The organism is Streptomyces sp. LBL, assembly GCF_029893585.1.
Classification (GTDB): domain Bacteria; phylum Actinomycetota; class Actinomycetes; order Streptomycetales; family Streptomycetaceae; genus Streptomyces.
The window spans coordinates 57,398-112,276 of the sequence record NZ_JARXYX010000030.1 but is presented as its reverse complement, the minus strand read 5'-3'; the positions used below and the strand labels follow the sequence as shown (position 1 = coordinate 112,276).

59 protein-coding genes, 2 pseudogenes and 1 riboswitch (1 of these 62 running past the window's edge) are annotated in these 54,879 nt (G+C 68.9%); of the genes and pseudogenes, 23 read left to right on the top strand and 38 right to left on the bottom strand.

Features of this window, described 5'->3' with window-relative positions; translation table 11 throughout:
- The first annotated feature begins 80 nt into the window (after positions 1-80).
- The gene (locus M2271_RS31330; protein WP_280890768.1) at positions 81-845 is read left to right on the top strand and encodes a sterol carrier protein domain-containing protein; all 765 of its coding nucleotides are present in this window, start codon (positions 81-83) and stop codon (positions 843-845) included.
- Between the two features lie 29 nt (positions 846-874).
- Here the strand turns inward: M2271_RS31330 and M2271_RS31325 are convergent, their stop codons facing one another.
- Positions 875-1,741, bottom strand: coding sequence for a bifunctional 5,10-methylenetetrahydrofolate dehydrogenase/5,10-methenyltetrahydrofolate cyclohydrolase (locus M2271_RS31325; RefSeq protein ID WP_280890767.1), 867 nt, complete (start codon positions 1,739-1,741; stop codon positions 875-877).
- Between the two features lie 21 nt (positions 1,742-1,762).
- Positions 1,763-1,848, bottom strand: a riboswitch (ZMP/ZTP riboswitch).
- Between the two features lie 162 nt (positions 1,849-2,010).
- Positions 2,011-2,265 carry a hypothetical protein gene (locus tag M2271_RS31320; RefSeq protein WP_280890766.1) on the bottom strand — a complete coding sequence of 85 codons (255 nt, stop codon included), beginning with the start codon at positions 2,263-2,265 and terminating at the stop codon, positions 2,011-2,013.
- A gap of 500 nt (positions 2,266-2,765) precedes the next feature.
- On the opposite strand from M2271_RS31320, the gene M2271_RS31315 reads away from it, so the two are divergent.
- The 5 genes from M2271_RS31315 (at position 2,766) to M2271_RS31295 (ending at position 9,104) form a co-directional block, all read left to right on the top strand.
- Positions 2,766-3,845, top strand: a complete 1,080-nt coding sequence (locus M2271_RS31315) for a MerR family transcriptional regulator (RefSeq protein WP_280890765.1) — start codon at positions 2,766-2,768, stop codon at positions 3,843-3,845.
- A gap of 661 nt (positions 3,846-4,506) precedes the next feature.
- Positions 4,507-5,085, top strand: a complete 579-nt coding sequence (locus tag M2271_RS31310) for a TnsA-like heteromeric transposase endonuclease subunit (RefSeq protein WP_280890764.1) — start codon at positions 4,507-4,509, stop codon at positions 5,083-5,085.
- On the top strand, positions 5,051-7,141 hold the full coding sequence (locus M2271_RS31305; protein ID WP_280890763.1) for a Mu transposase C-terminal domain-containing protein: 2,091 nt from the start codon (positions 5,051-5,053) through the stop codon (positions 7,139-7,141). The genes M2271_RS31310 and M2271_RS31305 overlap by 35 nt, the downstream gene beginning before the upstream one ends.
- Positions 7,132-8,178, top strand: a complete 1,047-nt coding sequence (locus M2271_RS31300) for an ATP-binding protein (protein WP_280890762.1) — start codon at positions 7,132-7,134, stop codon at positions 8,176-8,178. Before M2271_RS31305 ends, M2271_RS31300 begins: the two co-directional genes overlap by 10 nt.
- On the top strand, positions 8,175-9,104 hold the full coding sequence (locus M2271_RS31295) for a hypothetical protein (protein WP_280890761.1): 930 nt from the start codon (positions 8,175-8,177) through the stop codon (positions 9,102-9,104). The genes M2271_RS31300 and M2271_RS31295 overlap by 4 nt, the downstream gene beginning before the upstream one ends.
- An 81-nt stretch (positions 9,105-9,185) precedes the next feature.
- On the opposite strand, the gene M2271_RS31290 is transcribed toward M2271_RS31295, so the two are convergent.
- Positions 9,186-10,502, bottom strand: a complete 1,317-nt coding sequence (locus M2271_RS31290; RefSeq protein WP_280890760.1) for a PQQ-binding-like beta-propeller repeat protein — start codon at positions 10,500-10,502, stop codon at positions 9,186-9,188.
- A 530-nt stretch (positions 10,503-11,032) separates the two neighbouring features.
- On the opposite strand from M2271_RS31290, the gene M2271_RS31285 reads away from it, so the two are divergent.
- Entirely contained in the window at positions 11,033-11,383 is a 351-nt protein-coding gene (locus tag M2271_RS31285) for a hypothetical protein (protein ID WP_280890759.1), read from the top strand.
- A 113-nt stretch (positions 11,384-11,496) separates the two neighbouring features.
- On the opposite strand, the gene M2271_RS31280 is transcribed toward M2271_RS31285, so the two are convergent.
- Entirely contained in the window at positions 11,497-11,883 is a 387-nt protein-coding gene (locus tag M2271_RS31280; protein ID WP_280890758.1) for a hypothetical protein, read from the bottom strand.
- 43 nt (positions 11,884-11,926) lie between these two features.
- On the opposite strand from M2271_RS31280, the gene M2271_RS31275 reads away from it, so the two are divergent.
- The gene (locus M2271_RS31275) at positions 11,927-12,550 is read left to right on the top strand and encodes a histidine phosphatase family protein (RefSeq protein ID WP_280890757.1); all 624 of its coding nucleotides are present in this window, start codon (positions 11,927-11,929) and stop codon (positions 12,548-12,550) included.
- A 244-nt stretch (positions 12,551-12,794) separates the two neighbouring features.
- Here the strand turns inward: M2271_RS31275 and M2271_RS31270 are convergent.
- Together M2271_RS31270 and M2271_RS31265 are read right to left on the bottom strand one after the other, a co-directional pair.
- A pseudogene (locus tag M2271_RS31270) lies at positions 12,795-12,881 on the bottom strand (IS5/IS1182 family transposase); the annotation flags it as partial.
- 491 nt (positions 12,882-13,372) lie between these two features.
- Positions 13,373-13,996: a TetR/AcrR family transcriptional regulator gene (locus tag M2271_RS31265; RefSeq protein WP_280890756.1), complete on the bottom strand. Its 624-nt coding sequence runs from the start codon at positions 13,994-13,996 to the stop codon at positions 13,373-13,375.
- A 69-nt stretch (positions 13,997-14,065) separates the two neighbouring features.
- Between M2271_RS31265 and M2271_RS31260 the strand changes: the two genes are divergently transcribed.
- The 3 genes and pseudogenes from M2271_RS31260 to M2271_RS31250 form a co-directional block, all read left to right on the top strand.
- Positions 14,066-14,488 (top strand): hypothetical protein, encoded by a 423-nt coding sequence (locus M2271_RS31260; RefSeq protein WP_280890755.1) that lies wholly within the window; start codon positions 14,066-14,068, stop codon positions 14,486-14,488.
- A 398-nt stretch (positions 14,489-14,886) separates the two neighbouring features.
- Positions 14,887-15,594 (top strand): N-acyl homoserine lactonase family protein, encoded by a 708-nt coding sequence (locus M2271_RS31255; protein ID WP_280890754.1) that lies wholly within the window; start codon positions 14,887-14,889, stop codon positions 15,592-15,594.
- A gap of 93 nt (positions 15,595-15,687) precedes the next feature.
- Positions 15,688-15,975 (top strand): annotated as a pseudogene (locus M2271_RS31250) (alpha/beta hydrolase); the annotation flags it as partial.
- A 371-nt stretch (positions 15,976-16,346) separates the two neighbouring features.
- Here the strand turns inward: M2271_RS31250 and M2271_RS31245 are convergent.
- Positions 16,347-16,565 carry a hypothetical protein gene (locus M2271_RS31245; protein ID WP_348539202.1) on the bottom strand — a complete coding sequence of 73 codons (219 nt, stop codon included), beginning with the start codon at positions 16,563-16,565 and terminating at the stop codon, positions 16,347-16,349.
- Between the two features lie 339 nt (positions 16,566-16,904).
- On the opposite strand from M2271_RS31245, the gene M2271_RS31240 reads away from it, so the two are divergent.
- Positions 16,905-17,564, top strand: a complete 660-nt coding sequence (locus tag M2271_RS31240; RefSeq protein WP_280890753.1) for an MSMEG_1061 family FMN-dependent PPOX-type flavoprotein — start codon at positions 16,905-16,907, stop codon at positions 17,562-17,564.
- A gap of 282 nt (positions 17,565-17,846) precedes the next feature.
- Here the strand turns inward: M2271_RS31240 and M2271_RS31235 are convergent, their stop codons facing one another.
- The 4 genes from M2271_RS31235 to M2271_RS31220 form a co-directional block, all read right to left on the bottom strand.
- A complete protein-coding gene (locus M2271_RS31235) occupies positions 17,847-18,656 on the bottom strand; it encodes an ABC transporter permease (RefSeq protein WP_280890752.1) in 810 nt (269 codons plus the stop codon).
- Positions 18,653-19,627 (bottom strand): ATP-binding cassette domain-containing protein, encoded by a 975-nt coding sequence (locus tag M2271_RS31230; protein WP_280890751.1) that lies wholly within the window; start codon positions 19,625-19,627, stop codon positions 18,653-18,655. Before M2271_RS31230 ends, M2271_RS31235 begins: the two co-directional genes overlap by 4 nt.
- A gap of 153 nt (positions 19,628-19,780) precedes the next feature.
- The gene (locus tag M2271_RS31225; protein WP_280890750.1) at positions 19,781-20,617 is read right to left on the bottom strand and encodes a DUF4097 family beta strand repeat-containing protein; all 837 of its coding nucleotides are present in this window, start codon (positions 20,615-20,617) and stop codon (positions 19,781-19,783) included.
- 130 nt (positions 20,618-20,747) lie between these two features.
- The gene (locus M2271_RS31220) at positions 20,748-21,299 is read right to left on the bottom strand and encodes a hypothetical protein (RefSeq protein WP_280890749.1); all 552 of its coding nucleotides are present in this window, start codon (positions 21,297-21,299) and stop codon (positions 20,748-20,750) included.
- Positions 21,300-21,812: 513 nt separating this feature from the next.
- On the opposite strand from M2271_RS31220, the gene M2271_RS31215 reads away from it, so the two are divergent.
- Positions 21,813-22,700 (top strand): NAD(P)-binding domain-containing protein, encoded by an 888-nt coding sequence (locus tag M2271_RS31215; RefSeq protein ID WP_280890748.1) that lies wholly within the window; start codon positions 21,813-21,815, stop codon positions 22,698-22,700.
- Positions 22,701-22,726: 26 nt separating this feature from the next.
- Here M2271_RS31215 and M2271_RS31210 read toward each other — a convergent pair whose 3' ends face one another.
- The 5 genes from M2271_RS31210 to M2271_RS31190 all read right to left on the bottom strand — a co-directional run bounded on the left by M2271_RS31210 (position 22,727) and on the right by M2271_RS31190 (position 28,515).
- Positions 22,727-24,886, bottom strand: coding sequence for an AAA family ATPase (locus tag M2271_RS31210; RefSeq protein ID WP_280890747.1), 2,160 nt, complete (start codon positions 24,884-24,886; stop codon positions 22,727-22,729).
- Between the two features lie 50 nt (positions 24,887-24,936).
- Positions 24,937-25,542, bottom strand: a complete 606-nt coding sequence (locus M2271_RS31205) for a TetR family transcriptional regulator (protein ID WP_280890746.1) — start codon at positions 25,540-25,542, stop codon at positions 24,937-24,939.
- An 89-nt stretch (positions 25,543-25,631) separates the two neighbouring features.
- Positions 25,632-26,720 (bottom strand): aminoglycoside phosphotransferase family protein, encoded by a 1,089-nt coding sequence (locus M2271_RS31200; RefSeq protein ID WP_280890745.1) that lies wholly within the window; start codon positions 26,718-26,720, stop codon positions 25,632-25,634.
- 104 nt (positions 26,721-26,824) lie between these two features.
- The gene (locus M2271_RS31195) at positions 26,825-27,598 is read right to left on the bottom strand and encodes an HAD family hydrolase (protein ID WP_280890744.1); all 774 of its coding nucleotides are present in this window, start codon (positions 27,596-27,598) and stop codon (positions 26,825-26,827) included.
- Between the two features lie 29 nt (positions 27,599-27,627).
- Positions 27,628-28,515 (bottom strand): winged helix-turn-helix domain-containing protein, encoded by an 888-nt coding sequence (locus M2271_RS31190; RefSeq protein WP_280890743.1) that lies wholly within the window; start codon positions 28,513-28,515, stop codon positions 27,628-27,630.
- Between the two features lie 132 nt (positions 28,516-28,647).
- Between M2271_RS31190 and M2271_RS31185 the strand changes: the two genes are divergently transcribed.
- Positions 28,648-28,836, top strand: coding sequence for a hypothetical protein (locus M2271_RS31185; protein ID WP_280890742.1), 189 nt, complete (start codon positions 28,648-28,650; stop codon positions 28,834-28,836).
- 45 nt (positions 28,837-28,881) lie between these two features.
- Here the strand turns inward: M2271_RS31185 and M2271_RS31180 are convergent, their stop codons facing one another.
- Entirely contained in the window at positions 28,882-29,793 is a 912-nt protein-coding gene (locus M2271_RS31180) for a GntR family transcriptional regulator (protein WP_280890741.1), read from the bottom strand.
- 179 nt (positions 29,794-29,972) lie between these two features.
- On the opposite strand from M2271_RS31180, the gene M2271_RS31175 reads away from it, so the two are divergent.
- Complete coding sequence (locus M2271_RS31175) at positions 29,973-30,158, top strand: hypothetical protein (protein ID WP_280890740.1); 186 nt, start codon at positions 29,973-29,975, stop codon at positions 30,156-30,158.
- Between the two features lie 233 nt (positions 30,159-30,391).
- Here M2271_RS31175 and M2271_RS31170 read toward each other — a convergent pair whose 3' ends face one another.
- The 3 genes from M2271_RS31170 to M2271_RS31160 all read right to left on the bottom strand — a co-directional run bounded on the left by M2271_RS31170 (position 30,392) and on the right by M2271_RS31160 (position 33,400).
- Positions 30,392-31,645, bottom strand: a complete 1,254-nt coding sequence (locus M2271_RS31170; protein WP_280890739.1) for a GNAT family N-acetyltransferase — start codon at positions 31,643-31,645, stop codon at positions 30,392-30,394.
- Positions 31,646-31,732: 87 nt separating this feature from the next.
- Positions 31,733-32,725 (bottom strand): asparaginase, encoded by a 993-nt coding sequence (locus M2271_RS31165; RefSeq protein WP_280890738.1) that lies wholly within the window; start codon positions 32,723-32,725, stop codon positions 31,733-31,735.
- Positions 32,726-32,797: 72 nt separating this feature from the next.
- Positions 32,798-33,400: an aerial mycelium formation protein gene (locus tag M2271_RS31160; protein WP_280890737.1), complete on the bottom strand. Its 603-nt coding sequence runs from the start codon at positions 33,398-33,400 to the stop codon at positions 32,798-32,800.
- A 209-nt stretch (positions 33,401-33,609) separates the two neighbouring features.
- On the opposite strand from M2271_RS31160, the gene dtd reads away from it, so the two are divergent.
- Positions 33,610-34,035, top strand: coding sequence for a D-aminoacyl-tRNA deacylase (gene dtd, locus M2271_RS31155; RefSeq protein ID WP_280890736.1), 426 nt, complete (start codon positions 33,610-33,612; stop codon positions 34,033-34,035).
- A 45-nt stretch (positions 34,036-34,080) separates the two neighbouring features.
- On the opposite strand, the gene M2271_RS31150 is transcribed toward dtd, so the two are convergent.
- From M2271_RS31150 to M2271_RS31125, 6 genes are all read right to left on the bottom strand, one after another.
- Entirely contained in the window at positions 34,081-35,046 is a 966-nt protein-coding gene (locus M2271_RS31150) for a folate-binding protein (RefSeq protein WP_280890735.1), read from the bottom strand.
- A gap of 9 nt (positions 35,047-35,055) precedes the next feature.
- Positions 35,056-35,517, bottom strand: a complete 462-nt coding sequence (locus M2271_RS31145; RefSeq protein WP_280890733.1) for a transcriptional repressor — start codon at positions 35,515-35,517, stop codon at positions 35,056-35,058.
- A 30-nt stretch (positions 35,518-35,547) separates the two neighbouring features.
- On the bottom strand, positions 35,548-36,201 hold the full coding sequence (locus M2271_RS31140) for a restriction endonuclease subunit S (protein ID WP_280890732.1): 654 nt from the start codon (positions 36,199-36,201) through the stop codon (positions 35,548-35,550).
- Positions 36,198-37,811 (bottom strand): N-6 DNA methylase, encoded by a 1,614-nt coding sequence (locus tag M2271_RS31135; protein WP_280890731.1) that lies wholly within the window; start codon positions 37,809-37,811, stop codon positions 36,198-36,200. Before M2271_RS31135 ends, M2271_RS31140 begins: the two co-directional genes overlap by 4 nt.
- A gap of 13 nt (positions 37,812-37,824) precedes the next feature.
- Positions 37,825-38,490, bottom strand: coding sequence for a hypothetical protein (locus M2271_RS31130; protein WP_280890730.1), 666 nt, complete (start codon positions 38,488-38,490; stop codon positions 37,825-37,827).
- A gap of 369 nt (positions 38,491-38,859) precedes the next feature.
- Complete coding sequence (locus M2271_RS31125; protein WP_280890729.1) at positions 38,860-39,435, bottom strand: FABP family protein; 576 nt, start codon at positions 39,433-39,435, stop codon at positions 38,860-38,862.
- Positions 39,436-39,720: 285 nt separating this feature from the next.
- Here M2271_RS31125 and M2271_RS31120 point away from each other — a divergent pair, with 285 nt between their 5' ends.
- Positions 39,721-40,083 (top strand): DsrE family protein, encoded by a 363-nt coding sequence (locus M2271_RS31120; protein WP_280890728.1) that lies wholly within the window; start codon positions 39,721-39,723, stop codon positions 40,081-40,083.
- Positions 40,084-40,253: 170 nt separating this feature from the next.
- Here M2271_RS31120 and M2271_RS31115 read toward each other — a convergent pair whose 3' ends face one another.
- From M2271_RS31115 to M2271_RS31085, 7 genes are all read right to left on the bottom strand, one after another.
- Complete coding sequence (locus M2271_RS31115) at positions 40,254-40,514, bottom strand: DUF3099 domain-containing protein (protein ID WP_280890727.1); 261 nt, start codon at positions 40,512-40,514, stop codon at positions 40,254-40,256.
- A gap of 85 nt (positions 40,515-40,599) precedes the next feature.
- Positions 40,600-40,887: a DUF1416 domain-containing protein gene (locus M2271_RS31110; protein WP_010351646.1), complete on the bottom strand. Its 288-nt coding sequence runs from the start codon at positions 40,885-40,887 to the stop codon at positions 40,600-40,602.
- Between the two features lie 43 nt (positions 40,888-40,930).
- On the bottom strand, positions 40,931-41,770 hold the full coding sequence (locus tag M2271_RS31105) for a sulfurtransferase (RefSeq protein ID WP_280890726.1): 840 nt from the start codon (positions 41,768-41,770) through the stop codon (positions 40,931-40,933).
- A 644-nt stretch (positions 41,771-42,414) separates the two neighbouring features.
- Positions 42,415-43,152: a DUF2993 domain-containing protein gene (locus M2271_RS31100; protein WP_280890725.1), complete on the bottom strand. Its 738-nt coding sequence runs from the start codon at positions 43,150-43,152 to the stop codon at positions 42,415-42,417.
- A gap of 262 nt (positions 43,153-43,414) precedes the next feature.
- Positions 43,415-44,725: a hypothetical protein gene (locus tag M2271_RS31095; protein ID WP_280890724.1), complete on the bottom strand. Its 1,311-nt coding sequence runs from the start codon at positions 44,723-44,725 to the stop codon at positions 43,415-43,417.
- 2 nt (positions 44,726-44,727) lie between these two features.
- Positions 44,728-44,982 (bottom strand): MoaD/ThiS family protein, encoded by a 255-nt coding sequence (locus M2271_RS31090; protein ID WP_280890723.1) that lies wholly within the window; start codon positions 44,980-44,982, stop codon positions 44,728-44,730.
- 49 nt (positions 44,983-45,031) lie between these two features.
- The gene (locus M2271_RS31085) at positions 45,032-45,970 is read right to left on the bottom strand and encodes an alpha/beta fold hydrolase (protein ID WP_280890722.1); all 939 of its coding nucleotides are present in this window, start codon (positions 45,968-45,970) and stop codon (positions 45,032-45,034) included.
- Between the two features lie 171 nt (positions 45,971-46,141).
- On the opposite strand from M2271_RS31085, the gene M2271_RS31080 reads away from it, so the two are divergent.
- The 5 genes from M2271_RS31080 (at position 46,142) to M2271_RS31060 (ending at position 51,656) form a co-directional block, all read left to right on the top strand.
- The gene (locus M2271_RS31080) at positions 46,142-46,921 is read left to right on the top strand and encodes a response regulator transcription factor (RefSeq protein ID WP_280890721.1); all 780 of its coding nucleotides are present in this window, start codon (positions 46,142-46,144) and stop codon (positions 46,919-46,921) included.
- 94 nt (positions 46,922-47,015) lie between these two features.
- On the top strand, positions 47,016-48,038 hold the full coding sequence (locus M2271_RS31075) for a LacI family DNA-binding transcriptional regulator (protein WP_280890720.1): 1,023 nt from the start codon (positions 47,016-47,018) through the stop codon (positions 48,036-48,038).
- 193 nt (positions 48,039-48,231) lie between these two features.
- Positions 48,232-49,347: a trypsin-like peptidase domain-containing protein gene (locus tag M2271_RS31070; RefSeq protein WP_280890719.1), complete on the top strand. Its 1,116-nt coding sequence runs from the start codon at positions 48,232-48,234 to the stop codon at positions 49,345-49,347.
- Between the two features lie 102 nt (positions 49,348-49,449).
- A complete protein-coding gene (locus tag M2271_RS31065; RefSeq protein WP_280890718.1) occupies positions 49,450-50,187 on the top strand; it encodes a response regulator transcription factor in 738 nt (245 codons plus the stop codon).
- Positions 50,184-51,656: an ATP-binding protein gene (locus M2271_RS31060; protein ID WP_280890717.1), complete on the top strand. Its 1,473-nt coding sequence runs from the start codon at positions 50,184-50,186 to the stop codon at positions 51,654-51,656. Before M2271_RS31065 ends, M2271_RS31060 begins: the two co-directional genes overlap by 4 nt.
- Here M2271_RS31060 and M2271_RS31055 read toward each other — a convergent pair.
- The 5 genes from M2271_RS31055 to M2271_RS31035 form a co-directional block, all read right to left on the bottom strand.
- Positions 51,631-52,014 carry a hypothetical protein gene (locus M2271_RS31055; protein WP_280890716.1) on the bottom strand — a complete coding sequence of 128 codons (384 nt, stop codon included), beginning with the start codon at positions 52,012-52,014 and terminating at the stop codon, positions 51,631-51,633. The genes M2271_RS31060 and M2271_RS31055 overlap by 26 nt on opposite strands.
- On the bottom strand, positions 52,011-52,358 hold the full coding sequence (locus M2271_RS31050) for a DUF6247 family protein (RefSeq protein ID WP_280890715.1): 348 nt from the start codon (positions 52,356-52,358) through the stop codon (positions 52,011-52,013). Before M2271_RS31050 ends, M2271_RS31055 begins: the two co-directional genes overlap by 4 nt.
- Positions 52,359-52,505: 147 nt before the next feature.
- Entirely contained in the window at positions 52,506-52,697 is a 192-nt protein-coding gene (locus M2271_RS31045) for a DUF397 domain-containing protein (RefSeq protein ID WP_280890714.1), read from the bottom strand.
- Positions 52,698-52,863: 166 nt separating this feature from the next.
- The gene (locus tag M2271_RS31040) at positions 52,864-53,262 is read right to left on the bottom strand and encodes a hypothetical protein (RefSeq protein WP_280890713.1); all 399 of its coding nucleotides are present in this window, start codon (positions 53,260-53,262) and stop codon (positions 52,864-52,866) included.
- Positions 53,259-53,546: a hypothetical protein gene (locus M2271_RS31035; RefSeq protein WP_280890712.1), complete on the bottom strand. Its 288-nt coding sequence runs from the start codon at positions 53,544-53,546 to the stop codon at positions 53,259-53,261. The genes M2271_RS31040 and M2271_RS31035 overlap by 4 nt, the downstream gene beginning before the upstream one ends.
- Positions 53,547-53,766: 220 nt before the next feature.
- Here M2271_RS31035 and M2271_RS31030 point away from each other — a divergent pair, with 220 nt between their 5' ends.
- Positions 53,767-54,879 carry the 5' portion of a pectinesterase family protein gene (locus tag M2271_RS31030; RefSeq protein ID WP_280890711.1) on the top strand. It continues 996 nt past the right edge of the window, so 1,113 of the gene's 2,109 nt are visible here — the first part of the coding sequence; the start codon lies at positions 53,767-53,769; its stop codon lies beyond the right edge, outside the window.

Genomic DNA, 54,879 nt, shown 5'->3' with positions numbered 1-54,879 from the left:
AAGCCGCCCTCCTACCAGCAGAGACTGATCCTGGGTCGCTGGAGTTGGTCGGCGCCACGCAGGCGAAGCAGGCTTGGCCCGTGGTGCATGCGGGCGTGCGTGCATACCGCGTCGGTGAGCTCACCCCCCTCGCCGGACGTTGGGACGGGCTGTCCGACAAAGCAGACGGCATGAACGGCCCGCTGCGGTATCTCGTCCACCGTGACAAGCGCGGCGATGTGGACGGCATCGCCAACTTTCGACTGCCGTGGTCCTCGACAGCGGACAACGCGGGAACACTTGTCGTGGAAGCCCTTGAGGCGACGAATCCGATCGCCTACCGCGCCTTGTGGAGTGTGCTGACCGACTTCGATCTCACCAAGACCATCGTGGCGCCCGGCCGTCCGCGCGACGAACCCCTGCGGTGGATGCTCACGAACCCACGCGCGATGCGCATTACCCGCCAGTCGGACAACCTGTGGGCGCGCCTTCTCGACGTCCCCCTCGCCCTGACACAACGTTCGTACGACACACCTGGCGAGCTGAAGTTCACCATCGACGGCGACCGGATGTGCCCAGCGAACAACCGGACATGGCATCTCCAAGCAGACGGTGCTTCGGTGACGTGCATTCCGACCAACCAGGTGACGGACATGACCATCACGCTCCCGGCGCTCAGTTCGCTCTACTTCGGTGGCATGTCGGCGCACGACCTGCGTATGCGGGCCACATCACCCCACACGTCGACGGCGCGATCGGGCAGCTGGCCCGGTTGTTCCGGGCCGACCCCGAACCGCACAACTCCTTCGGCTTCTCAACCACATGCTCGACACGCGGTCTCTCTTTTTGAGCGGAACCCTTGCTGACAAGGCATCAATGAGCTGCTGGCGAGGCGTCAGCGGTGCTGCATTTCGAGCTGGTTCTCGGCGGCTTCCACGGTCTGTGCGAGCAGGACGGCGATGGTCATCGGCCCGACGCCACCGGGAACCGGAGTGATCAGACGAGCTCGGGTGACGGCGCTGTCGTAGTCCACGTCGCCGACGTTACCCGCGTTGTAGCCGGCGTCGATCACAACCGCGCCAGGCTTGATGTCCTCACCGCGGATCAGCCGGGGCCGTCCCACGGCTGCTACCACGACGTCCGCTTCCCGGACGATTGCCGACAGGTCCGTCGTGCGGGAGTGGCAGTACGTCACCGTTGCGTCCTTGGCGAGCAGGAGCATCCCGGCTGGCTTGCCGAGAATCGCGCTGCGGCCCACCACGACGGCGTGCTTGCCGGCGAGTTCGACGTCGTACGCTTCCAGTAGCCGCATGATCCCGCCCGGCGTGCAGGACAAGAAGCCCGGCCGCGCGAAGCTCATCGCGGCGAAAGAATGCATCGTGACCCCATCGACGTCCTTCTCCGGAGCGATGGCCTCGAACGCCGCTCGCTCGTCGATGTGCGGGCCGCAAGGGTGCTGGAGCAGGATGCCGTGCACTTCCGGGTCGCCGGACAGGTCAGCGAGGGTGTCGATCAGTTCGGCGGTCGTGGTGGTGGCGGGCAGACCGATATACCGGGACTGGATGCCTGCCTTCGCGCACCGCGCTCGTTTCATGCGGACATACGTGGCCGACGCGGGATCCTCTCCCACCAGCACCGTCGCCAGACAGGGACTGGCCCCCGTGCGTCGTGAGATCTCCGCCGCCTTGGCAGCAGCCTCTTCGACGATGCGTTTAGCGAGGCTGGTGCCATCCATGAGCTGGGCCGTCTGAGTCGCGGACACGTTGCCCTCCAGGCGTTGCTGACCACTCGCCCAGGCGCACGGCAACGACGTCTCGTCAGACCGCTCCACGGTGGTGCTCCACCTCAGCGCCAGTCACGGCCCACGCTGAACTGTAGTAGACGCGGCATGCTCACACCGATCAACGCCCCGGCCGGGAGCGACTTGTGAAGGCCCACCCCCTCTGCACTGACGTCAATTCAGGTGAACATTCCCGACGCGTCCACACGCCAGATGCAGGGCTCCGGGGAGAGTCCTGCTATTTGAGGAGGTCACCCGGTCAGTTCAGAACTGATCCGGCTGAGTCCCTGGTCTTCGATCCGCTGCCCCATGCGCTGGAACGCGCTTCTGTCCTGGCGTGCGGTGCGGAGGACCACTCTGAGTGGGTGGGAGGTCCCGCTGAGGCTCCGGAACTGGTGCCACACCGAGAAGTCTCGGTCCTTGGCTCCATCGATGATCGGTGCCATCGCCTCGTGGGCCGCGGTCTCGTCGGAGGCTGACAGCAGCCGGGCGGCGATGCCGAACACCGCCCCGCCGGAAACCGGGTCCGCCGATGGATCGCTGTAGTGGTGTGAGGCCCGGCGCTGCTTTCCGATCGGGGCCCGGGACTTTGCGAACTCGGCGTGCCGTCGCTCGGCTTCCCGGTCGACCAGTACCGCCAGGCCTCCGTGCTAGCCAGTCCCCTGGCGTGCGGCCAGGTATTGAAGATCAACCCGCTGAGAGCGCGAAGATCGATGAAGTACTGGGCCGCAGGAATCATCCAGCCGAAGCTGCCCACCGACGCCGGTCCGTCCGGTGCCAGAAGTCCGTCGAAGTGGTACTGGAGCCTCAGCAACGCAGCGACCGTGGCGGGAGCTTAAGGAGTACGGTCCACCCCGTCGCCGGCCAACCAGGCGCCGCAGACCGTCCGTGTGCCAGGGAGGGGGGGCGGCCGGGGCCGATCAGAACCCTCGCTTGACCTTCACCTTGGGGGAGCCCACAGCATCAGTGAGGCCGGGCGACGTGCCCGGCATGAGGAGGAACGAGCATGGGGTTACTGACCATCGGGGCGTTCGCGAAGGCGTCCCGGCTGTCACCGAAGGCGCTGCGTCTTTACGACGAGCTCGGCCTGCTGACCCCTGCTCGCGTCGACCCGGTGACCGGATACCGCCTCTACGCACCGGAACAGCTGGACCAGGCCCGACTGGTCGCCTGGCTCCGCCGCCTAGGAATGCCCCTGGCCCGCATCCAGCACGTCCGCACGCTGAATGCAGTCGCGGCAGCCCAGGAGGTCCGCGCGTTCTGGGCCCAGGTCGAGGCCGACACCGCTGCACGGCGGGACCTGGCCACCTTCCTCATCGACCACCTGTCCCGGAAGGACCCTGCCATGTCCCCGACCGCCAAGTCCCTGGGAATCCGTTACGCCGCTCTTTCCGACACGGGCCTTGTCCGCGAGAGCAATCAGGACACCGCCTACGCCGGACCCCGCCTGCTCGCCGTCGCCGACGGCTGCGGCAGCCAAGGAGCCCCCGCCAGCGCAGCCGCCATCGACGCGCTCAAGCACCTCGAAACCGACAGCATCCCGGCCGGTAATCTCCTCAACGTCCTCGAAGACGTCATCGAACAGGCCAAGCAGGCCGTGCACGACATCGCCGGGAACGGCTCTTCACCCGAAGACACCGGCACGACGCTCACCGCGATGCTCTGGACCGGATCACAGCTGGCCCTCGTCCACATCGGCGACTCCCGCGTCTACCTCCTGCGCGACGGAGAACTGTTCCAGATCACCCACGACCACACCATGGTCCAGTCGATGGTCGACGAAGGACGCCTCAGCCCGGAAGAAGCCGCCTCCCACCCTCAGCGGTCGCTGTTGGTCCGGGCCCTGGGCCAAGGAACCCACACCACCCCCGACATGCGCCTCCACGACGCCCAGCGGGAAGACCGATATCTGCTCTGCTCCGACGGCCTGTCGACCGTCGTGCCGACCGAACAAATCCGCCGAGTGCTCTCCGAGATCCGGGAACCCGAGCAGGCAGTCCGCGAACTCATCGCCCTCGCCAACGGCTCCGGCGGCCCCGACAACGTCAGCTGCGTGGTCGCCGACGTCCTGGAGCTCCAGCAGTAGGAGCGAGCGGCATGCACTTCGAGTTGCACCAGATCCGCTCTCATGAACTCATCCGCGAGGCGGACGAATACCGCCTCGCCCAGCAAGTCAGGAAAGCCAAAACGGCTCCCCGATCCATGCCGACCAGCACACGGCGACCGACTCCACGGCGCCTGCTGGCCTGGCTTCGCGAGTGAACCATCACGCTGCCTACAGTTGAGCGGGACACCGACCGCCCACCTGTCCCACTCAACCGTAAGCACCGCAGGTCAGAACCTCGCCCTGCCCACAGTTATCTGGGACAGGACAGCAAGATAGTTGTTGTCCTGTCTCGCTGAAGGCGGGCCAATCTCGGTCTATCAGAGCCATCTGGCTGTGTATCTCAGTCAACCTTGGCCATCTGCTGTTCTGTCTCGCTCCTTCTGAGCCGCTGCCGCACCTGGCTGTCTACGGTCGTCGTACGTGGACAGCGCCGGGTGGGGGTGGCTGGTGGAGGCGGAGGACTTCCGGCTGGAGTACGTCGACGCTCGCGGTGACCTGCATGCGGGGCCGCTTGAAGTGATGTGGCCGGCGCGTTTCGAGGCGGCCGGGCAGGTGCGGACGTTCCCGTCGTACCCCGGTCAACGCAATTTTCCCGGCTGGTACTGGGCTGCTACGGGTGCCGAGTTGGTACGAGTCGTGGGTGGAACTCGGTCAGCTGCTGCGGCTGGACTGGGATCCGGGTGTGGTGGCGATGGCGTCGCAGCCGTTCCGGCTCTCGTGGCGTTCCGGTGGCCGGGCTCGCCGGACTAGCCATACCCCGGACTACTTCGTGCGCCGCCGGGACGGCACCGGTGTGGTGCTGGACGTGCGTCCCGACGACCGGGTCGAGCCCGAGGATGCGGTGAAGTTCGAGGTCACGGCAGTGGCCTGTGCACGGGTGGGCTGGGATTTCGAGCGGGTGGGCGTGCTCGATCCGGTGCTGGCGGCGAATCTGCGCTGGTTGTCGGGCTACCGGCATCCGCGAGTGCGGCGAGAACTCGTGGCGGCGGAGTTACGGGCGGCGTTCGCCCGGCCTCGGGGCCTGTGGGCGGGGGTCCGTGCGGTGGGTGATCCGATCGCCGTGGTTCCGGTGCTCTTCCATCTGATCTGGCGCCGGGAGCTGGCGGTGGATCTGGAAGCCGGTCTGCTGTCGGCGGCCACGCAGGTTCGCCCGGTGTCCGTGGCCGCGGAGGAGGTGGGCGGGGATGCCGGCGCTTCCGCGGCTGCTGTCGCTGGGTGACAGGGTCCGCTACGACGGGCGGGAGCACACGGTTGCCGCCCTGCACGGCACTTCGGTGCGGCTGGTCGATGACGCACAGGCCGCCTGGGTCGTGCTGCTGGGACACCTGCTGGCGTCGGAGGGTTTCACCGTGCTCAGCACCGCGCTGAGCCGCCCGCCGCTGCCGGAGGCCGGGGTGCTGGAGGGACTGCCGGAGGAAGCGGCACAGCGGGCTGAGTGGTGGCGACGACATCTGACCGAGTTGCTCACCGGCCGCCCGGACGGCAATACCGACGTTCCGGGGCGGGCCGAGTACGACCCGACGGTGCACTCTCTGCGGCAGCGGGAGCTGACCAAGATGGCCGAGCTGCGGGGCTGCGGTGAGGAGGTGGGGTTGAGCACGCTGCGCCGGATGCGGTCCCGCTTCGAGAACGAAGAGGTGGCGGGTCTGGTGGACGGCAGGCTGCGCAAGCCCGCCACCGGCACGAGCCGTGCCGATCCCCGGGTAGTCGAAGCGATCGCGAAGGTCGTGGGCAGCCGGACGGACGAGCCGACCGTCTCCGCGCAGGTGCTGCGGCGCCGCGTTGAACGTCTCCTGGTCGCCGAGCACGGTGCTGGAGTGGTCCGCATGCCGTCCCGGGCGACGTTCTACCGCCTGCTGAAGGTGGTCTCGACCGGGCAGCATCTGTTCGGTTCGGCTCGCACCCGCCGCTCGCTGGGCAAGCAGCCGAAGCGGATGTTCGGGCAGCTGACGGCGGCCCGGCCCGGCGAAGTGATGGAAATCGACTCCACGCCGCTGGACGTCATGGTCATCCACGATGACGGGACGGTGGACCGCTGCGAACTGACCGGGCTGATCGACCTGGCCACCCGGACACTGGCCGCCGTGGTGCTGCGACCGTCGACAAAGGCGGTCGATGCCGCGCTGCTGCTGGCCCGCGCCATGACCCCGGAACCGGTGCGGCCCGGTTGGTCCGACGCTCTGCGCATGTCGCGCTCCGTGCTGCCCTATGCCTCCTTGCTGTCGCTGGACGAGCGGCTGGACAAGGCCGCCGCGGTCCCGGTGATCGTTCCGGAGACGGTGGTCAGCGACCACGGCAAGGCGTTCATCTCGGACAACTTCCGCAATGCCTGCCGCCACTTGGGGATCTCGTTCCAGCCCGCGCACCCGGACACCCCGACCGACAGGCCGCACATCGAGCGGACGCTGGGCTCGGTGTCGACGATGTTCGCCCAGTACGTGGCCGGATACACGGGACGCAGTGCCGAGATGCGGGGCAAGGACCCGGCCGCGCAGGCGGCCTGGTCCATCCACGAACTCCAGGAACTTCTCCAGGAGTGGATCGTCGTCTGGCAGGCCAGGCCGCACGACGGGTTGCGCGATCCCTTGATGCCGGACCGGCCGCTGAGCCCGAACGAGAAGTACGCCGCGCTGGTGTCAGCAGCCGGATACGTCCCCGTCGCGCTCAGCCCGGAGGAGTACATCCAGCTCATGCCCCGTGAATGGCGGGTCATCGGCCGCAGCGGGGTGCGGATCAACAATCGTACTTACGACGCCCCCGGGCTCACCCCTTTCCGGCGTCAGCCCTCGGGAGCAGGCCCGGACGGCAAGCTCTGGGAAGTCCACTACGACCCCTACGACATCTCCTGTGTCTGGGTACGCAACCACCACGGCACGGGCTGGATCACCGCGACCTGGCGCCACCTGCGCACGTCTCCCGTCCCGATGGGCGAGCTGGTCTTCGACCGAGCCCACCAGATCCTGACCGAACGCGGGCAACGCAAGCCGGACGAGGAAGCCGTCGCACAGGTGGCGGCAGAGCTCCTGGACCGGGCATCGGACGGACCCGATCACGAGCATGACCGCCGGGCGGCGGAGGGAGACCGGACGGCCCGGCGACGCAACCGCAAAGTCGCCGCCCGCACCCGAGCCACCAGCGAGCCCGCCTGGCCACGGCCGGCTCCGGAGCCGGAGCCGGAGCCGGAGCCAGCGGATGACGAGGAGGTCGGCGAACTCGCCGACGTCGTCCCGCTGGAGATCTTCGATGCGCGCAAGGAGGCCGAGAAGTGGTGGTGAACCCTGCGCAGCCGGGCGGGGATGAGGCCGGTCTGCCTGATGACCGGACCGATCCCTCCACCCGACTGGAGGGCTGGCGGCGGTTCGTGGAGGCCGATCCAGCCGTCTTCGAGTTGCTGCCCGATCAGCAGTGGCAGGCCCTGTCCCCACAGCTGCGTGAGGCCTACGACGAAGCGCGCCTCGCCTACCACTCCGAACTCCAGGTCGTGCGCACGTCCACGGTCAAGGAAATCGCCCATCAGGGACGGCTGCTGACCCTGCTCAACCAGCGTGAGCACGGCGCCCGCCGCGGGATGATCGTCTCCGGTCAGTGGACGACCGGAAAGACCACCGCGCTCAAGCAACTCGGCCGCACCCACGAAGTCCGTATCCGGCAGCGCTACCCAGGCAGCGACCGCATCCCAGTCGTCTACATCGCCGCCCCACCCAAAGGCTCCCCGCGCAAACTCGCCCTGGAATTCGCCCGCTTCCTCGGCCTGCCCGTGATCAACCCGCGGCACAACACCATCGACGTCACCAGCGCCGTCTGCCAGGTGATGATCGAGGCCCGCACCGACCTGGTCCTGGTCGACGAGATTCACCTGCTCAACCACGCGACCACCGCCGGCGAGGACCTCTCCGATCACCTGAAGTACTTCACCGAACACCTGTCGGCGACTTTCGTCTATGCCGGGATCAACGTCGAGAATTCCGGCCTGTTCACCGGGGTCCGCGGCAAGCAGCTCGGGGGCCGCTGCATCCTGGTCCGCACCGGCGCCTTCCCGTCCAACGCCGAGTGGCAGGCGCTGGTCGCCTCCCTGGAAACGACGCTCCGCCTGCACCGGCACCAGAACGGCACCCTGGTCAAGCTCGCGAAATACCTGCACCAGCGCACCGGCGGCATGATCGGAAGCCTGTCCCACCTGATCCGGGCCGCGGCCATCTCCGCCATCCTCGACGGAAGCGAACAGGTCACCAAAACTCTCCTGCGCGACATCCGTATCGACCACAACAGCGAATCCGACTCGCCCCCCGAACCGCGCAGGGCAGCCGGGTGAGCGCACGGTTCAAACCCGTCGTCTTCCGACCGCTGCCGCGTCCAGTGAAACCCTTCCCGCAGGAGACCGAGGCATCGTTTCTCGACCGGCTCGCGGCGGCGAACGCGATGCCCGTCCGGCGTCTTCAGCAGCCCTCCCTCTGGCTGCCCTCCCGCTTGGACTCGACCGACCAGCTCAGCGTCCTCAGCGGACAGCCCCGCACCAGCATCCAGCACGCGATCCCCCGCTGGGAGAAACAGGCGTGGAACCTCCCTCAGGGCCCTCTCGCCGCGACCATCCGATGGGCTTGCCGCCGCTGCGTCGCCCGCAGGACCGGCAACCCTGACCGGGGCGTCATGGTCTGGATGTCGAAACACCACGAGCAGGTCTGCGTCCCCCACCGCCTCTGGATCGGCCGGGCCGTCGAGTCTCCCGCCCTCCAGTTCGACCTCGCCGACTTCCCTGAGATCGTCGCCGCCCAACAGCGCCACTACCGGCTCCTTCGCCGCCACGGTCCCCACGTGCTCAACCCGTGCTACGCGAAGTGCTCACTGTTCTGGCACGTCCTCATGCAGCACGGCTACCGGATCAGCGAGCGCTCCCAGCGGCTCGTCCGGCTGCAACCCCGCCCTGCCCGCAGCGTCCGGCCCTGGGACCCCAAACGCTATGCCGCGGTCTATCCGGAGATCGTCACGCCCATGGCCCTCTACGCCTCTCCGTACTGGCGCCGCCTGGCCATGTCCACCGACGAGGAAGACTTCCGGGCCTTCCACACGGAGTTCACACGGCGACTCCCTAACGAGAGCCCTCTGCGCACAACGGCCAAGCCCTGGTTCATCCAGCAGCTCCGCACCATCGCGCACGCCATCCAGGACGCCGCTGAGCAGAACGTCCTCGCCGGAGACGACGCGGCCAACAACTCCAGGCCTCTTGGCTCAGATGGGTGAGCCACATTCCCACCTCGCGAACAGGACGTCTCGCCTCATGAGACATGCGGACTGCGAAAAAACAAGGCTTCGCTCCCGGGGTCACGGCCGAGCCGGGCACTCCAGGATCCGGCCGTCGACGGTCCCGATGAGCAAGTGTCCTTGAGGCGCCACAGCGAGGGACAGTGCCGTGGTCGGTACTCCGTCGACCTTGAGCTCGGTGTGCCATCGCACCGAACCGTCGTTGGCGTGCAGTGCTGTCAGGGCGCCGGAGTTGTAGGCCACGTAGACGGTGTCCCCGTCGGTGTCGAGGGCAGTGGCAGGATGATCGGTGCGGTACTGCCACTGCACTGAGCCGTTCAGGGATCGCCGCACGACGTAGGCGCCACCGGGTTGGAGCCCCTGACCGTGGTGGACGGCGCCGGCATAGACCAGGGACTGCCCTATTTCGACCGCAGGGCCCCCGAAATGATGCTCTTTCGGTACCCAGGAGTGTGGGAAGAGCCTCCGCAACGTCCCATCGGCGCCCATGGCGGTGACCCACTTGTCCCTGTGCGGCTTGTCAGGGTCAGTGCCGACCAAGATGTACGGGCGGCTCGCGCGACGGACGGCGAACGGATGGTTGAACAAGTCGAAGCGGCTGACTTCCGGACCGTCTACCGGACCGTCGAGGTCGAACATCAACAGCCGTTCGGGACGCTTGCGACGGCCGTGCAACGGCCTAAGAATCGTCCTGTGGTCGCCTGCGACGAGAACCGCGAACACGCCTGGGCTCAGGGTCTCCAGCACCTGCCCTGTGGCGACAGAGATTCGGGCCAGCCGGGGTGCGGACCTCTCCCAGTGTCCTCCCTTGTGGCGAACGCGGCGTTCGGCGTTGGTCCACACCGATGTGCTGTCGGAGGCCAGAACCAACTGTCGGCCGCCCTCCTCGTCCTCGACCGCCCATTGCAGGTCTCCGGATGGCAGCCACGACTCCGCCAGCACCCCGTCCAGAGCGGCCAGCACGCGGCCGTCCTCCGTACCTTCGACAGCCCACACCCGTCGACGTACGGACCACTGCCGACCGGCCGAGGCCGCGAGGCCCGCGAGGAACCGGCGGGCCTCCGCGCTGTGGTCCGGCTGGAGAACCGGTTCCGAGGGGGCAGCCAACTCCTCGGCACCGATCGACCCCTGCCCGACGGCGCCCCAGTCTGAGCGAGCCACAACGACTGCATGACCCTGCTCATGTGCCTGCGGGTTCTCCCAGTCGTCACACGGCGCCAAGACCAGACCAAGTGCCGTCTCGCTGCACCATTCCACGCCGAGCACCTCCCGCTGGTACTGCAGGGCGGACACCACGTCGCCGGAGTCCAGGTGGATCAGCAGCAGCTCGCCTTCAAACGAGTAACCGCCGTCGTAGCGCCCCGTACCAACGGCCAACAGAGGAAGAACCGGGTGGAAGGCGAGAGACCGAACGGGGTACCTCGACCGCACCAGGTGCCGACACCGCAGCCCGGCCTGCTCATAGACACCGATCCGGTGCCCCGTCCATCGGGAGTCCGCGGTCCCGCTGCCACTCCACTGGATATGCCCGAGGTCCCCACCCACAGCGACCGTCCGCGAGTGCTCGTCAGCGACGGCCAAAGCAGGCTCACCGATCTCGGCGAATGGGCCGTCGCCGAGCACGCGTCGGACTATCGGTGCAAGGGTCATACAGGGGTCCTCCCAGGTCGGCACATGAACAACCGCCGCCCCGGGCGCGGCACGGCGGCAGCTCATGATCCCGTCGGGCGGCGAGGTACACCAGTGGATTTCAGCCGGGCAAGGCCCTGCCCGTACAAGTCGCTGCGGGGGATCTTTGCGGCGGACCACGCCGAACATCTGGAGGCGGCCCGCAGCAGGCTTCGTCCAGCCCTGGACGACAGCGCCAGTGACGAGGAGGGTGCGGACGCATGAAGCCCCTCTCGGAAATGACTGAACGTGAGTACTTCGCCAGCGTCGGCCAACGTCCCGGCATGTTCGTCGGCAAGACCTCTTTCCACATGCTGACCGCGTTCCTGACCGGCTACGACCAGCATGCTCTCCGGCACGGTGGGCACGGGCTCACCGGCTGGCACGACTGGCTCATCGCCCGTCGCGGACGCGACTGCAACCACGCTTGGCCCGCCCAGGTCCTCCACATCGCCCTCCCGAACGGTTGGGACAACATCTGGAACCTCCCGCCTGAGGACGAACAACATGCGATCAAGGTCCTGTTCGAGCTCCTCGACGAGTTCGCTGCCGAGTGCGAAGTAGCGCAGGGCACACGATTCTCAGGTTGACTGAGACGCCAGGCCTCACCGCGTCTCACTCAAGATGACCCATCGCTGGTCACAGCCTCGACGTGGTCCACCTTCACTAAGACGGGACAGTTGTCACCTGAACAGGACAACTGTCACCGCTCAACTCGGCGGACTCCCGTACAGGCGAGGACCGCGCTGGCGTCGTCGGCGAAGAAGAGCATGAAGGCCCACGTCCGGTCCGATGAGAAGATGCAGCCGATCCTGACCTGAGTGGCTTCGAGCCGGGTGAGGATGTCGACGGTAGACGGCAGGGCGAGAGTCTCAGTACCTCGCTTCCTTGCCCGTCGGAGGCGAGCCGCGTAGATGCCAGCGAGCTGCTGGCTGGGAACACTGCCGTCCCATACGACGAAGTCCCCTCCGCCGAGAAGCGCCGCTCTGGCGGCTTCGCAGGCCGTGGTCTGGTCGCCCAGCATCCCGGCGGAGTTCAACTGAGACAGGACAGCCGCGACGGAACTATGCACAAAGACCTCAGCGTCCATCCCTGACTTACAAGATCACGGATGACGACGGGATACCCGGGACATGACGGACACAGCCACTCGATACCTCTACCTCGCCCGGCACGGTGAAGCGTCAGCAGACGAGACAACCCTGACGGACAGCGGCCGGCGCCAAGCCGTTCTGCTCGGTGAACGGCTCCAGAGCACCCCACTTTCGGCGATATATCACGGGCCGCTGCCTCGGGCGCAGCAGACGGCCCAGCTGATCAGCGCACAACTTGACGCCGTCCCACTGCACCAATCGGAACTGGCCGGCGACTACGTCCCCTACCTGCCTACGAAGGAGGAGCTGCCGCCGGATTCGGCCGAAGCCATGCTCAGCTTCCTCGCTCAGGTTCCGGAAGAGGAGCGCAACCGTGGTCCAGCACTGGCCCGGGAAGCACTCTCAGAATTCACAGGCCCGGTCGACAGAGATCGCCCCCGCCATGAACTGGTCGTCACCCACAGCTTCCTCATCGGATGGCTGATCCGAGCCGCTCTCGACGCACCCGAGTGGCGCTGGATGGGACTCAACCACAGCAACGCAGCCCTTACAGCCATCCGATACACACCCGGCAGGCCGTCCTCCGTGCTGTTCTACAACGACATGCGGCACCTGCCCGCAGAACTGCGCTGGACCGGCTTCCCGCCCGAACTCCACATCTGACCACAAGACCGCCCGGACCTGAGTGAGACGACCTTGCGAAACCCGTCTCACTCAAGTCCGGGCACCGCAGCTCAGGGGCCCGCCCCACCCGGACTTATCTGAGACCGGACACTGAGGCTGAGCACGATAGGTGTCGTATTTGCAGGACATCTGTCGCAAGCCGTACCTGACTCCTGCGGCAGTCCTCGCGTGAGTGGCGATTCACTCCTGTCCTCACGAAGCCGTCGGCCGACACCTCTCGTTCCGAGCGCCGCAGCTTGCGCAGGAGTTGCCAGGTCTTCAGCGTGGCCACAGCCTGTTCGCCGAGCGCCCGGACGTTCGCGTGGACCGATTGAGGCTCAGTGGATGGAAGCGCGGCACTGCGTGGGGTGAAGATCTTCCTCGGTGGCGTGCTCGATGATGCCCGCTCAGGCTGCTTGTGCAGGGTGCTGGCAGCGGGGGCAGCTCCGCTTGAGGAGTCGTCGGTGCTCGACGCAGGCGAAAGAGACGGCAAGGTGCCAGCGCCTCTTCCACGATCCACCGAGCAGGACCCCGAAAACGCTGTTGTCCGAGGTCAGGCAGCGTGAGCAGAACTGGGTGTTCCTGAGATAGAGCCAGCGCCGCGGGTAGGTGAGTTGTTGAGGGCCGGACCAGGGCCAGAGCTGGTGGTTGAGCGGGCCGTGGCGCCGTCCCAGAGGAGCGAGGAGAAGGCCCTCCATCTCCGCGTGTGACAGACGGGCGACATACGCGCATTCAGCGAGTCGCTCGGAGGAAACTCACTCGTCGAGGCCACAGCCACATACGTCACCACCTCGGATGGGGGCGGCTCTTCCGCGGTGACCATCACGAAGAAGCCGCGTCGTGATCGATGAGGGACACGCCGGATGCCAGAGCGCGGGCAGTGTCGGCGAAATATTCCTCGTCGGCACCAGGGGCAAGACCGAGGGGCACTCCCTGACTGAGGCCGACGAACAGTGCCCTGAGCGCCGTGGTCAGACGTTGTGCCTGATGCGACGTCACGACGCTTCCGTTGTGCGACCTTCCGGTGAACAGCGCGATCAGATGGTTCTCCTGCGCCCGGATGGACATGCCGAGCTGGGACCCCAGCTCTGGGTCATGCAGCGCCATGTCCAGCAGGGTGATCTGGAGCGACAGGCGGTGCGGCGCGTCCGGGGCATCACAACTGCGCCGGTAGTACCGGGCAAAGGCATCGACCGCTTCCAGCAGATCAAGTCCAGCGGGAACCGCCTGCTCGATCTCCTCGTAGTACGGCCGCAGGTAGTCGGCGACCAGGGCGACCACCAGGCCGTTCTTGCTCCCGAACAGTGAGTAGACGGCGCCGGTGGTCAGGTCGGCGCGTTCGGCGATCTCATCAAGTTTGGCCCGGTATCCGTCCCGGGACACGACCTGGAGCGCAGCGTCCAGCAAGGCACGGCGGTTGCGTTCCTTGGCCTCCGCTCTCGTCATTCTCATAATTTGATTATTACCGTAATCTCGTTATGAAACCAGTCGGGACGAGTGGCAAGGAGGACGCTCATGACCCAGGTCGTGACATCGCGGGTGACCCGCCAGACGGTGGGGGCCATCGTCGATGGCGCCTTCAAGGTGTTGCTCGCCGCTGTCTACATCGCCGGCGCTGCCCCGCTCGGCCGGTTACTCGGCACGCCAGCCTGGCTGATGGTCGTCTCAGGCGTAACCCTGCTGATCGGCGGCGGCATCGAGATCAGATACACGCGCAGCCGGTCGATGCGCACTTACACGCAGCTCATGATTGCCTATGACAGCGGCTGGGTGTTGGCGGCCCTGGCCAGCCTCCTGATGGGGTGGCAGGGCAGCAGCGTCGGGGGTGAAGTCTGGATGGGGTACCAGACAGCCGCCCCCATCATGCTCGCCGCACTGCTGGTCGCCGCCGCCCCTATGCAGATGACCTCGGACACTCAGCGCGACACCTCGGATTGAGCGAGACAGCCAAGCCGCCACCGTCTCAATCAAACTGAGGCACCCCAGGTCAGACACTCACGCTGCCTCACCTTGAGCGAGACCGGACACATGTACGACACCCGAGCAAGGTGATGGTTCTCTGAGCGGTCGCGTTGGGGTGCCGGTCGTGTGTAGGCAAGTTCTGGAGTGTTCCGGTCTTGTGCGGGTGCGGCGGTCACGGCGCTTCTACGGTCGAAGTGGCTGGTCGGCGCGCCCCTGCGAGGCACCAACCGCACATGGCTCAGCACCACCATCGAGGCCACGGCCAGACAGGTCGAAACTCTCCTGCCCGCCACGCGACCCGCAGAAGATCCATAAGCGGTTCTGCTGTCGGCAGACTCGCTGGATGTCATACCGCGGCCTGCCAGGATGGCCGCATGGGGAAGAACATGGCGGTGCGTCGACTCGATCTCGGGTACTTCATCCGGCCTGCATCGGAGACGGGCGGCCCACAACCACGAGTCGAACCTGTCCTTGCCTATCTGGTGCAACACGACCAGGGGCTGATCCTCTTCGATACCGGCATCGGCGGCGCGGACCCCGAAACCGAAGCACACTACCGACCCCGACGGCGAGCGTTGCAGGACGCCCTGTCAGCGTCCGGAGTCGCCCTTGATGACATCTCCATGGTCGTGAACTGCCACTTGCACTTCGACCACTGCGGCGGAATTCCCCTCCTGGGTGGCAAGCCCATCCTGGTTCAGGACGTCGAACTGGCCACCGCTCGTCGGGGCAACTACACCTTCGATGAACTGATCGACTTCCCCGGCGCAACCTACGACAAAGTCGTCGGCGAAACCGAAGTCTGGCCGGGAGTCTGGATCATTCCGACGCCTGGGCACACCCAAGGGCACCAGTCGCTGGTTCTCCGGCAAGGCGACGGCACAGTAGTCCTCGCCGGCCAGGCACACGACTTCGCTTCCCATTTCGCGTCCGACCAACTGGCCCGTCACGCGGCACTCCAGGGCGTGGAACAGCCGCTTCCTCCTTATCAGCACTGGCTGGAGCGACTCGCCGACTTCGACCCACGACGTGTGGTCTTCGCCCACGACTGCTCGGTTTGGGAACCGCCGCAGACCGCCTGACTGCGTCGACTACGGAGCCGCTGAACCCGACTCTCCAGCACAAGCCACACACCGAAGTGCTGCAGGCCGAGCTCGCCTTACTCGGGCACCGCTCAGGCTCCCCAGGATCTCGACGCCCTCGCCGCAGAACCGGGGAGCAGCAAGGGAATCACGCTCGCCGACAACGCCACCCGCGTGATCGAAGTCCTCGAACGGGCCAAGCAGAACGGGCCCACCATCCTCGTCGCCCACAGCAGGGGCGGCATCACGACCACCGCCGTCGCCAACGCCCGGCCCGAGCTGATCGACCGGATCGCTTACGTCTCCGCCTGGTGCCCCATCGATCTGGACGTGAGCGACTACTACGCCCAGCCGGAGATGGCGGACGTCGACGCGGGCAGCGTAAGGAGCCAGTCGGCGAGGAGGGTGAGGAGTACGCCGGCGCCCGCGCCCGCCAGCACGAGGACGAGGTACACGCAGACCGTGCTCCAGACCGGCATGCCGAGCATGGTGGGTGGGTCGCTCCGGGCGGTCCGGTCGGGTGTCTTGCGCTGCGTCTTGCGCTGCGTCTTGCGCTACCTCTTCATGATCCCCCTCGCTCACGCCATTGCCGTACTTACGGCAGGACGCAGGCCCGACACGGAAGCGGTGAGCACGATCTTCCCGGGCCGGGCCCAGCGACGACGGCGCCCCACTGCCATGGCCGTAGCCGTTGGTGGGAAGCATGCCCTCGGGGCGCACGAGGTGGCGCATCGTCACGTCCTGCTCCACTCCTACTCCGCCGGCTCCCAGGCCTGAAGCAGATCGAAGAGACGGCGGTCGCCGTCGAGCTTCAGGGAGTCCAGCGGAATACGGACGTACAGGACCAGGACCAGTTCCCCGGCCGTGCCCCGGACGGAGGCGTCGGCCGCGCCTGGGCCCTCGCCTATAGCCGCAGCCGCAGCCGCAGCGGTGGCGGTGGCGGTGGCGGTGGCGGTGGCGGTGGCGGGCATGGTGCGCCTCATGAGTGAGCCCGGTCCGGAGATGGACCAGTGTCACCAGGAGCCGATCGGTGAAGACCAGTTCGTACTTCGGCCCGGCCCCCTCTTCCCGCCGACGGTCGCCCTCACGTCGCTCATGGCGCCCGGACTCACAGCGAGCCACCCAACGCGGGGCGAGTTCCGCAACCAACTCGCCCAGATGTCGGCGCGACAGCCCGCAGAAGGCAGGATGAGACATGGCCGCGCGGACCTGTTTGATCTTCACACACCAGGCAACTCGCGAGGCGGTCTCTATGTCCCCGCACTTACCGACCAAGATCAATCGCAGGTCGGCCCAATAGGGTCGGGAGCATGACGACACCCCTTGCCGGCAGCGCCTTCGACTCGCTCCGGCTCGACGCCGTGCCCGACCAAGAGGCGCTGCGCCAGGCCTACGAACTCCCCAGCGACGCGGCCGTGCGCAAGCAGATGACCGAACTCACCGACCAGACACAGCGGTTGATCGGCTGCTCATCGCTGGTCCTGGTCGCCAGCGCGGACGCCGAGGGCAACTGTGACCTTTCCCCGCGCGGCGGCCCCGCCGGGTTCGTCTCCGTCCTGGACACACGGACGCTGGCGATACCGGACGCGACCGGCAACAAGCGTCTGGACACCCTGCAGAACGTCATCGCCACCGGACGGGCCGGGCTGCTGTTCGTTATCCCGGGGCGCACCACGACGCTCAGGGTGAACGGCCGGGCATGCGTCTCCACCCGCCCGGACCTGCTGTCGCAGCTGACCGCCGTGGGTAAGCCGCCGGCCAGTGCGCTGGTTCTGGGGATCGAGGAGGTCTACCCGCACTGCCCCAAGTCGCTCCTGCGCAGCGGGGCCTGGAAGCCGGAGCAGTGGCTGCCGGCGGACGCCCAGCCGACTTCGGCCGAGGTGACACTGGCCCAGCTGCGGATGCCGGAGCTGACCATCGCCGACATCGAGCAGGTCGAGGCAGATTCTCTGAAGTACCGGTACAAGTAACGGGCCGACCTGCGCTCGCTGAACCGACAGCCAGCCGAACCCAGACCAGCACGCCCCAAGATCAATCGCGGGTCAGTCCGTAGGCGTTCTCCGCCACGCCTCCGCCTCGACCACCTGCTGGGCGGCGTCGCCGTCATGGTGCCTGCCCGATTCCGCAGGTGTCCCGCGGACCTCGGCCGAGGTTCGCGGGACGGCTGGGTGTTCCACCATCTGCGTCGCATTCCACCATCTGCGCAGTCGGCCGTCTGCGTCGCGTTCGACCACCTGCGCAGTCGATGGAATTCAGCTGCGGACGCCCCGCTTGAAGGCGGCCTTGGACCAGAGGTAGCCGGTCAGGCCGATCCCCGCGCACCAGGTCAGGGAGATCCAGCCGCTGTTGCCGATCTCCGTGCCCATCAGGAGGCCTCGGAGGGTTTCGTTGATGGGCGTGAAGGGCTGGTAGTCGGCGAACCAGCGCATCCAGGACGGCATGGAGTCGGTGGGGACGATGGCGCTGCCCAGGAAGGGGAGGAGGGTGATGGGCATGGGCATGTTGCTGGCGGACTCGACGGTCTTGGCGACCAGGCCCATACCGGCCGAGAGCCAGGTCAGGGCGAGGGCCAGTAAGGACAGCAGGCCGAGGACAGCGAGCCACTCCAGGGGGGTGGCGTCCGGGCGGAAGCCGATGGCCAGGGCGACACCGGTGACCACGGCGGTGCCGAGGAGGGTCTGGACGAGACTGCCCAGGACGTGGCCGGTGAGGAAGGAAGCCCGGGAGATCGACATGGTGCGGAAGCGGTTGACGATGCCCTCGGTCATGTCCATGCATACGCTGAGCGCGGCACCGATGCAGCCGGTGGCGACGGTCATCAGGATGATGCCGGGGGCGATGTAGTCGATGTAGTCGATGTGCTCGATGTGGTCGCCGGTCGATGCCTGTGGGCCCTGGATGCCGGCGCCGAGCGCGCCGCCGAAGGCGTAGTTGAAGAGGAGCAGGAAGAGGACCGGCATCATCACGATGGTGATGACGACCGACGGGTAGCGGATCGCGCGCTTCATGTTGCGGCGGAACATGGTGACGGAGTCACGGGCGCCGTAGCTGATGCTGCTCATCGGGAGATCTCCTGCTGCTGCTTGTCGCCGGTCAGGGTGAGGAAGACGTCGTCGAGGTCCGGGGTGTGCTGGGAGAGGGCCTCGGGGGTGATGCCGGCGCCGTCGAGGATGTCCAGGACGGCGCGGAGGGTGGGGACGGTGCCGTCGGAGGGGATCTGGAGGGTGAGCTCCTCGTCGTCGCGGGAGGTGGCGGCGAAGTGGGAGGCGGCCAGGTCCAGGGCCACGGGGTCGGCGAACTTCAGCGAGATGTGCCCGCCGGGTATGAGGCGCTTCAGCTCCTCCGCCGTACCTTCGGCGACCAGCTTTCCGCCGTCCAGTACGGCGATACGGTCGGCCAACTGGTCGGCCTCCTCCAGGTACTGGGTGGTGAGGAAGATCGTCACGCCGTCGTCGGCGACCAGGGAGCGGATGATCTCCCACATGGTGCGGCGGGAGCGCGGATCCAGGCCGGTGGTGGGCTCGTCCAGGAAGATGATGCGCGGGTCGCCGACCAGAGTCATCGCCAGGTCGAGCTTGCGGCGCATGCCACCGGAGTAGGTGGAGACGGGCTTGCGGGCGGCCTCGGTGAGGTCGAAGCGGGCGAGCAGGTCAGCGGCGCGGCGGCGGCCCTCGCTGCGGGGCAGATGGTGCAGGTCCGCCATGAGCATCAGGTTCTCCTCGGCGTTGAGGAGGTTGTCGACGGCGGCGAACTGGCCGGTGACACCGATGAGTTTGCGTACGGCGTCGGGTTCACGGTCCAGGTCGTGGCCGGCCAGGCGGGCGGTGCCGGAGTCGGCGGCGATCAGGGTCGAGAGGATCTGGACGGTGGTGGTCTTGCCCGCGCCGTTGGGGCCGAGGAGGGCGAAGACGGAGCCGGCCGGGATGTCGAGGTCGATGCCGCGCAGGACCTGCTTGTCGCCGAACGACTTGGTGAGGCCGGTGGCCGTGAGGGTGGCGGTGGCCGTGTTGCGTACCAGTTGTGTTGTGGGCATGACAGATCGCTCCCTGACGGAGTGGAAGAGGAAGGAGAGACGGGGGTGGTGTGGGGTTATAGCGAGCGATGTGGGGTGGAGTGGAGTGGAGTGGAGTGGAGTGGAGTGGAGTGGAGTGGTGTACGGGCGTAAGTCGCCCTTGTCGTCCACGGGTCAGGCGCGGCGGATGTGGATGTCGCCGACCGCGGTGCGGGCGCTGACCTCCACCGTGTCGGTGGCGTCGCCGGGGCCTTCGGCGGAGCCGAGGGTGGAGCGCAGGACGCCGACCTTGGTGTGGATGTCGAGCCAGGCGGCGCTGGTCTCGGGGATGCCGACCTCAAGGTCGCCGATGGAGCCGCGAAGGGTGACCTTGCCGCGAGTGACACGGTCCAGGCGGATACCGCCGTGGGCGGACTTGGCCTCCACGTCGGTGTGAGCGGTGCCGACATCGATGCGGCCGTTGGAGGCGGAGACCTCCAGGACGCCGGTGACCTCGGCGAGTTCGGTGTCGCCGTTGCCGTTCTTGACGGTCAGGCTGCCGTCCACCGTGCCGACGGTGACACGGCCGGCGGCGATGATCTCGGCGGAGGCGGTGGCGCGGTCCAGACGGACCATGCCGAGTTCGCTCTTCAGCCGGGCGGCGGCGGTCTCCTCCACCTGGAGGTCTCCGACCGAGGTCTTCAGACGGGTCTCGCCGAGGCGTCCGGCGCAGTGGAAGTCGCCGACCTGGGTGGTGCCCTCAAGGGCGGAGCCAGCCGGCAGGGCGACGGTGATGTCGATTCCGCCGACCTGCCCGAAGGGCGAGCGCTTGCGCGGACCCTTCACCGTGAGGACACCGCCGGAGAAGGTCACCTTGGTCTCGTCGGCGGCCTTGACGTCGGCGTCGGAGGAGGGGTTGGCGGGGTGCACTTCGACCACGGTGTCGCTGCGGTCGGTGGCAGTGATCCAGGCGGTGCCGACGGAGTAATCGACGACCGCGGTGATCGGCTTGGGTGTGTCGTAGGAAGGCATGACGGATCTCCCGTCCTCTCTGGATGGGTGGATGAAGTACTGGTCTGGATCGTGGATGAAGTACTGATCCGGATCGGTGGATGAGTACTGGTGGATGGATGAAGTAGGTGGCAGGCCTGACTCAGGGGCCTCAGCGGACCCAGCCGGTGAAGCCTCGGTCGCCGGTGGCACGGTTCGGCGCGGAGGCGGGGAGCGCGCTCGTACGGGGGCCGGCTGCCGGGCCGAGTGCGGCGGAGGTGGCGCGGACCAGCCAGGCGTTGACGGAGAGGCCTTCGCGGCCGGCGGCTTCCTCCAGGCGGGCCTTGAGGTGGGCCGGGAGGCGGAAGTTGATACGGGCCGAGGCGCCGTCGTCGCCTTCCGGCACGGGGGGCGAGGCGGGCGCCTCGGTCCACGGCGGCGCGGAGGCCTCGGCCCACGGTGCGGCGTCGTGGACCGCGGCGGGAGGCAGGGTCACCACGAACTCCGGGTCGGCGCCGCGCAGCCTGACGTCGACCGAGCCCGGGGCCAGCTCGCGGGTGACCTCGCCCATGGCCGCCGAGAGGGCGGTGAGGAGGGTGAGGCGGGTGGCGGATTCCAGGGGCGCGGTGAGGCGGTCGGCCAGAGCTCGGGCCTCGTCACCACCGGCTTCGGCAGCGACGGCGAGCTCCTGGCGGAGACGGTCGACGTAGGGGGTGAGGTCCATGACGCCATCATGGCACATGAATGGCACCCATGGAAGACAGAGTGGCGCCACCGTGACGACAGGGCAGTGCCACCGGAACGCCAGGGATGGCTGAGCGAGGCTCGATCCAGGTACGTTTTCGCAGGCCAGACTCATTACAGCGGAAGTTTTCGGGATGCCTGGCCGAGGCGGCGCCACGGGATTTCACATGGCACTACTTTGGCGCCGCACGGAACCAGAGGGCACCACTCGACGCCGCACGACATCACACGGCATCACTTTGGCGACGAGTGGCACCAAGTGCACCGCTTGGCGAGAAGCGGCACCCAGCGGCACACCATCGGGGCGCCAGGGGATACCAGGGGATACCAGCGGGACGCCAGGGGGCACCAGGAGCCCTTCGGGAGCGGTACTTACTTTTTTGTACGTACTTGGCAGCAGCCTGCGTACGACAGAGGCTGAAGGACGTCAGCAAGGCACCGCTTCGGACTCCCGGAGCGTGCCAACTCCCCACCCATGCACCGGAGTTGAAGCATGTCCATGTCCCCCGACCAGCCCGCTGTCACCGTCCTCGGTTTGGGCCCGATGGGTGGCGCGCTGTCCGGGGCGTTCCTGGACGCGGGGCTGCGGACCACCGTCTGGAACCGCACCCCGGGCCGGGACCGTGAGTTGGTCGAGCGCGGGGCGGTCGGGGCGCCGTCGGCGACCGAGGCGGTCGCCGCGAGTGCGCTGACCGTCGTCTGCCTGGTGAACTACGACGCCGCCGACTCCGTGCTGCGGGACGCTCCGGTCACCGACGCCCTCAAGGGCCGTACGGTCGTCAACCTCTCCGCCGACACCCCCGACCGTGCCCGGGACACGGCGAGTTGGGCGGACGCCCACGGCATCCGCTACCTGGACGGCGCGATCATGACGCCGACCACCAGCATCGGAACGCCCGCCGCGGTGTTCCTGCACAGCGGCCCCGAGGGCCTCTACCGCGAGCATCGGCCCGTACTGGACGCACTCGGCGGCACCCACACCCACCTCGGCGAGGACATCGGCCGGGCCGCCGCGTACGACATCGCCCTGCTCGACCTCTTCTGGACGGCGACCGCGGGCTATGCGCACGCCCTGGCGGTGGCCGGCGCGGAAGGCGTCACCGCCCGCGAACTGGCCCCCTTCGCGCAGGGCATCGCCGCGATCCTGCCGCCGCTCATCGAGGGGTGGGCGGACGACGTCGACAGCGGCACCTTCTCCGGCGAAGGCAACCCGATCACCTCGGCGGTCTCCTCGATGGCGCACATCGTCCAGGCTTCGGAGGCCCACGGCATCGACGCCGGGGTGCTGCGCACGGCCGAGGGCCAGGCCCGCCGGGTCATCGGCCTCGGCCACGGCACGGACGGGTTCATGCGGGTCACGGAGGTACTGCGCCGCCACTGAGCCAGGGCCGGCTGTGCCGACCACCGCTAGAACGGCAACGGCCGCCCGTGAACCACATCCAGCCGCGACACCGCGCGCGTCAGCACCACGTACAGCAGGCGCAGCCCCCGTTTCCCCGCCCCGGCCCCGGCCCCCGCCCCGGTCTCCGCCCCCGCACCCACCCCCGCGATCGCGGCCGGCTCGACGGCGACGACGTGGTCGTACTCGAGGCCCTTGACCAGAGCCGCCGGGACGACGCTCAGCCGGGCGGCCGACTCGTCCGGCCCCGCCACCGCGATCCCCGCCACATCGATCCCCGTCACCGCGATCCCGGCCACCGGGATCCCGCCCGCCGGGATCCCGGCCGCGGCGAGCGCGGCGCGGACGCGGTCCACGTCCGCGTCCGCGGCGACGACCCCGACCGACCCCTCCTGCGTCAGGGCATCCCGTACGGCGTCCACGACCGCGGCGAGCACCCCGCCCGGCGCCGTCTCCCGGATTCTGAGCTCCCCGTCCGTGCGCAGCGAGCGCCCTGCCGGGACGTCGACGTCCAGTTTCTCCAGCAGCCGGTTCGCCAGTGTCACCACGGCCTGTGGCACCCGGAAGCCGATGGTCAGCGGCACCACGGCCGCGTCGGGCTTCCCGAGGTGGCGCAGGACCGTGTCCCACGACCGGGCCGCCCAGGGCGTGGTCCCCTGGGCCAGGTCGCCGAGAACCGTGAGCGAGCCGAAGACGGCCCGGCGGGCGATGGCCCGGCACTCCATCGGGGAGAGGTCCTGCGCCTCGTCGACGACGAGATGGCCGTACCCCTCCGGATGCTCGATCAGCCCGGCGACCTCGTCGAGCAGGACCAGGTCGGCGGCCGACCAGCGCGCCGACTTCCATGACCGCGGCGGTCGCGCCCACAGCAGCGCCCGCTGCTCGCCGGCGTCCAGCAGCCCGTCGGCCGCAGCCGTCAACACCCGTTCGTCGGCGAGGAGTTCGGCCACGACCTCCTCGGCCTTCACCCGAGGCCATACGGCGTCCACGTACGCCCCGATCGCCCGCGACCGCGAGATCTTCTGTACCCAGGCGTTGCTCGGCGTCCCCGCCCGACGCTCGGCCCGCACCTGCACGTACCGCACGACCCGGCTGCGCACCCGCTCCCGCCCGACGCCGTACGGCGGCTCCTCGGCGCGGACGCCGCGCAGGATCCGCGCGAGTTCGTCACCGGACACCCGCCAGTGGTACGAGCCGTCGGGGTCGGGGACGGCGAGGTCGGCGACCCCCTCCGCCGACACCCGCGCGTACAGTGCCCGCCGCAGCACGTCCGCCATCCGGGCGTCGTGCTTGACGACCGCGGTCCGCTCGGCGTCGGCCCCGGTGACCGGGTGCCGGGCGATCTCCTCCTGCAGGGTCGACTGCCGTACGCCGGTCTCGCCGAGCGCGGGCAGCACCTCGGCGATGTAGGAGAGGAAGGTCCGGTTGGGGCCGAGGATGAGCAGCCCGCCACGGCGGATGCGCTGCGGGTGGGTGTAGAGCAGGTAGGCGGCCCGGTGCAGCCCGACGGCGGTCTTCCCGGTGCCCGGGGCGCCCTGCACGCACATCGAGACGGTCAGGTCCCCTCGTACCAGGTCGTCCTGGTCGGGCTGGATGGTCGCGGCGATGTCCCGCATCGGGCCGACCCGGGGCCGCTCGATCTCACGGGCGACGATGTCGCTGGCCCGGGACTCTCCCCGGCCGAGGTGCTCGTCCTCCAGTCCGGTGAGGTCGGCGGAGTCACCCCGGCTGCCGGGCGCCCAGCCGAACCGGCGCCGCACCGCGACGCCCTGCGGGTCGTGGGCGCTCGCCTGGTAGAAGGCGCGGGAGACGGGTGCGCGCCAGTCGACGGCCAAGGGTGGGGCGGCCGGGTGTTCGCTGATCCTGAGCCGCCCGATGTGGTAGCTCTGCCCGGAGTGGTCCGCGGCAGCGCCTTCGGCGAAGTCCAGCCGGCCGAAGAACAGGGGGCCTTCGGGAAGCTCCCGCATCTCCTTGGCCTGACTGCGCAGGCGATAACCGAGAACTTCGGCGTCGGCACCGGAGGCGGAGACGTCCTCGCCGGTGACGACGTGCTCCTGCGCCCCGTCGACCATGGCCGCGAGCGCCGTACGGCAGCGGTCGTGGTGGGCGCGTTCGTGGTGGAGGGCTTCGCGGAGGGCGTCCTGGAGGGCTGGGTGGGGTGACGTCATTCCACCGAGCATACGGGAAAACACAACCAGGTTAAATTCGTTACTAAGCTTCAGATCAGCTGGGGCAGCCCGCTCGCCAACCGCTCGAAGGCCCCCTCAGCCGCCGCGAGCGCGTCCGCCCGTACGTCCGCCACCCGCTCCCCGCCCGTGATCCGCCGCCAGTTCTCCTGGGCGAGGATCCGCTGGACGGCGATGATCTGCCCGGCCGCCAGCCGCGCCTGAAGATCACCGCCGAGCGCCTCGGCGAGCGCGGCCTCCGAGCGCTCCAGATAGGCGTACAGCCGGGCGACCAGCGCGGGCGTCCCGTAGAGCAGTGCGTAGAAGGCGCGCACCTGGGGGTGGTCATTGAGGCCGGTGATCGGATCGCCCCGCTCCAGCCCGTCGAGGAAGTGCCGCCGCAGCGCCCCGAGCGGCGAGGCCGCCCCGACGACGACCCGCGCCGCCTCGTCCTCATGGTCGGCGAACCGGTGCAGGACGAGGTCCTCCTTGGCCGGGAAGTACCGGAAGAGCGTGGGCTTGGAGATCTCGGCCGCGGCGGCCACCTCCGCGACCGACACGGCATCGAACCCCTTCTCCAGGAACAGCCCGATCGCCACCTCCGACACGACCTCGTACATCCGCTGCTTCTTGCGCTCCCGCAGACCTGCCTCACTCATGGGGCGAGCCTACGCACACCTCAGGCCGCTGCCCGTTTCATGGTGGCCCCTCCACCCACGGTCAAGCCCGTTCTCCCGTCGTACGGTCATCACGCGGCCGTCGGCGCGGACATGCTGTGCCATTTCCGCAGGGCTTCCACGATCTGTTCCACATCAGGGACGTCCACGAGCCGCAAGGGTTCACGGGCTCGGCCCATGGCCCGGCTCACCTGCTGTGCGGCTGCTCGGAAGTGCGGTTCATCCGCGTCGGCGGGCAGGGCGAGAGCCGCACGCATGACGTCCGGGAAGACCGACTGCGCGTACTCGAAGGCCAGATAGGTTTCGAGGTCCCGGTGCAGGCCCGCGGTCAGCTCGCCGCGGTCGGCCTTCCGCACGGCCTGGGCCCACAGCTCGGTCATGCGGTCCTGCTCCGCCTTCCCGTACCTCATCCGGACGAGGTGCGTCGCCAGATCATGGAGCGGATCGCCCCAGAGGGCCAGTTCCCAGTCGATCACCGTGATACAGCCCCGGCGGACCACGACATTGGCGCGGTGGACATCGGTGTGCAGGAGTGTGAAGGGCCGGGTTGTCAGGCCGTGGTGGTTCTCCTTGAACCTCGTCATCGCGTCCTCGGGGATCCCCACGGCTGCGAAGAGGTCACCGAACCGTTCCCGGTTGGGCTGGTGCACACGCGTCTCGGTGAAGTCGACGAGCCAGTGGAGAAACCCGTCGCTGTCGCCGTCGGCCGGCCAGTGGTCGGGGGGCGGCGGCAGCTCCTCGACCGGCACGCGGGCGGTCCGGGCGAAGAACGCCGCGAACTCCCGCATCAGCTTCTCGCCGACGGCGCCGTCGGGATTCCGCTCACTGAGCGCCTCGCCCCTGCGGTACGTGTGCACGGAGCGGTCGCCCAGTACGGCCAGACAGCGTGGCACCTCGCGCAGATGACGGCAGACGACCTCGAGCACATCGGCCTCACGCGGCCAGATGCGAGGGACGACCTCCACCCTGTCCAGCGGCACCCGGTACTTGAACCGCACGAACGGCATCACACCCAGCAGCAGGGCCGGCAACAACCCCACGCGCAGAACGTAGTTGGTGTTGTGGTGGCCCGTGAGCACCTCACCCCTGCCCCGGAGTCTGCGGGACTCCAACAGGCGGTGCGCCAGCGCCCGGCGCGCTACGTGTGACAGACGGGGCATGATGGCCGAGATTAGCGGTTTGATGTGAAGATCACGTCCGCGCGCACACGACTTTGCAAAGGCTGTGGCGTGCCCCACAGCCTAAACACCCCATTTGGAGTAATTCAGAGTTGTCCTGATCTCTTCGGTGAGAAGTTCGATGAGAAGTTCGATGAGGAGTTCGGTGAGAAGGCGGACGCCGTACGGACCAGTTCGAGCACCTGTTCCAGTGAGGCGACGACCGTCGTGGCTCCCGCGCCCCTCAGCCGCTTCTCCTTGCGTTCGTTGCGGGCGTAGCCCAGGAACGGAACCCCCGCCGCCTTCGCCGCGTACAGGTCCGACGGGGTGTCGCCGATCATCAGGGCGTCCCCGGGTGCCGAACCCATCGCGCTCAGAGCCCGGTTGAGGCAGTGCGGGTCGGGCTTGAGGTGGTGGAGCTGCCGGGTGCGACCGTAGATGTGGGGGGTGAAGCAGGAGGTGAGGCCGCGACTGGCCAGGTACGTGCGGACCACCGGCGGGGAGTTGTTGGTGGCGATCGCCATCCGGGCCCCCACCGCCTTCCAGGTGAGGATCAGCGGGTCGGCGTAGGGCGTGGGCATCGCCGAGGACGTGGCCCGCAGTTCCTCCTGGGTGAGACGTTCCTCCAACTCGTCCACCAGATCACTGCCGGGATGTCTGCGGCCGACGGCGCGCAGCACTATGTGCGGGTCCAGGGACTGTCGTTCCGCGTCGGTCAGCAGTCCGTGCAGGCCGCGGCCCTCGAGCCACTCTACGAGGTCGTCCGCCACCTTGTCCGCCGCGTGGCCGGCGAACAGGCGACAGATCGGGCCGTCGAAGTCCCAGAGCACGACACGCGCGCATGTGATCAGCCCTCGCAGTGCCTCGGTCTCCGCTGCCACCAGTTCAGTCTGCGTCGTATCAGAAGTCACTAGGAGAGTGTCAGGTCCGTCGTGATGGTTTCCCAGAGGGCGTCGAACCACTTCTGGGATTCCTCCACGAACGCGGCGTCACGCAGGCCTGCCTGTGTCATGAAGGAGAAGAGGAGGGACTTGGCGCCGAGGGCGTCGTACATGTCCAGGGTCTGGCTGCCCCACTCCTCCTCGCGCCGGGTCAGCATGTAGTACCCGATCAGCGCCTCCTCCTCGTTGAGCAGGTACAGCTTCACCGGCGGGGTGAAGGGCAGCGCCCGGTACGTGACGTGCACGTCGATGCCGTGCGAGGAGCGCAGCGACATCAGGTTGTGCCGCAGCACCTGCGCCTGGGCGTTGCGCATGGCCAGCCAGCGCTTGTGGACGGGGTCGGGGTCGTCGTCGCCGCGCCCCTCGACCAGGACCGGGAAGGCGAGATTGATGTCGCGGGAGGGGAGCAGGAGGCGGACGTCGATCGACTCTGGGCGCACCCGGCCCTCGTGGATCTGGCGGACCGGTTCACCGAGGGCCAGCATCAGCGTCTCGGCGGTGTGGCATACGACGTCCACGCGGACGTGCGGCACCGAGAAGCCCTCGACCAGCCTCGGCGCCAGCCCCACCATCGTCGGCTGCGGTTGTTCCCCCGCGGTGCGGGCGGGTTCCGCGATCCTCGGTGGGCTGCCCTTGCTGACGTTGTTCAGGAGGCCGTCGTCCTGGAGGGCGCGGAGGGCCTGGCGGACGGTGCCGCGTTCCACGCCGAACTCCTCGGCGAGTTCGGCCTGGGTGGGCAGGCGGTCTCCCGCCCTGAGGTGGCCGGTGCGGATCCGTTCCCGCAGGACGTCGGCGATCTCCTGGGGCGAGAGCTTTCTGCTGCCGTTCACTGCCACGTTCTCCTGAGTCACGACCAAACGCTACAAGTTCGGTCCATCTTACGGGAGTTGTTTAGAAGTTGTTTATAACTAGATGCCAAGTGGGGACAACTATTCTAGACTTGGTTACCAACTTGGTCCAGTTGGTCGAACAACTGAAGGAGGAACACCATGCCTGCTCTCGCCCTCCTCGCCGCCGCGTTCGTCGTCGGCGTCGAACAGACCCTCCAGTGGAAGTACGGCGTCATCGGCGTCGTCGGTCTGCTTCTGCTCACCATAGGCATCAAAGCGAAGAACCCGGCCGTCAGCTCCGTCGGGGCGGTCGTGCTCGCGCTGCTGGTCGCGGGGCCCGCCCTATGAGTCGACCAAGTCGACGGCATCCCGGTCAGCTCACTGCGGGAGACGTCAGGTCGTGAGCGTCAGCTCCGAACTGATCGTCTCCCACAGTGCGTTGAACCACAGGTGGGACTGCTCCACGAACGTCGTGTCACGCAGGCCGACGCCCTGCTCGAAGGCGAACAGCATCGACTGGGTGCCCTGGGCGTCGTACGTCTCCAGGAACTCGTGGTCGATCTCCGCCTCGTGACGGCCCAGTGTGTAGTACGCGAACAACGACTCTTCCCCGTTGAGCAGGTACAGCTTCACCGGCGGGGTGAAGGGCAGCGCGCGGAAGGAGACCTGGACGTCGATGCCGTGGGTCGCGCGCAGGGCCAGCAGGTTGTGCCGGAGCACCTGCCCCTGGGCGTTGCGCTGAGCCAGCCAGCGCTCGTGCAGCGGATCCACGTCGCCGCGCCCGTCCACCGGTACCGGGAAGGCCAGTGCGATGTCCCGGCTCGGCAGCAGGACCCGGACGTCGACCTTGGCCGGTTTCGTTCGCCCGGCGTGGATCTGACGCAACGGCTCGCCGATGGCGAGGGTGAGGGAGACCGAGGTCAGGCACAGGGCGTCGATCTCGACGTGCGGAGCCGCGAAGGCGGCCGCTATGCGGGGTGCGAGGGCCACCGTGGTGGGCAGCGGCGGGGCGGCGGGCCCGGTCTGCGGCCTGGCCAGGCCGGGATCCGGGGCCACGGTCGCCGGGCTTCCCTTCGATACGTTGGTCAGCAGCTGCTCCGACTGCAGGATGTACAGCGCCTGCCGTACGACGCTCCGCTCGACCCCGAACTCATCGGCCAGCTTGGCCTGGGTGGGCATGCGCTCGCCCGGCCGCAGCTGCCCGGACCGGATCCGGGCGCGCAGCTCGTCGGCCACCTGGCGATGTGACGTGTGTGACCGCTGTGCCCTCTTCCGCCCATTGACGGCGGCGTGTTTAGGGTCCACGACGAAACATTACAACTTCTCGCCATCTTTGGGCAGTTCCTCGAAAGGTGGTTATGAGACGCATCCAAGCGGAGATAAGTACAGTGAAGTTGGTCCCAACTTAAGCAACATGGTCAACCTTCCATAAGGTTGGCCAGCCAGGTGACCGACAGGGACCACCGCCCCGAAGGGGGACCGACATGCCGCTGATCGCCCTCGCCATCGCCACCCTCGCCGTCGGCTTCGAGCAGCTCGTTCAGTGGAAGCTGGGCGCGATGGGCATCGTCGCCTTCGTCGCACTCACCGTCGGCATCAAGTCCAAGAGCGCCGCGATCGGCGGCATCGGAGCGGTGATCCTCGTGATGCTGCTCGCCCGGTCCGGCTGACCGGGCTCTCTTCCGGAGGGGAGCCGAGAGCCCGGTCGGTCTGCACAGCCACAACTGAAGATCGTCAGCACCCACGGCACAGCCACAACTCAACACCGGCGTCCGCACGGACGTACTGACGTACTGATTCACGGACGTACGACCAGCACAGCCACAACTGAACAGCCACAACTGAACAGCTCGCTACGGATGCAGAGCAGTACCTGTCCCCGTGTCCCCGAAAGGGAGGAGCGTCAGAACATGTCCGGGCACCAAGGACGCCTGGACGTGCGCAGCAGGGCGTCGGCCGACCGGCCGGCGCCCGCTCGTTCTTCCCGCACCCGCCCCAGCGCCGCCAGCCGTACGGCCGACTCGTCGCCGAGCCACAGGGTCGCCAGGTCGGCCACGTCCAGCGTGAGGTCGGCGTCCGCGGTCGTCCGCGTGCAGGATCCACCCTCCGTCGACGCCTCCAGCCGGTAACGCCCGCCGGCCAGCCCATCCCGGTCGGTCACCTCCAGCACCAGCGTCCCCTCCCCCTCGTACGTCCGCGCCTCCAGCGCCCGTACGACGTCCAGCAGCCGCACCCACAGCCAGTCCGACTGAGCGGTGATCCTGGCCGCCCTCGGGTCGGGCAGGAAGAACGGGAGCAGGTCGTCCGGGGCCCGCCAGCCGCTCTTCACCAGGGTGATCCAGTCGATCGAGCAGAGGTAGCGCCACAGGGCGCGCTCGGCGGCCGGGGTCGACGCGATCAGCCAGTCCACGGTCGCCGTGTCGTGCGGCTGCTTGTCGTGCCAGTTGTCGTCCGAGTGGTACGAGACCAGCCCGTCGATCTCACCGTCCGGCGAGCGGTACACGGCGTAGAACGGTTCGGTCCACGACGCGTCGAACCGTACGAGTCCCGTCCGGACCCGCCACCACATCTCGTCGCGGCTGACCGCGCCCGGCTGGGACCGGCATATCCGCTCGTGGAGTTCGGGGCCGAGCTTGCGGACGTCGTCACCGTCCACGAGGTCGATACGGCCGCCGTCGTCCGGGACGGGCCGTCGGAGGTCGAGGCCGGAGCGCGGGACGTCGATGGTCCACTCGGTCATCCAGGTCGCGGGACCGAAACCGAAACGGCCGTAGATCGGGTACTCGGCGGCGATCAGGGTGGCCACGACGTCTCCGCGGTCCTTCGCGGCGGCGAGGTCCTGGGCCATCATGCGGGTCAGCAGGCCGCGGCGCCGGTGGGTGGCGGTGACGGTGACGGCGGATATGGCGTCGGCGGGGACGGCCGCGCCGCCCACGGCGGTGAGCTGTTGGTCGAAGGACCTGAACGTGGCCACACAGCGTCCGCTGTCGAAGGCACCGAGGAAGCGGCCGGGTCGGAACTGGGGGCGACGGGCTTCCAGATCGCTGTCCGGGACGGTCGGGGCCCGGAGGAAGCCGGTGTTGACGGCACGAAGCCAGTCGGCGAGTTCGGGTTCGATGATGGGGCGTACGTCGATGTCTGGGTACGGGCGGGTCATGTGGCCACGGTAGGTGCGGGGGCGGGGGCGTCGCGGGGATTTTTTCTCGCCCCTGCCACCCCTGCCACCCCTGCCACCCCCACCGCCTCAGAAAGCCGCCCGGATCTCGCCCACCACCCCCGCTCCCCCTGTCAGCGGCGCCCGCCCGATGCGCTCCACCACCGGTGACTCCACCCCCATGAGCCGAAGTACGCGTGCCAGAACGGGGCCCAGGGCGCGGGCCCCGCCGTCCTCCACCTTGAACGCGAGTGACCGGCCGTCTGGCAGGGCCACCGCCTGGACCGCCTCCGCGCCCATCTTCGAGAGGGCGCCGGGCAGGGCGCGCATCAGCCAGGTGTCGGGGCGGCGGGTGCCGGCGACGTACTCGGGGTGGGTGCGCATGGCCGTGGCGACGCGCCCCTCGGCGGAGTCCGGGTCGGCGAGGGCGAAGGTACGGTAGGCGCGGGCCAGGCCGGTGAGGCTGATCGCCGCCAGAGGGGCCCCGCAGCCGTCCGTGCCCACGGCCGCCACCTTCTCGCCCGCCGCCTCCTCCACCACCTGGTGGATGAGCTGCTGGAGCGGGTGTGCCGGGTCCAGGTAGGAGTCCTGCGGCCACTCCCGCAGCGCGCACACGGCCAGCATCGCGGTGTGCTTGCCGGAGCAGTTCATGGTGACGCGGGAGCGGACCTCGCCCGACGCCAGGTACATCTCCCGTTCCTCCGCGTCCAGCGGGAGATCGGGCGGGCACTGCAGCAGTCCTTCGTCCAGCCCGTGCTCGTCCAGCATCTTGTGGACCAGGTCGCGGTGGAAGGGCTCCCCGGAGTGGCTGGCCGTAGCCAGCGCCAACCGCTCGCCCGACAGGTCCAGCCCCGCCCGCAGCACGCCCGCCGCCTGCATCGGCTTGTTGGAGGAGCGCGGGAAGACGGGGGACGTCACGTCCCCGAGCGCCAGCTCCACCGCCCCGTCCGCGTCCAGCAGGACCAGACTCCCCCGGTGCCGCCCCTCGACGAAACCGGAGCGGACGACCTCGGCGAGGACGGGCGGTACGGAGGGCACGGACGGCACGGACGCCATGGGCGGTATGGCAGCGGACGCGGGCATGGGCGGTGGCCTTCCGGACGGAGGGGACCCACCCCGGCGACCGCCCCCGGGATCGCCGGTACGGCCGCCGTGTCACATGAGCAGGTCGTCGACTTGTGCTTCCCCTTCACGGTACCTGCGGGCGATCTCCGCGCTGCAGCCGTCCGCCGTCCGCTGCAGCCGCTGCCGCCGCAGGGACACCTGCTGCTCGTACCGCACGAGCCGCCCCATCGCGGTGTTCAGTTCCAGGTCCGTGCGGGCGTCCAGGTCGGAGAGCTCGACGTCGGCGAGCATCTCCGCGGCCAGCAGCCGGTACTCCTCGCTGTGCGGGGTGCCCAGCGTCACATGCCGGGCCGAGGAACGGTGCCGGGCCGGGGCGTCGGTGAGGATCTCCGGCAGCCGCTCGACCACGGACGCCTCCCCCTGCGCCGGCACCGACGCGGCGCCCACGGGAGAGCGCCGAGCCAACTCCGCGCGCAGGATGTCGATACGGCCCTGCAGCAGCCGTCGTACGTAGCTGAGGTCGGCCTCGTCGCGCTGGCCGTCCCGGCGCAGCGTGCGCAGTTCGGGCAGGCTCAGCACGGCCAGATCGGGCTCGGGCGGGCCGGTGGCCGACGCGCAGGGCGGACTGTCGGTGCGTTGCACGGGCGGACGCTGGCTGGTCATGCCCAGCCGCCCGGTACTCGGTGTGCTCATGTGCCTCTACCGTCCCCTCGACCGGCGTGTGGAAGCATCGTGCCACCCCCAGTGGCCGCTATGTGACAGAGGGCCCCCGATCAGCCCCGAACGGCCCCAGATGGGCGGGTTGAGGATCATTACGGAAGGTCCGTGACGGCCCGTGATCACCCGTGATGGCCCGTGATGGCCCGTGCGGAGCGCGAGCGGACGCCCGGCATGATGGTCGTATGCGTGCAGTGGTGCAGAGGGTGGACGGCGCGAGCGTCGTCGTGGACGGCGAGACGGTCGGGGAGATCGACGGGGAGGGGCTGTGCGTCCTCGTCGGTGTGACCCACGAGGACACCAAGGAGAAGGCGGCCCAGCTCGCCCGCAAGCTGTGGTCGATCCGCATGCTGACGGACGAGAGGTCGTGCAGCGACATCGACGCCCCACTCCTGGTCATCAGCCAGTTCACCCTCTACGGCGACGCCCGCAAGGGCCGCCGCCCCACCTGGAACGCGGCCGCCCCCGGCGATGTGGCCGAGCCGCTGGTCGACGAGGTGGTCGCCCGACTGCGCTCGCTCGGAGCGACGGTGGCGACGGGCCGCTTCGGCGCGCAGATGCGCGTCTCGCTGACGAACGACGGCCCGTTCACCGTCCTCATCGAAATCTAGGAAATCCAGGAAATCCAGGGTTCCGAAAACCGAGAGGTTCCGAATCTAGGGCTCTACGACGACTTCCTGGGCCGCGGCCGTCGTATCGGCGACGAGTCGCGCGTCCAGCGGCACGTTCCGCTTCACCAGCGCGAGTGCGACCGGACCGAGCTCGTGGTGGCGTACGGACGTCGTGATGAAGCCGATCTTGCGGCCGTCGGGGCCCTCGTCCGCGAGGCGGATCTCGGTGCCGGCAGGGGGAAGGTAGACCTCGCTGCCGTCAAGGTGGAGAAAGACCAGCCTGCGCGGCGGCTTGCCCAGGTTCTGCACCCGCGCGACGGTCTCCTGCCCCCGGTAACACCCCTTCTGGAGGTGCACCGCGGTGTCGATCCAGCCCAGCTCGTGCGGGATCGTACGGTGGTCGGTCTCGAAGCCCAGGCGGGGGCGGTGCTGCTCGACGCGGAAAGCCTCGTACGCGAGGATCCCGGCCGCGGGACCGGACTTCTCGGCGTACGACTCCAGGTCGGCGCGTGGAAGGAACAGGTCACGGCCGTACGCCGTCTCGCGTACGACGACGCCCTCCGGAACCTCGCCGATGGAACCGGCGGGCAGGTGGACGACCGCGAAGTCGTCGGTGCGGTCGGCGACGTCGACCCGGTAGAAGAACTTCATCGACTCGAGGTAGGCGATCAGCGCGTCCTGGGTGCCGGGCTCCACGTGCGCCCAGGTCGTCGAGCCGTCGTCCACCAGGTACAGGGCGTGCTCGATGTGGCCGTGCGCGGACAGGATCAGTGCCTCGGTGGCCTGCCCCGACGGGAGGTCGCTGACGTGCTGGGTGAGCAGCAGGTGCAGCCAGGTCAGCCGGTCCTCGCCGGAGACGGCGACGACTCCGCGGTGCGAGAGGTCCACGAAGCCGGTGCCGTCGGCGAGGGTGCGCTGCTCGCGGAACAGGTCGCCGTAGTGGGCGGCGACGCCTTCGTCCACGCCTTCGGCGGAGACGGCGCCGGGCAGGGTCAGCAGGGGGCTCTTCATACGCCTAGCCTACGACTCGGTAGTTGAACCCTTGAGTGAAGAAGTCCGGGAGGCCTTGCGGGAACAGTCCTCGCACCGGCCGAAGATCGCGAAGTGCTTCATGTCGGTGTCGAAGCCGAACTCCTCCCGGAGCTTGGCGGTGAACTCGGCGGCCACGCTCATATCCGCCTCGATCACGTTCGTGCAGTCCCGGCAGACCAGGTGGATGTGATGGTGCCGGTCCGCGAGGTGATAGGTCGGCGCCCCGTGTCCGAGATGCGCGTGGCTGACCAGGTCGAGCTCCTCCAGGAGTTCCAGGGTCCGGTACACGGTGGAGATGTTGACCCCTGACGCCGTCTTCCTCACTTCCACGAGGATGGCGTCGGGGGTCGCGTGCTCCAGGGTGTCCACGGCTTCGAGCACAAGTTGCCGCTGCGGGGTCAGCCGGTAACCGCGCTGCCGCAGATCGCTCTTCCAGTCGGTGCTCACCACACCCCCAAGTCTAGGGCGGTGCGCGCCGAGTCACGGCTCGACCGTCAGAACGCCGTTCATCAGGGCGTCGGCGAGCGCGCTGCGGTACGCGCGGGTCGCGCGAGCGATCTCGATATGTGCCTGGATCTTGTCGTCGAGGGCGGCGAGCGTGGCACCGATCGCCGCCTGCTCGGCGGCTGGCGGCAGGAGGACGGGCAGTTCGCCCAGGATGCGAATGCTCAGTGACGGGATGACCGCTCCGGCCGTCCGCGTCCTGATCCAGTCCTGTGCGGCCGTCGCGCTCAGATAAGCGGCCAGATACACGGCCGGGACCCTTCTCGCCTCATGCAGCCTGAGCCGTACCAGGTTGGGGTGGAACAGCCAGCCCGCGTGCTCCCCCGTGACCAGTGCGCAGCGGCCCACGGTGCCGGTCCGGGTAAGAAGGATGTCCCCTTCGGCCAATTCGTATTTCGCCAGCGTCCGCGCTCGGTCCACGGGGATCGCCGGTACGGCCGCGGCGTCCTCGGTGGCGATCCGCCGACCGCGCAGGTCGCGCGGCAGTACGAGGGGGGTCCCACCGTCCGCCTGGGTACGGCCCTTGTCCTCGGCGCGTTGGTGCGGCCCGGCTTGGATGGACGCGCACAGTTCCCGCAGGGGGACACGCGACCAGCCGGCTGGCGGCACGAACTCGTCGGGCGTCGTCACAGTCCGTACCTCCTGAGCCACCTGGCCGCTTCAGCGTCGGCCGCCTCCGCCCGCGCGTGCACGCTCGTGATCTCCTCGGTCAGCCTCGCCAGCCTTTCCCGGGTCACGGCGGGTCCGGCCTCTCGGGCGCCCGAGGCCCGGCCGGGCGGGCCGGCGTACAGCGCGGGGTCCAGGCTGTGACCGTGTGCCGCGATGCCCGACAGGGGCACGGCCCGGCTCAGGCCGGGAGTGCCCTCGAAGAAGCGCCCGGCCGCCCTCGCCGCATGCCAAGACACGTACTCCCCCACCAGCAGCATGACCTCGTCGTCGGTCAGGATCCGCTGGGTCCGGGTGACGTGGTGTCCGAGATGCTCGCCCGCCACGAACAACACCTCGGGGTCCCCCGCCTCCTCGGAGCCGGGGGAGCGCAGGAACCAGATCTGCGTCTTGACGGTGGTGAGGGTGAAGAGCCCGGCAGGGAGCGCGATCACGCACTCCACGGCCCCGGCCTCCACCAACCCCGCCCGCACCGTCGCTGCGGCACCGGCGTTGAAAGCGGCCCCCGCCGGCATCAGCACGGCTGCCTGGCCCTTGGGAGCGAGCCGCGAGACGGCATACTGAAGCCAGTCGAACTCGGACCGGCGGGTAGTGCCGTAGGGCCAGTACGGCGGCGGGTCAACGTCCTCCAGGCGTCGGCCGAAGGGCGGGTTGGTCAGCAGCACGTCGAAGGCGCCGGGGGGATCGGCGAAAGGGTCGAGCGCCGGGGTGAACGGTCCTTCACCGAGCCGCACGGCACGGCCATGGTGCACCCGCAGGTTCATCTCCGCGACCTGCCGTTCCAGGGCATCGGGTACTCTGCCGCTGATTCGGGGCAGCGCGCCACCGTGCGCGGCAACCTCATCCAGGTAGGCGACGAGCAGTTCTCCGGTCCGGCCGTATGGATCGTGCACGCGTACCGCCCCAGGCCGTACGGCGGCCAGCGCCCCGGCCATGACCCGGCTCACGGAGGGCGGGGTGAAGAACGCGCCGCCCTCGCGCGCGTGCGCTGCCCGCCAGCGCACCAGAACATGGTCGAACGCCTTTCGACTCTCCTGCACGGAGCCCGCGCTGGTGCGGGCGAGTGTGTCGGCGAGTTCGGCCAGCAGCCGGCGCGGAAGTGTCGTCTTCGGCGGGTTGAAGTCACGCACCATCTCGCGGAAGCTGTCCACGGCCTTGGCGAGGCCGTCGTCGGGTTCCACGACCTGGTTCAGGACGAGGTACAGCAGCCACAGGAGATAGCGGTCCAACTGCATGGGCCCCCGGAGCCGGTCCGCCTCCGGTCCCGCGAGTCGCTCGACCGTCCGGAGCAGCCCGCCGGCTGTCCCTCCGGGAAGCCCCGCACGGAACCGGTCGCCGTAGGTCGTTCCCACCGGTTCGCCCGGACGCAGGGCGTTCGCGGGGATGGTCCGCCCGGACAGCCAGACCAGCACCTCATCGGCGCGGAATCGCTCGACATCGGCACCCGGGTCCGTCGGCAGGGGAAAGTCGGCGTGCCGCCGCTGCCAGTTGGTGACAGCGGGGCGCTTCACCCCCGCGAGGCGCGCGATGTCGGGCCGGGAGACGAGCACACCGGCGAACTCGGAGTCGGTCACAGCGCTCCCTCCGTCAGAACCGCGGCGGTCTGGTGCCGACCAGGGCGTCCGCCTTGCCGGCGAGCACGGCCGGGAACCGGTCCATGGCCTGTGCCTCCTTGGCCAGCTCCGGGCTGAGGTAGCCGAGCACGCGGTAGATGGTGTCATGGTCGGCGGCGAGGTGCCGGTGGTGGACCGGCTCGTGGTGCATGACACGGTTACGCAGCAGCACCAGTGAGGTCAGGTCGCGGTAGAGGCGGTCGCGACGTCCGCGGTAGTACGGAAACGCCCCGTGCAGGACGGGCACCCAGAAGTGCCGGTCGTAACCCGAGCCGTGGCTGAGCAGCGAGACCCAGAAGCCGAAGGACAGCTCCGCCACCATGTCGTCCGACGTCGTGCGCGGCAGGCGGCGCCCGCATGAGCGGCGGGCGTCACCCACGAGCTTGAGCCCGCGTTCGTTCAAGGGCGCAACCGTCCACCAATCCGGCCTGCCGTGATGTCGCGCAAGCCCGTCGTGCAGAGCGTTGCGCAGGGCCAGTTCCAGGCAGTGCAGGGGGCCGAGCAGGGCGGCCGACACCTCGATGTTCCACCAGTACAACCGTTCCGCTGCCCGGGCGTCGCCATGGGCGGCCCGGATGTAACGCCGCAACCGCGGCAGGGACAGGTCACGCGGCATCCACTCAGGCAGGCAATTGGTCATGGTTTCCCCCCAGCGCATCCAGCGATGCGCCGTGCTACGGTGTGCGGTGAATGTTCTGGGCTCGCCTCTGCTTCGCAAGCCACCCAGAGCACAGCCTCCGGAACCCCGGTCGCAGGCCTAATGCGACCGGGGTTTCGCGCGTTCACGAAGCCTTCGGCACTCGCTCTACCAAGACGTCGCCACCGTAGCCGTACACTCCAGAGCACCGCAAGCGCATTGCTGTGCACCGCATTTTGTTAATCCGCATAAGAGCCTGCCAGGGTTAACAGATAACTCCAGGGGGCCCTACGCACAACGTCCCCCGGGCCACTGCGGCACGGGGGACGTTCAAAGGGCCCCGGGAGGAGCCGGCGGAGGTGCGGGGCGCGATTACTTGAAGAAGGCGATGCCGTCGTCCGGCAGGTCGTCCGGGAGGGCCTTGGCCCAGCTTTCGACGTCCTCCGGGGTGACGACCTTCTTCAGGTGGGCCGACATGTAGGGGCGCAGCTCGACCTCGGGGGTCTGCTTCTCGCCGACCCACATGAGGTCGCTCTTGACGTAGCCGTACAGCCGCTTGCCGCCGGTGTACGGGCCGGAGGCGGCGGTGCGGGCGACCGCGTCGGTGACCAGGTCGATCTGCGGCTTCTGGTGGGCCAGCTCGCCGTACCAGATCTCGACGACGCCGTCGTCGCGGGTCATCGTCACCTCCACCTTGCGGTCGGCGTCGATGCGCCAGAAGCCGGACTCGGTCTCCAGGGGCCGGACCTTGTTGCCGTCGTTGTCCAGCACCCAGGTGTGGGAGCGGTACTCCAGAAAGTCCCGGCCGTCGTGGGTGAAGGTGACCTCCTGCCCGAAGTTGCACTTCTCGGAGCCGGGGAAGTCGTGCACGCCCGCGCCGGCCCAGTTGCCGAGCAGGAAGGCGAGGGGCACGAGCTCCTTGTGGAGGTCGGACGGGATCTCGATCATGAGTAGCAGTTCCTAGACGTGGGTCAGCGCTGGCCCTGGTACAGCTTCTTCACGGTCAGCCAGGCGAAGCCGAGCACTCCGACGCAGACCAGGATCAGCAGGGCTTCGAAGAAGATCTCCACGGGGTGCTCCTCGGACGATCGCTAACGGGCGGTACACAAGACGCAGTACACAAGACATAGGGCAGTACAGAGCCGGGCCCCAGCTTACGCGGCCGGAACCCGGGCCTCGCAGGAGACCCATGGCCGATACCCGGAGTCGTAAGGGGGTGACTACGATTCGGTCATGGCGAAGAAGCTCGTGATCAAGGTGACGGCCGGGTCGGACGCTCCCGAGCGCTGCTCGCAGGCGTTCACGGTGGCGGCGGTGGCCGTCGCCAGCGGGGTCGAGGTCTCCCTGTGGCTGACGGGCGAGTCCGCCTGGTTCGCCCTCCCGGGCCGCGCCGCCGAGTTCGAACTCCCGCACGCGGCTCCGCTGCCCGACCTCCTCGACTCGATCGTCTCGGCCGGCCGCGTCACCCTGTGCACCCAGTGCGCGGCCCGCCGCGACATCACGGAGAAGGACGTCATCGAGGGCATCCGCATCGCCGGTGCCCAGGTCTTCGTCCAGGAGGCCTTGGGGGACGAGACACAGGCGCTCGTGTACTGAGGTCTACCGGGACGTCTGCCGATACGGGACGGTCTACGGATACGGGCCGGTCTACGGATACGGGCCGGACCGGACCGGACCGGACCGGGCTGGGCTGGGCTGGGCTGGGCTGGATTGGACTGGACTGGACTGGACTGGACTCGGGGACGGCGTCCGGTGGGTCGGTCTTCCTACCTCGGCCGTTTCTTCCCGTCCAGCTCGTCCCACCACTCGTCGGACTTCGGGTCGCCGGAGGGGTCGTCCCACCAGCGGTCGTCGGGGCCGCGTCGGTTCGCGACCATCGCGGCGAACGGCGGGATGACCATGGCCACCACGCACATCCCGACGGCCACGGGAACCGACCAGATGCGGACGACTCCCCAGGCCAGGACGAACAGCGCGATGCAGGTGCCCATCATCGCGAAATAAGCGTGTCGTCGGCGGGCCAACATACGTCCAGGGTAGGCCGGAACAGGCCGAAGGGCCGCACTCCCGGGTCCAGCCCAGGGGTGCGGCCCTTCGGCCGTCAGGTCCTTCTCAGACCGCGATCGCGACCTCCGCCAGGCCGCCCTGCTGGGCGACGACCGTGCGGTCGGCTGTGGCGCCGGGGACGAGGGCGCGGACGGTCCAGGTGCCTTCGGCCGCGTAGAAGCGGAACTGACCCGTCGCGGAGGTGGGAACCTCCGCGGTGAACTCGCCGGTCGAGTCCAGGAGCCGGACGTAGCCGGTCACCGGCTCGCCGTCACGGGTCACCTGGCCCTGGATCGTGGTCTCACCGGGCTTGATCGTCGAGGCGTCGGGGCCGCCGGCCTTCGCTCCACACATGTCGTACTCCTGAAGGGGGTGATGAGAGGTCGGTCGGGGTGGGTTACTTGTTGGCGCCGAGCTCGATCGGGACGCCGACGAGGGAGCCGTACTCGGTCCAGGAGCCGTCGTAGTTCTTGACGTTCTCGACACCGAGCAGCTCGTGCAGGACGAACCAGGTGAGGGCCGAGCGCTCACCGATGCGGCAGTACGCGATGGTGTCCTTGGCGAGGTCGACCTGCTCCTCGGCGTAGAGCTCCTTGAGCTCCTCGTCCGACTTGAAGGTGCCGTCGTCGTTGGCGTTCTTCGACCACGGGATGTTGCGGGCGGACGGGACGTGACCCGGACGCTGCGACTGCTCCTGCGGCAGGTGGGCCGGGGCGAGCAGCTTGCCGGAGAACTCGTCGGGCGAGCGGACGTCGACCAGGTTCTGCGAACCGATGGCCGCCACCACGTCGTCGCGGAAGGCGCGGATGGACTTGTTCTGCGGCTTGGCCTTGTAGTCGGTCGTGGCGCGCTCCGGCACCTCCTCGACCAGCTCGCGGGCGTCCAGCTCCCACTTCTTGCGGCCACCGTCGAGAAGCTTGACGTTGTCGTGGCCGTACAGCTTGAAGTACCAGTAGGCGTAGGACGCGAACCAGTTGTTGTTGCCGCCGTAGAGGATCACCAGCGTGTCGTTGGCGATGCCCTTCGCCGACAGGAGCTTGTCGAAGCCCTCCTCGTCGATGAAGTCACGGCGGACCGGGTCCTGAAGGTCCTGGGTCCAGTCGATGCGGATCGCGTTGCGGATGTGGTTCTTCTCGTAGGCGGACGTGTCCTCGTCCACCTCGACGATCGCGATGCTCGGGTTGTCGAGGTTGGCCTCGACCCAGTCGGCATCGACCAGGACGTCGCTGCGGCTCATGCTCTTTCTCCTCCGGGGCAGTTACGGCGGGGCGTGCGAGTCGAGAGGGGTGCGCGTCGGGGCCGTCAGAAGGCTTGCGCGCACGGATGCACTCGGCAGGGCGGCGGGAACGCGGAAGTCGGGGCTTCCGCTCAGAAAGGTCGACAGAGCATGGCGGCGACGCGGCACAGGTCCACTGCCCGCCGCTTCGTGAGATCCGCCTGTCCCCGCGATCGGAGGACGCTCGTCGAACACTGCATGTACTCGATCGTAGGGAGGGACAGGCAGGCGTGTCACCGGCGTGTCGTATCTTGAGACGCGATCGTCCGGGATGCGAGAAAGAGTGGGCCCTCAAGCCGTGGCGGCACGGTTCACGGACGGGTGCGGCCGCCGGTGCATCTGCGGTACGGACGGCGGCGTCTCGCCTTTCGGACGTCGGCCGGTCGGCAGGTCGGTCGGTCGGTTGGTCGGCCGCTTCCGGGGCTGTCCATCAGCCGTCCGTCGTCCGTCCGCCGTCCGTCGCCGCCGGGCTGTCCGTCCGTCGACTACGGGGCCGGCTGTCTGTCTGTCGGCTGCCCGCCGTCCGCTGACGCCCGGCTGTCCGTCGGCTTGGCCGGCGGCTGCCCGCCGTCCGGCTGACGCCCGGCTGTCCACCGGGCGTCGTCCTACCCCGCCAGCCTGACCTTCGAACCCTTCACCGTGATCTCCACACCGCTCTTCACCGCCTGCACGTTGTCCAGCTTGATACCGCCGGGCAGCCCCTCGATCTTCTGCTCGAAGTCGGTGATCGTCCGCACCCGGTTCTCAGCGAGGTCGACACCGCCGAACGAGGGCAGCGAGTCGGCGTGCACCTTCACGGTGTCGCCCTGGACGGTGACCGTGCTCACCACATAGACGGGCTTCGGCAGTTCAGTGCCGAGCACCGTCCCCTCGACCGCGACCTTGATCTTGCCGTTGCCGCCGTCGGAGAGGCCGACGATGTTGGCGGTGACGCCGGGGGCGACCTCGGTGGGCTCGGACTTGGCGGCCTTCAGCAGCTCGTCGTAGGTGATCGACGCGGTGCCGGTGGCGGTGGCCGCGGTGGCCGAGCTGTAGTCGCCGGAGAACGCGACGCCCTTCATGTCCGCCCGGAGGCCGTCGATACGGATCGTTCCGCCGCTGGTGCCGGTGTCCGCCTCATAGTCGTCGATGCCGACCTCGACGTCGTCCAGTTCGCCGCCTGCGACCTGGGTGAGGAAGGGGAAGCCCTTGATGGAGACGTCCGGGGTGGCGGTCAGGTTCTCGCTGGTCTTCAGCTTGTCCGCGACCTCGCCCTCCGCGAAGTTGACCGCGACGCGATCGGCGATCACGAAGAGGCCGCCGAGTATCACGACGACGATCAGCAGTATTCGCAAGGCGCGCATGCGGTGATTCCCCCCAGGGCGGTTGTTCTCGACAGCCGGGTGGCCGTCGAGCGCGAGGGTAACCCGGTCCGCTGTGCCGCTGGGAAATTGTTGATCACCTGTGACAGGACCTGTGACACGAGAGGCACCTGGTGTGCAGGCCCGAGCACCGGGCGCCGGGCCCCAGAACCGGGCGTGGCAGTCCCGAGCACCGCAAGTCGGGCCGGAGGAGCAGGCGCCGCTGCCCTCCCCCTACCCCGGCTGCCTCAGCGCCCCACCCCGGCTACGCAAGCGCCCGCCCCAGCACGTACACCGCCGGTGCCGCCGCGGCCAGCGGCAACGCCACGCCCGCCGTGAAGTGCACGAACCTCGACGGGTAGTCGTAGCTCGCCACCCGGTGTCCGATCAGTGCGCACACCGCCGCGCCCGCGCCCAGCAGCGCACCCTTCGCGCCCAGGCCGGTCATCCCGCCGACCGCGATGCCCGCGCCCGCCGCGGCGAGCAGGGAGACGATCACGGAGGCCGGGGTCGGCAGGGGCAGCGCGCGGGCCAGGACGGCGACCGCCACCGCGGCCGCGCCGACGGTGACCGCGTCCGGGTCGGCCGCGAGGTGTCCGGCCGCGACGATCGCCAGGGCCGCCGAGGTGACGGTGGCCATCAGGCCGTACATCCGCTCGTCCGGCTCGGCGTGCGAACGCAGTTGGAGGACGAGGGTGAGGAGGACCCAGACGCCCAGCGTGCCGAGGATCGCGGCGGGCCCGTTCTCCCGGCCGACCACGAGCAGCGCGGCGTCCGCCACCAGTGCCCCGAGGTACGCCAGCGCGATGCCCTGCCGGGCCGGCCACATCCCGTTCAGCCGGAACCAGCCGGCCGCCGTCACCGCCTGGAGGACGACGAGGGGTACGAGGAGGGCGTACGTCCCGATGGCCGCCGTACCGGAGAGCAGCAGCCCGAGAACCGCGGTGAGCGCCGCGGGCTGCATGCCGGGTTCGATGATCGGGGAACGGCCTTCGAGGCGGGCGCGCTGGGCGTCGGTGATGCGCGCGTTGCCGGCGATGGTGGCGGAGCCGTAGGAGGGGGCCGGCTCGTCGGCGGTCCCCGTTTGCGAGGCGGGGGCCTGCGGGGCAGGGGTTTGGGGGGCGGGGGTCTGGGGGGCGGGGGTCTGCGGCTGCTGCTGCGCGTAGGAGGCGTAGTCCGGCTCCGCCGGCGCCTGCTGCGGCAGATACGCCGTCTCGGCCGACCCCACCGACGGCACCGGCGTATGCATCTGCGTCTCCCAGGTCTGCCCCTGCCACTGCTGCGTGTACTGCTGGGCGGCCTGCGGATCCTCGTAGGCCTGCTGCGAGTACGGGTTGTAGCCCGGGTGCGGCTGTCCCTGCTGCTGACCCTGGTACGGCCCCGGCCCCGGCTGTCCCTGCTGCTGATTCTGGTACGGCCCCGGCCCCGGCTGTCCCTGCTGCTGATTCTGGTACGGCCCCTGCGGCTGTCCCTGGTACGGCTGCTGCTGGTACCGCCGCTGCTGCCCATCGTGCGGGCCTTCGTACGGCGCCTCGTACGGGCCTTCGTACGGCCCTTCGTACGGCTGGTCGGTCATCGTCACCCTCCTGCGAACGGCGGGAGTACCTCGACCGTGCCGCCGTCGGCCAGCCCTACCGTCTCATGTCCGCGGGTGCCCACGGGGTCACCGTCGACGAGGAACGAGCATCGCCGCAGGACGCGCACGAGTTCGCCGGGGTGCCGCCCACGCACGGCGTCCAGCGCCTCGGCGACGGTGTCCGCGTCGAACAGCTCCTCGGCGACCCCGGCCGCGGCCTTCGCGGCGGCCCAGTAGCGCACCGTGACCTTCGCCATCCAGGTTCCTCAATCAATCGGCAGTCAATCGGCGGTGTACACGGTCAGGCTAGCCCGCCCGACCGACAGCCCAGTCCCCGATGCGGGCGAGCAGCCCGTCACTGGCCGCGTGTTCCGCGTGGCCCATGCCGGGCTCCAGCCAGAGTTCCGCGTGGTCGCCGGCGGCGGAGGCCAGCATGCGGGGGTGGTCGAGCGGGAAGTAGCCGTCGAGATCGCCGTGCACGATCAACAGGGGGATCGGCGCGATCCTCGGGACCGCCTCCACCGGGGACACCGGCACCGGGTTCCAGTCGCGGTGGTGGATGCGCGTACGGAATCCGTAGCGGCCCACCATGCGGCCCTCGGGGCGGGTCACCAGCCAGTGGAGTCGGCGCATGGGGGCCGTGCCCCGGTAGTACCAGCGGGCAGGGGCGCTCACCGAAACGACGGCGTCCGTCGCCGCCTCCGCACGCCCCTGGTGCGTCCTCTCTCCCCCTTGCATCTCCTCTCCCCCTTGCATCCCCACTCCCCCGCGCACCCGCTCTCCCTCGGGCGGGTTCTCGCCGTAGAGCGCCGCGTGCCGCAGGGCCACCGAGCCGCCCATGGAGAAGCCGACCGTGGCCACGCGCGGGTGCCCGAGCGAACGCGCCCATTCGACCGCGGCCGCCAGGTCGAGCACCTCGCGGTCGCCGACCGTCGAGCGCCCGCCGGAGGCTCCGTGGCCGCGGAAGGAGAACGTGACCACGGCGCCGTACCGCGCGAAGGCCTTCGCCACCCGCCGTACGTGGGGACGGTCGACGTCGCCCGTGAAACCGTGCGCGATCACGAACACGAGACCGCCGGAAGATGACGTCGAGGCGTCGTATACGACATTGCCCGGGTCGTATACGGAATCGATCGACACACCATCGGCGGTGTGCAGAAACGTCCGCAAAGGCGTACGTATGCTCGTCTCGGAGTGCGGACGAACCATGGATCGCGCCACATGACCTGCCGAACCCGTGCTCATGTGGGCTATTCTGCTGGACAGAGGACTCGGGCAACGTAGCCCCCGGGTCCTTTTGTGCTTTCGGAAGCGTTGTATACGGCGCGGGAAACCGCAGGTGTACGGGGCCCCCGGGATCGCAGAGCAGTGCCGCACCGCACACGTCCTCGCAGGGACCGAGGAGGAACCAGACATATGAGTTCTCTGCTGCTCCTGACCAACGCCCTCCAGCCGTCGACGGAGGTACTCCCCGCTCTGGGCCTGTTGCTGCACAACGTGCGCGTGGCTCCGGCGGAGGGGCCCGCCCTCGTCGACACCCCGGGTGCTGACGTCATTCTGATCGACGGGCGCCGTGACCTTCCGCAGGTCCGCAGCCTGTGCCAACTGCTGCGGTCCACCGGGCCCGGCTGTCCGCTCATCCTCGTCGTGACCGAGGGCGGCCTCGCGGCCGTCACCGCCGACTGGGGCGTCGACGATGTCCTGCTGGACACCGCCGGACCGGCGGAGGTCGAGGCCCGCCTGCGTCTGGCCATGGGCCGCCAGCAGATCGTCAACGACGACTCCCCCATGGAGATCCGCAACGGTGACCTCTCGGTCGACGAGGCGACCTACTCCGCCAAGCTCAAGGGCCGGGTCCTCGACCTCACCTTCAAGGAGTTCGAGCTCCTGAAGTACCTCGCCCAGCACCCGGGCCGCGTCTTCACGCGCGCGCAGCTGCTCCAGGAGGTCTGGGGTTACGACTACTTCGGCGGCACCCGGACCGTCGACGTGCACGTACGACGCCTGCGCGCCAAGCTCGGACCCGAGCACGAGTCGCTCATCGGGACTGTCCGGAACGTCGGTTATCGATTCGTTACGCCGGAGAAGGGCGAGCGCGCCACGGACGACGCGAAGCCCAAGACCGTCCCGGCAAAAGCGGAGGATACGGACGAGACGGCCGCTCTGGACGCCGCCGAGATCGCGGCGGAGGCGTAGCGGGGGTGGGCAGGGCATTCCGCTCAGGTGCTTCCGCCCCCGGAGGCGTCTGCAGGCCCTGCCCGGGGCGGGTCCATCCGCGTAGACTCCGCCCGTGGCCAAGGTAACCAGGGATGACGTGGCGCGGCTGGCGGGAACATCCACCGCCGTCGTCAGCTATGTCATCAACAACGGACCCCGGCCGGTCGCCCCGGCCACGCGCGAGCGTGTCCTCGCCGCGATCAAGGAACTGAGCTACCGGCCCGACCGGGTCGCCCAGGCGATGGCCTCGCGGCGCACGGATCTCATAGGCCTGATCGTGCCCGACGCGCGCCAGCCCTTCTTCGGCGAGATGGCGCACGCCGTCGAACAGGCCGCGTCCGAGCGCGGAAAGATGGTGCTGGTCGGCAACTCCGACTACGTCGGCGAACGCGAGGTCCACTACCTGCGCGCCTTCCTCGGCATGCGCGTCTCCGGCCTCATCCTCGTCAGTCACGCGCTGAACGACAACGCCGCCGCCGAGATCGACGCCTGGGACGCCCGGGTGGTGCTGCTGCACGAGCGGCCGGAGGCCATCGACGACGTCGCCGTCGTCACGGACGACCTGGGCGGTGCCCAGCTCGCCGTCCGCCATCTGCTGGAGCACGGCTACGAGTACGTCGCCTGCATGGGCGGCACCGCGGACACCCCGGCCGTCGGCGACCCCGTCTCCGACCACGTCGAGGGCTGGCGGCGCGCGATGCAGGAAGCCGGGCTCCCCACCGAGGGCCGGATCTTCGAGGCACCGTACAACCGCTACGACGCGTACCAGATCGCGCTCGGCATTCTCGCGGGGCCCGAGCGGCCGCCCGCGATCTTCTGCTCCACCGACGACCAGGCCATCGGCGTGCTGCGCGCGGCGCGCGAGCTGCGCATCGACGTGCCCGGCAAGCTGGCGGTGGCCGGCTTCGACGACATCAAGGAGGCGGCCCTGGCCGACCCGCCTCTGACCACGATCGCCTCGGACCGTTCCGCGATGGCACGGGCCGCTGTGGACCTCGTACTGGACGACGGGCTGCGGGTGGCCGGGTCCCGGCGGGAGCGGCTGAAGCAGTTCCCGTCGCGGTTGGTGGTGCGCGGTTCCTGCGGCTGCGTGTGAGGCGGCGTCGCGGTAGCCGTACGGGGCTTTGCTGAGGGGCTTTGCTGAGGGGCTTTGCTGAGGGCCTCTGAGGGTTTTCTGAGAGACCTCCGCGAGCTGCGAGAAGCGTCTTTATATCGGGCGAACAAGGTTCTGCCGGGCTTCTCAGGCGGCGCTCAGGGAGCTCTCATGGTCGGCGGACAAGCTGATTGCCATGACCGAGAGCTTCCGCCGCAGTGGCGAGTACGAGAACCCCCAGGGGCACGGCCACGAGTCCGCGTACCCCCAGCAGCAGCACTCCGCCTCCCCCGTGAACCCGGCGAACCCGGCGAACCCGGCGAACCCGGTGAACCCCGAGTGGCCGCCCCCGCCGGCCCAACCGCCCGCCTTCCCCGGGCCCGGGCCCGGGTCCGGGTTCGGGCCCGCGCCCGTCGCAGCACCCAGGAAGCGCACCCGGGGTCCGGTCCCGCTGATCGCCGCCGTGGCGATCGTCGCCGCGGCGATAGGCGGCGGGACGGCGTACGGCATCCAGGAGCTGACCGGTACCGACACGGTCGCCGTCAGCAGCAGTACCAGCACAAACGTGGTGCCCTCCGCCGACAAGGGGACCGTCGCCGGAGTCGCCAAGGCGGTCAGTCCGAGCATCGTCGAGATCAAAGCCAACTCGAACGCCGGCGATTCCACCGGCTCGGGCGTGATCATCACCAGCGCCGGCGAGATCATCACCAACAACCACGTCGTCTCCGGCGCCAGTTCGATCAAGGTGAGCACGAGCAACGGCAGGACGTACACCGCGAAGGTCGTCGGCACCGACAGCAAGAAGGACCTCGCCCTGATCAAGCTGGAGAACGCCTCCGGTCTGGCGACGGCCATCCTCGGCGACTCCTCCGGTGTCCAGGTCGGCGACCAGGTCGTGGCGATCGGCTCCCCCGAGGGCCTGACCGGCACCGTCACCAGCGGCATCGTCTCCGCCCTGGCCCGCGATGTCACCGTCTCCACCGGCGAGGGCCAGCAGCAACAGCAACAGCAACAGGGCGGCAACGGCCAGTGGCCGTTCGAGTTCGGCGGCCGGCAGTTCAACGGCGACACCGGCTCGTCCACGACGACGTACAAAGCGCTCCAGACGGACGCCTCGCTCAACCCCGGCAACTCCGGCGGCGCGCTGATCGACATGAACGGCAACATCATCGGGATCAACTCGGCGATGTACTCGGCCGCCGCCGGATCGTCCTCGTCCGACGCGGGCAGCGTGGGCCTCGGCTTCGCCATCCCGGTCAACACCGTCAAGGCCGACCTCGCCACGCTGCGGGCGGGCGGCTCCGACAGCTGATCCCACCCGACTCCTCCGTCCGTGACCCCGGGACCCGTGCGAGGCTGAAAGCATCCACCGACGTCAGCCCGCCCGCCCCACCGCACCCGAGGAATCACGCCCATGAGCCCCGCCGAAGGCGACCGTGACACCCAGCGCATCCTGATCGTCGACGACGAGCCGGCGGTGCGCGAAGCACTCCAGCGCAGCCTCGCCTTCGAGGGCTACGACACGGAGGTCGCGGTCGACGGCGCGGACGCGCTGGAGAAGGCGTCCGCGTACCAGCCCGACCTGGTGGTCCTGGACATCCAGATGCCGCGCATGGACGGCCTGACCGCCGCGCGGCGCATCCGCGGGGCCGGCGACACGACACCGATCCTGATGCTCACGGCCCGCGACACGGTCGGCGACCGGGTCACCGGACTCGACGCGGGCGCCGACGACTACCTGGTCAAGCCCTTCGAACTCGACGAACTCTTCGCCCGCGTCCGCGCGCTGCTGCGCCGCAGCTCGTACGCGGCGGCGGCCGGCGCGGGGGCGATGGAGTCGGACGACGCGCTCACCTTCGCCGACCTGCGGATGGATCTCGCGACCCGTGAGGTCACGCGGGGCGGCCGACCGGTGGAGCTGACCCGGACCGAGTTCACGCTCCTGGAGATGTTCCTGGCACACCCGCGTCAGGTCCTCACCCGCGAGCAGATCCTGAAGGCGGTCTGGGGCTTCGACTTCGAGCCGTCGTCGAACTCGCTGGACGTGTACGTGATGTACCTGCGCCGCAAGACGGAGGCGGGCGGCGAGCCGCGGCTCGTGCACACGGTGCGGGGTGTGGGCTACGTACTGCGGCAGGGCGGCGCCGAGTGAGGAAGGTCGTACGCCGGTTCCGGTCCCTGCCGATCCGGTCCCGACTGGCGCTGCTGGTGGCGGCGGCGGTGGCGTTCGCGGTGGCGGCGGTGGCGGTGACCTGCTGGTTCATCGTCCAGGGCAAGCTGTACGACCAACTCGACGCGGATCTGCAGGAGGGGGCGAAGCCGCAGGAACTCGGCGACGTACAACTCCTGCTCCGGGCATGCCCACAGGCTCCGCAGACTCCGCAGGCAGACAAGGCCAGCGCTCTGCGGGCGCACAACAGCGTGTACCTCCAGCTGGTCGATGCGGACGGGAGGTCCTGCGTCTCGGCGAACTCCGAGGGCACGGTCGAGATCACCGACGCCGACCAGAACGTGATCAAGAGCGCCGCCCCTGGACAGGGCACGTTCCGCAACGGGACCGACGCGAACGGCAACGCGGTACGCGTACTGACCGTCCCGCTGCTCATCAGCCAGGGCCCCGGCGCGCCGCCCGCGCTCTACCCCGACACGGCTCTCGTCGTCGCCGTCCCCCTGAAGAACACCCAGTCCACCCTCAACGACCTCGCGTTGATCCTGCTCCTCGTCTCCGGAGTCGGAGTCGTCGGCGCCGGAGCCGCCGGACTCGCGGTCGCCCGTGCGGGCCTGCGCCCGATCGACAGGCTGACCGAAGCCGTCGAACGCGTCGCCCGTACCGAGGACCTGAGCATCCGCATTCCCGTGGAGGAGGACAGCGAGGACGAAGTCGCCCGTCTCTCCCACTCCTTCAACTCCATGACCTCAGCCCTCGCCAACTCCCATGAGCTGCAGCAACAACTCATCGCGGACGCCGGCCACGAACTCCGCACGCCGCTGACGTCGTTGCGTACGAACATCGAACTCCTCACCCGCAGCGAGGAAACAGGCCGCCCGATCCCCCCGGCCGACCGCAAGGCGCTGCTCGCCTCGGTGAAGGCGCAGATGACCGAGCTGGCCGCGCTGATCGGCGACCTGCAGGAGCTGTCCCGTTCGGAGGGGCAGCAGGGTGAGCGCGTCCAGGTGATCTCGCTGCGGGACACGGTGGAGGCCGCCCTGCGTCGCGCCCGGCTCCGTGGCCCGGAGCTGACCATCGCCACCGATCTCCAGCCCTGGTACGTACGGGCGGAACCCTCGGCTTTGGAGCGGGCGATCGTCAACATCCTCGACAACGCGGTGAAGTTCAGCCCCGAGGGCGGCACGATCGAGGTGGGGCTGAGCGAGGGCGCGCTGACGGTCCGCGATCACGGCCCCGGCATCCCCGCCGACGAACTCCCCCACGTCTTCGACCGCTTCTGGCGCTCCCCGTCGGCGCGAGCGCTGCCGGGCTCCGGCCTCGGCCTGTCGATCGTCGCCCGCACGATCCAGCAGGCGGGCGGCGAGGTCACGCTGGCCCGCGCGGAGGGCGGCGGCACGGTGGCGACGGTCCGGCTGCCGGGGGCGCCTACGGCGCCGCCGGAGGTGCCGTAGACGGTTCCGCAGACGGTTCCGTAGGCGATTCGTAAACCTGCCAGAAGAGCTCTGCCACCAGGATCTGCGGATCTGCGGAGCGTGGAACGAAGGTGTAGACAAGCCAGCCGTTGTGGTTGTCGAAGTACAGGATGCGCGGACCCTTGGGATCGCTGGACCGCGCCGGCTCGACGTACACGGTTTCCGGGAGGTCGCGATCGGTGTCGATCCCGCGGAAATACGGGTCCTTCGCGGTGACCAGCTCGGCGCGGGCCTCGTCAACCATCTTCCGCACATGCTCCGGCAGTGCATCACGGCTGGCGAGGGCATCGAGCCGCCAGTCCAGCTGCCACGGCGGTCCCATGAACTCGTCGGTCACTCGCCAGGCTCCAGGTCCCGCATGCTGTAGCGAATCTTCGCCACCTCGTCGAGGAGAGCCTTGGCCTCAGCGATGTCGGTCGCTTCTGCCGCACGGTGCTGGAGCTCGGTCACGTGAGCGTCGAGCTCCGGATCGCGTGCAATCCCGAATTCGCACCACCAGCGGGCCAGGAACGCGGACACAGGACCAACGTCGTATGTGTCACCAATCGCCCGCTTCCAGTGGGCGTCGAAGTCGGAGAGAAGGTGAGGGGCGTCCTCAGCAATGGCCGCGCGCATCGCCTTCGGCGTCCGCTCGGGCATGGAGGGAACGGCCGAATCGGATCCCGCAGCGTGGGCAACCATGCTCGATGTCCTCCTTCGACGCGTTTTGACTACGACCATAACCGCCTCGCACCTCTTGCATCCGGGGTTCGCAACCTGGCCGTCCTTTCGGACGCAAGATCGACGATGACGGAAGAACAGCCGCGGAACTCGAACTCCCGACAGACGTCACCCGAAGGGGTACCCGCCCGCCTCTCCCGTGATCCCGTCCACGAACACGGCCCAGGACGCGGCCGAGAAAAGCAGCGGGCCGGCCGCCGGGGTCTTGCTGTCGCGGACGGGGACCATGCCGACGTAGCCGTCGGCGACCTCGACGCAGTTCGTGCCGCCCCCGTCGCTGTACGACGACTTGCGCCACACATTCGCGGACGGGTTGGCCGAGTTGCTGACGTGAGCAGGCGAAGACCGTCAGGCACCCCTGGCTCCTGTCAATGTTCTGTCATACCGGCCATACCGGCAGCCGGCGGCGCTGCCGTCGGAGGCGCTGCCGTCGGAGGTGCTGCCGTCGGAGGTGCCTCGACGGGGATCAGTGGAAGCCGAGCATGCCTGGCGAGTCGATGTCGACGGTGACCACGCCGGGCGGGTAGTGCTGTTCGCGGTCCGTGAGCAGGATCGACATGCCGGCGAATTCGGTCCGCGGCAGTGCGCAGTACAGAGCGTGGCAGGTGTCCGCACCGCCGTAGCCGTCACGGATCATGGTGCCGACAGTGACCGAAGCGGTCGTGTTGAGATGGTCGACAACGACCGAGGAGAAGGCGAGTACCCGCCCGGCGGCACCCGCGTCCTGCGATTCCGCCTGCATGAGGCACAGAGCGGGGATCCGGAGAAGGTCGCCGGGAGTGCGTGCCATGTTCCCGGCGAGGAGGTTCAGCGTCTTGTGCCCCTGAGCGAGGGCAAGAGTGCCGCCGGTGTCCAGAATGATCATGTAGCGGCGCCCCGTGCCGCACGGATCTTCTCGGCCGCGATGCGGTAGATGTTGCCGAGGATGTCAGGCGCCTCGTCGAACTCCACGTCGCTGATGTCCACACCGATCGTCTCTCGCACGACGTGCCGGTCCGCCGCCACCCGCTCGGCGATCTGTTCCGCCGTGGGCTGCTCCAAGGCCAGTCCTTCGACGAGCTGCCCCAGGGTCATTCCCCGCTCCTTGGCGACCTGGGCGAGGTGGTCACGGGCCTGCCGGGACACCTGGATGGTCGTGTTCTCTGCCATGGTTCCACCATAGTCACGCCACGGCCAGGGTGGAACGATGAGGAACTCTCGTCACCCGAACGCGTCCACGTAGATGTTGGCTCCCCATCCCTGTGCTCCCGGTGCTGACATAGCGCGCACCAGGACGCGAGCGAACCGGCGCCACCGCCCCGGCAACCTTTTCCCCACGAGCTGCGACCAGCAAGGGACCCCACCCGCCCCCACTTGATCGGACGCAGCCGTGAGTGAAAACCGCAGCATCGCCCGCCACCGCAGCAGGAAGACCGCGCTCACACTCGGCATACCTCTCGCGCTCACCGCCGCCGGGACCATGGCCTACGGCACGGACGCCGGCGCCTTCCGCGCGGACGCGCAGACCGTGGCCGCCGCCCCCGCCTGGGCCACCGCCGCCGCCACCGCCGACGGCTTCGCCTCCGTCGACGCGCTGGGCCAGAACGGCACCTACGGCGGCCGGGACGGCAGGACCGTCACCGTGAAGACGCTCGCCGACCTGGAGAAGTACGCGACCGCGCCCGAGCCGTACGTCATCGTCGTCGCGGCGGCCATCACCATGGATCCCGTCGGGAAAGAGATCAAGGTCGCGTCGGACAAGACCATCGTCGGCTCCGGGACCTCCGGGCAGCTCGTCGGCGGCGGGTTCTTCCTCGGCAGCGGCGTGCACAACGTGATCATCCGGAATCTGACGATCCGGGACGCCTACCAGGGCATCTGGAACGACAAGGAGCACGACTTCGACGCGATCCAGATGGACGGCGCCCACCACGTCTGGATCGACCACAACGACCTGCGGAACATGGCCGACGGCCTCATCGACGTCCGCAAGGACAGCACGTACGTGACGGTGTCCTGGAACAAGCTGAGCAACGACAACAAGGCCTTCGGTATCGGCTGGACCGAGAACGTCGTCACCGACATCACCATCCACCACAACTGGATCCGCGAGACCGAGCAGCGCAACCCGTCCACCGACAACGCGGCCCACGCCCACCTCTACAACAACTTCCTGGAGGACGTCTCGGGGACCGACATCAAGTCCTCCTACGGCAACTACTCGCGCGGCGCGACGAAGATGCTCCTGGAGAACTCCTACTTCCAGGGTATGAACAACCCGGTCATCAAGGACAGCACCGCGACGATCGTCCAGAAGGGCAACACGTTCGTCGCCACGACCGGGCGCAACGAGAGCGGCGGTACGGCCTTCGACGCGAAGACGTACTACCCGTACACGCTCGACACGACGGCGGACGTGCCCGTGCTCCTCAAGTCCGGTGCGGGGCCGCGCAGTTCCATCGGTACGGCGGCCACCGCGAAGGCGGCCACCGCAGGGGCGGCG

Excerpts from the sequence above, each read along its gene's own strand:
- M2271_RS31315 (WP_280890765.1), top strand. The coding sequence starts at position 2,766 with ATGGGGTTACTGACCATCGGGGCGTTCGCGAAGGCGTCCCGGCTGTCA.
- M2271_RS31305 (WP_280890763.1), top strand. The coding sequence starts at position 5,051 with ATGCCGGCGCTTCCGCGGCTGCTGTCGCTGGGTGACAGGGTCCGCTAC.
- M2271_RS31285 (WP_280890759.1), top strand. The coding sequence starts at position 11,033 with ATGACTGAACGTGAGTACTTCGCCAGCGTCGGCCAACGTCCCGGCATG.
- M2271_RS31280 (WP_280890758.1), bottom strand. The coding sequence starts at position 11,883 with ATGGACGCTGAGGTCTTTGTGCATAGTTCCGTCGCGGCTGTCCTGTCT.
- M2271_RS31275 (WP_280890757.1), top strand. The coding sequence starts at position 11,927 with ATGACGGACACAGCCACTCGATACCTCTACCTCGCCCGGCACGGTGAA.
- M2271_RS31265 (WP_280890756.1), bottom strand. The coding sequence starts at position 13,996 with ATGACGAGAGCGGAGGCCAAGGAACGCAACCGCCGTGCCTTGCTGGAC.
- M2271_RS31260 (WP_280890755.1), top strand. The coding sequence starts at position 14,066 with ATGACCCAGGTCGTGACATCGCGGGTGACCCGCCAGACGGTGGGGGCC.
- M2271_RS31255 (WP_280890754.1), top strand. The coding sequence starts at position 14,887 with ATGGGGAAGAACATGGCGGTGCGTCGACTCGATCTCGGGTACTTCATC.
- M2271_RS31245 (WP_348539202.1), bottom strand. The coding sequence starts at position 16,565 with ATGCCCGCCACCGCCACCGCCACCGCCACCGCCACCGCCACCGCTGCG.
- M2271_RS31240 (WP_280890753.1), top strand. The coding sequence starts at position 16,905 with ATGACGACACCCCTTGCCGGCAGCGCCTTCGACTCGCTCCGGCTCGAC.
- M2271_RS31235 (WP_280890752.1), bottom strand. The coding sequence starts at position 18,656 with ATGAGCAGCATCAGCTACGGCGCCCGTGACTCCGTCACCATGTTCCGC.
- M2271_RS31230 (WP_280890751.1), bottom strand. The coding sequence starts at position 19,627 with ATGCCCACAACACAACTGGTACGCAACACGGCCACCGCCACCCTCACG.
- M2271_RS31225 (WP_280890750.1), bottom strand. The coding sequence starts at position 20,617 with ATGCCTTCCTACGACACACCCAAGCCGATCACCGCGGTCGTCGATTAC.
- M2271_RS31220 (WP_280890749.1), bottom strand. The coding sequence starts at position 21,299 with ATGGACCTCACCCCCTACGTCGACCGTCTCCGCCAGGAGCTCGCCGTC.
- M2271_RS31215 (WP_280890748.1), top strand. The coding sequence starts at position 21,813 with ATGTCCATGTCCCCCGACCAGCCCGCTGTCACCGTCCTCGGTTTGGGC.
- M2271_RS31210 (WP_280890747.1), bottom strand. The coding sequence starts at position 24,886 with ATGACGTCACCCCACCCAGCCCTCCAGGACGCCCTCCGCGAAGCCCTC.
- M2271_RS31205 (WP_280890746.1), bottom strand. The coding sequence starts at position 25,542 with ATGAGTGAGGCAGGTCTGCGGGAGCGCAAGAAGCAGCGGATGTACGAG.
- M2271_RS31200 (WP_280890745.1), bottom strand. The coding sequence starts at position 26,720 with ATGCCCCGTCTGTCACACGTAGCGCGCCGGGCGCTGGCGCACCGCCTG.
- M2271_RS31185 (WP_280890742.1), top strand. The coding sequence starts at position 28,648 with ATGCCTGCTCTCGCCCTCCTCGCCGCCGCGTTCGTCGTCGGCGTCGAA.
- M2271_RS31175 (WP_280890740.1), top strand. The coding sequence starts at position 29,973 with ATGCCGCTGATCGCCCTCGCCATCGCCACCCTCGCCGTCGGCTTCGAG.
- M2271_RS31170 (WP_280890739.1), bottom strand. The coding sequence starts at position 31,645 with ATGACCCGCCCGTACCCAGACATCGACGTACGCCCCATCATCGAACCC.
- M2271_RS31165 (WP_280890738.1), bottom strand. The coding sequence starts at position 32,725 with ATGCCCGCGTCCGCTGCCATACCGCCCATGGCGTCCGTGCCGTCCGTG.
- M2271_RS31160 (WP_280890737.1), bottom strand. The coding sequence starts at position 33,400 with ATGAGCACACCGAGTACCGGGCGGCTGGGCATGACCAGCCAGCGTCCG.
- dtd (WP_280890736.1), top strand. The coding sequence starts at position 33,610 with ATGCGTGCAGTGGTGCAGAGGGTGGACGGCGCGAGCGTCGTCGTGGAC.
- M2271_RS31150 (WP_280890735.1), bottom strand. The coding sequence starts at position 35,046 with ATGAAGAGCCCCCTGCTGACCCTGCCCGGCGCCGTCTCCGCCGAAGGC.
- M2271_RS31130 (WP_280890730.1), bottom strand. The coding sequence starts at position 38,490 with ATGACCAATTGCCTGCCTGAGTGGATGCCGCGTGACCTGTCCCTGCCG.
- M2271_RS31125 (WP_280890729.1), bottom strand. The coding sequence starts at position 39,435 with ATGATCGAGATCCCGTCCGACCTCCACAAGGAGCTCGTGCCCCTCGCC.
- M2271_RS31120 (WP_280890728.1), top strand. The coding sequence starts at position 39,721 with ATGGCGAAGAAGCTCGTGATCAAGGTGACGGCCGGGTCGGACGCTCCC.
- M2271_RS31115 (WP_280890727.1), bottom strand. The coding sequence starts at position 40,514 with ATGTTGGCCCGCCGACGACACGCTTATTTCGCGATGATGGGCACCTGC.
- M2271_RS31110 (WP_010351646.1), bottom strand. The coding sequence starts at position 40,887 with ATGTGTGGAGCGAAGGCCGGCGGCCCCGACGCCTCGACGATCAAGCCC.
- M2271_RS31105 (WP_280890726.1), bottom strand. The coding sequence starts at position 41,770 with ATGAGCCGCAGCGACGTCCTGGTCGATGCCGACTGGGTCGAGGCCAAC.
- M2271_RS31100 (WP_280890725.1), bottom strand. The coding sequence starts at position 43,152 with ATGCGCGCCTTGCGAATACTGCTGATCGTCGTCGTGATACTCGGCGGC.
- M2271_RS31095 (WP_280890724.1), bottom strand. The coding sequence starts at position 44,725 with ATGACCGACCAGCCGTACGAAGGGCCGTACGAAGGCCCGTACGAGGCG.
- M2271_RS31090 (WP_280890723.1), bottom strand. The coding sequence starts at position 44,982 with ATGGCGAAGGTCACGGTGCGCTACTGGGCCGCCGCGAAGGCCGCGGCC.
- M2271_RS31085 (WP_280890722.1), bottom strand. The coding sequence starts at position 45,970 with ATGAGCACGGGTTCGGCAGGTCATGTGGCGCGATCCATGGTTCGTCCG.
- M2271_RS31080 (WP_280890721.1), top strand. The coding sequence starts at position 46,142 with ATGAGTTCTCTGCTGCTCCTGACCAACGCCCTCCAGCCGTCGACGGAG.
- M2271_RS31070 (WP_280890719.1), top strand. The coding sequence starts at position 48,232 with ATGACCGAGAGCTTCCGCCGCAGTGGCGAGTACGAGAACCCCCAGGGG.
- M2271_RS31065 (WP_280890718.1), top strand. The coding sequence starts at position 49,450 with ATGAGCCCCGCCGAAGGCGACCGTGACACCCAGCGCATCCTGATCGTC.
- M2271_RS31050 (WP_280890715.1), bottom strand. The coding sequence starts at position 52,358 with ATGGTTGCCCACGCTGCGGGATCCGATTCGGCCGTTCCCTCCATGCCC.
- M2271_RS31040 (WP_280890713.1), bottom strand. The coding sequence starts at position 53,262 with ATGATCATTCTGGACACCGGCGGCACTCTTGCCCTCGCTCAGGGGCAC.
- M2271_RS31035 (WP_280890712.1), bottom strand. The coding sequence starts at position 53,546 with ATGGCAGAGAACACGACCATCCAGGTGTCCCGGCAGGCCCGTGACCAC.